This is a genomic window from Streptomyces sp. T028, from assembly GCF_048159505.1.
Lineage (GTDB): Bacteria > Actinomycetota > Actinomycetes > Streptomycetales > Streptomycetaceae > Streptomyces.
Genome location: NZ_JBLRVZ010000011.1, coordinates 125,949 through 183,619, shown reverse-complemented (window position 1 = coordinate 183,619; position 57,671 = coordinate 125,949). Strand labels below are relative to the sequence as shown.

At 73.4% G+C, this 57,671-nt stretch carries 34 protein-coding genes and 2 pseudogenes (2 of these 36 cut by a window edge); 12 read left to right on the top strand and 24 right to left on the bottom strand.

Annotated features, from left to right (window positions below; genetic code table 11):
* Window positions 1-523: the 3' portion of a glutamate-1-semialdehyde 2,1-aminomutase gene (locus ACLZN2_RS12025; RefSeq protein ID WP_416978382.1), read on the top strand. The gene continues 812 nt to the left of window position 1, outside the view; only the last 523 of its 1,335 coding nucleotides appear in the window; the start codon falls outside the window, past its left edge; it ends in the stop codon at window positions 521-523.
* 55 nt (window positions 524-578) lie between these two features.
* On the opposite strand, the gene ACLZN2_RS12020 is transcribed toward ACLZN2_RS12025, so the two are convergent.
* The 4 genes from ACLZN2_RS12020 to ACLZN2_RS12005 all read right to left on the bottom strand — a co-directional run bounded on the left by ACLZN2_RS12020 (window position 579) and on the right by ACLZN2_RS12005 (window position 4,995).
* Window positions 579-1,280, bottom strand: a complete 702-nt coding sequence (locus ACLZN2_RS12020; RefSeq protein ID WP_416978381.1) for a phosphatase PAP2 family protein — start codon at window positions 1,278-1,280, stop codon at window positions 579-581.
* Between the two features lie 550 nt (window positions 1,281-1,830).
* Window positions 1,831-2,574: a DUF1775 domain-containing protein gene (locus tag ACLZN2_RS12015; RefSeq protein ID WP_416978450.1), complete on the bottom strand. Its 744-nt coding sequence runs from the start codon at window positions 2,572-2,574 to the stop codon at window positions 1,831-1,833.
* Window positions 2,575-3,340: 766 nt separating this feature from the next.
* Window positions 3,341-4,051 (bottom strand): FadR/GntR family transcriptional regulator, encoded by a 711-nt coding sequence (locus ACLZN2_RS12010; RefSeq protein WP_416978380.1) that lies wholly within the window; start codon window positions 4,049-4,051, stop codon window positions 3,341-3,343.
* 143 nt (window positions 4,052-4,194) lie between these two features.
* Window positions 4,195-4,995: a VOC family protein gene (locus ACLZN2_RS12005; protein WP_416978379.1), complete on the bottom strand. Its 801-nt coding sequence runs from the start codon at window positions 4,993-4,995 to the stop codon at window positions 4,195-4,197.
* Window positions 4,996-5,322: 327 nt separating this feature from the next.
* Here ACLZN2_RS12005 and ACLZN2_RS12000 point away from each other — a divergent pair.
* From ACLZN2_RS12000 to ACLZN2_RS11990, 3 genes and pseudogenes are all read left to right on the top strand, one after another.
* A pseudogene (locus ACLZN2_RS12000) lies at window positions 5,323-6,217 on the top strand (2,3-dihydroxybiphenyl 1,2-dioxygenase); the annotation flags it as partial.
* Window positions 6,216-6,710 (top strand): annotated as a pseudogene (locus ACLZN2_RS11995) (AMP-binding enzyme); the annotation flags it as partial. The pseudogenes ACLZN2_RS12000 and ACLZN2_RS11995, both read left to right, overlap by 2 nt.
* Window positions 6,711-6,763: 53 nt before the next feature.
* Window positions 6,764-7,408, top strand: a complete 645-nt coding sequence (locus tag ACLZN2_RS11990) for a precorrin-8X methylmutase (RefSeq protein WP_416978449.1) — start codon at window positions 6,764-6,766, stop codon at window positions 7,406-7,408.
* A gap of 24 nt (window positions 7,409-7,432) precedes the next feature.
* Here ACLZN2_RS11990 and ACLZN2_RS11985 read toward each other — a convergent pair whose 3' ends face one another.
* The 4 genes from ACLZN2_RS11985 to ACLZN2_RS11970 all read right to left on the bottom strand — a co-directional run bounded on the left by ACLZN2_RS11985 (window position 7,433) and on the right by ACLZN2_RS11970 (window position 11,834).
* A complete protein-coding gene (locus tag ACLZN2_RS11985) occupies window positions 7,433-8,185 on the bottom strand; it encodes a cobalt-precorrin-6A reductase (protein ID WP_416978378.1) in 753 nt (250 codons plus the stop codon).
* A 155-nt stretch (window positions 8,186-8,340) separates the two neighbouring features.
* Window positions 8,341-8,796, bottom strand: a complete 456-nt coding sequence (locus ACLZN2_RS11980; protein ID WP_416978377.1) for a (2Fe-2S)-binding protein — start codon at window positions 8,794-8,796, stop codon at window positions 8,341-8,343.
* 38 nt (window positions 8,797-8,834) lie between these two features.
* A complete protein-coding gene (locus ACLZN2_RS11975) occupies window positions 8,835-10,919 on the bottom strand; it encodes a molybdopterin cofactor-binding domain-containing protein (protein ID WP_416978448.1) in 2,085 nt (694 codons plus the stop codon).
* A 144-nt stretch (window positions 10,920-11,063) separates the two neighbouring features.
* Complete coding sequence (locus ACLZN2_RS11970) at window positions 11,064-11,834, bottom strand: NADPH-dependent F420 reductase (RefSeq protein WP_416978376.1); 771 nt, start codon at window positions 11,832-11,834, stop codon at window positions 11,064-11,066.
* An 87-nt stretch (window positions 11,835-11,921) separates the two neighbouring features.
* Between ACLZN2_RS11970 and ACLZN2_RS11965 the strand changes: the two genes are divergently transcribed.
* Entirely contained in the window at window positions 11,922-12,365 is a 444-nt protein-coding gene (locus tag ACLZN2_RS11965; protein ID WP_416978375.1) for a winged helix-turn-helix transcriptional regulator, read from the top strand.
* Window positions 12,366-12,379: 14 nt separating this feature from the next.
* Here ACLZN2_RS11965 and ACLZN2_RS11960 read toward each other — a convergent pair whose 3' ends face one another.
* From ACLZN2_RS11960 to ACLZN2_RS11920, 9 genes are all read right to left on the bottom strand, one after another.
* Window positions 12,380-13,651 carry a cytochrome P450 family protein gene (locus tag ACLZN2_RS11960; RefSeq protein WP_416978374.1) on the bottom strand — a complete coding sequence of 424 codons (1,272 nt, stop codon included), beginning with the start codon at window positions 13,649-13,651 and terminating at the stop codon, window positions 12,380-12,382.
* A gap of 28 nt (window positions 13,652-13,679) precedes the next feature.
* Entirely contained in the window at window positions 13,680-14,450 is a 771-nt protein-coding gene (locus ACLZN2_RS11955) for a thioesterase II family protein (RefSeq protein WP_416978373.1), read from the bottom strand.
* A gap of 30 nt (window positions 14,451-14,480) precedes the next feature.
* Window positions 14,481-14,657, bottom strand: coding sequence for a hypothetical protein (locus tag ACLZN2_RS11950; protein WP_416978372.1), 177 nt, complete (start codon window positions 14,655-14,657; stop codon window positions 14,481-14,483).
* Window positions 14,657-15,430: an SRPBCC family protein gene (locus tag ACLZN2_RS11945; RefSeq protein WP_416978371.1), complete on the bottom strand. Its 774-nt coding sequence runs from the start codon at window positions 15,428-15,430 to the stop codon at window positions 14,657-14,659. Before ACLZN2_RS11945 ends, ACLZN2_RS11950 begins: the two co-directional genes overlap by 1 nt.
* 5 nt (window positions 15,431-15,435) lie before the next feature.
* Window positions 15,436-16,683 (bottom strand): cytochrome P450 family protein, encoded by a 1,248-nt coding sequence (locus tag ACLZN2_RS11940; protein ID WP_416978370.1) that lies wholly within the window; start codon window positions 16,681-16,683, stop codon window positions 15,436-15,438.
* Window positions 16,680-16,919 carry an MbtH family protein gene (locus tag ACLZN2_RS11935; RefSeq protein ID WP_416978369.1) on the bottom strand — a complete coding sequence of 80 codons (240 nt, stop codon included), beginning with the start codon at window positions 16,917-16,919 and terminating at the stop codon, window positions 16,680-16,682. The genes ACLZN2_RS11940 and ACLZN2_RS11935 overlap by 4 nt, the downstream gene beginning before the upstream one ends.
* Window positions 16,916-37,618, bottom strand: a complete 20,703-nt coding sequence (locus tag ACLZN2_RS11930) for a non-ribosomal peptide synthase/polyketide synthase (protein WP_416978368.1) — start codon at window positions 37,616-37,618, stop codon at window positions 16,916-16,918. The genes ACLZN2_RS11935 and ACLZN2_RS11930 overlap by 4 nt, the downstream gene beginning before the upstream one ends.
* A 112-nt stretch (window positions 37,619-37,730) precedes the next feature.
* Window positions 37,731-39,989 (bottom strand): ABC transporter ATP-binding protein, encoded by a 2,259-nt coding sequence (locus ACLZN2_RS11925; RefSeq protein WP_416978367.1) that lies wholly within the window; start codon window positions 39,987-39,989, stop codon window positions 37,731-37,733.
* Between the two features lie 113 nt (window positions 39,990-40,102).
* Entirely contained in the window at window positions 40,103-40,429 is a 327-nt protein-coding gene (locus ACLZN2_RS11920; protein ID WP_416978366.1) for a DUF5132 domain-containing protein, read from the bottom strand.
* A gap of 526 nt (window positions 40,430-40,955) precedes the next feature.
* Between ACLZN2_RS11920 and ACLZN2_RS11915 the strand changes: the two genes are divergently transcribed.
* Entirely contained in the window at window positions 40,956-42,386 is a 1,431-nt protein-coding gene (locus ACLZN2_RS11915) for a family 43 glycosylhydrolase (RefSeq protein WP_416978447.1), read from the top strand.
* 71 nt (window positions 42,387-42,457) lie between these two features.
* Complete coding sequence (locus tag ACLZN2_RS11910) at window positions 42,458-43,879, top strand: family 43 glycosylhydrolase (RefSeq protein WP_416978446.1); 1,422 nt, start codon at window positions 42,458-42,460, stop codon at window positions 43,877-43,879.
* A gap of 39 nt (window positions 43,880-43,918) precedes the next feature.
* Here the strand turns inward: ACLZN2_RS11910 and ACLZN2_RS11905 are convergent, their stop codons facing one another.
* The gene (locus tag ACLZN2_RS11905) at window positions 43,919-45,148 is read right to left on the bottom strand and encodes a cytochrome P450 (RefSeq protein WP_416978365.1); all 1,230 of its coding nucleotides are present in this window, start codon (window positions 45,146-45,148) and stop codon (window positions 43,919-43,921) included.
* A gap of 172 nt (window positions 45,149-45,320) precedes the next feature.
* Between ACLZN2_RS11905 and ACLZN2_RS11900 the strand changes: the two genes are divergently transcribed.
* Window positions 45,321-45,761 carry an SRPBCC family protein gene (locus tag ACLZN2_RS11900; protein ID WP_416978364.1) on the top strand — a complete coding sequence of 147 codons (441 nt, stop codon included), beginning with the start codon at window positions 45,321-45,323 and terminating at the stop codon, window positions 45,759-45,761.
* 15 nt (window positions 45,762-45,776) lie between these two features.
* Here the strand turns inward: ACLZN2_RS11900 and ACLZN2_RS11895 are convergent, their stop codons facing one another.
* The 4 genes from ACLZN2_RS11895 to ACLZN2_RS11880 all read right to left on the bottom strand — a co-directional run bounded on the left by ACLZN2_RS11895 (window position 45,777) and on the right by ACLZN2_RS11880 (window position 50,830).
* Window positions 45,777-46,928, bottom strand: a complete 1,152-nt coding sequence (locus ACLZN2_RS11895; RefSeq protein WP_416978363.1) for an XdhC family protein — start codon at window positions 46,926-46,928, stop codon at window positions 45,777-45,779.
* A gap of 112 nt (window positions 46,929-47,040) precedes the next feature.
* Window positions 47,041-49,425 carry a xanthine dehydrogenase family protein molybdopterin-binding subunit gene (locus ACLZN2_RS11890; protein ID WP_416978362.1) on the bottom strand — a complete coding sequence of 795 codons (2,385 nt, stop codon included), beginning with the start codon at window positions 49,423-49,425 and terminating at the stop codon, window positions 47,041-47,043.
* Window positions 49,426-49,430: 5 nt separating this feature from the next.
* Entirely contained in the window at window positions 49,431-49,940 is a 510-nt protein-coding gene (locus ACLZN2_RS11885; RefSeq protein ID WP_416978361.1) for a (2Fe-2S)-binding protein, read from the bottom strand.
* Window positions 49,940-50,830: an FAD binding domain-containing protein gene (locus ACLZN2_RS11880; RefSeq protein WP_416978360.1), complete on the bottom strand. Its 891-nt coding sequence runs from the start codon at window positions 50,828-50,830 to the stop codon at window positions 49,940-49,942. The genes ACLZN2_RS11885 and ACLZN2_RS11880 overlap by 1 nt, the downstream gene beginning before the upstream one ends.
* A gap of 323 nt (window positions 50,831-51,153) precedes the next feature.
* Between ACLZN2_RS11880 and ACLZN2_RS11875 the strand changes: the two genes are divergently transcribed.
* Entirely contained in the window at window positions 51,154-52,836 is a 1,683-nt protein-coding gene (locus tag ACLZN2_RS11875) for a PucR family transcriptional regulator (RefSeq protein WP_416978359.1), read from the top strand.
* Window positions 52,837-53,229: 393 nt separating this feature from the next.
* A complete protein-coding gene (locus ACLZN2_RS11870; RefSeq protein ID WP_416978358.1) occupies window positions 53,230-53,991 on the top strand; it encodes a hypothetical protein in 762 nt (253 codons plus the stop codon).
* Window positions 53,992-54,087: 96 nt separating this feature from the next.
* Here the strand turns inward: ACLZN2_RS11870 and ACLZN2_RS11865 are convergent, their stop codons facing one another.
* Window positions 54,088-54,945 carry a GntR family transcriptional regulator gene (locus ACLZN2_RS11865; RefSeq protein WP_416978357.1) on the bottom strand — a complete coding sequence of 286 codons (858 nt, stop codon included), beginning with the start codon at window positions 54,943-54,945 and terminating at the stop codon, window positions 54,088-54,090.
* A 179-nt stretch (window positions 54,946-55,124) separates the two neighbouring features.
* Here ACLZN2_RS11865 and ACLZN2_RS11860 point away from each other — a divergent pair, with 179 nt between their 5' ends.
* Window positions 55,125-55,973, top strand: a complete 849-nt coding sequence (locus ACLZN2_RS11860; RefSeq protein WP_416978356.1) for a (2Fe-2S)-binding protein — start codon at window positions 55,125-55,127, stop codon at window positions 55,971-55,973.
* 313 nt (window positions 55,974-56,286) lie between these two features.
* Complete coding sequence (locus tag ACLZN2_RS11855; protein ID WP_416978355.1) at window positions 56,287-57,357, top strand: DUF2637 domain-containing protein; 1,071 nt, start codon at window positions 56,287-56,289, stop codon at window positions 57,355-57,357.
* 95 nt (window positions 57,358-57,452) lie between these two features.
* On the opposite strand, the gene ACLZN2_RS11850 is transcribed toward ACLZN2_RS11855, so the two are convergent.
* Window positions 57,453-57,671, bottom strand: the 3' portion of a protein-coding gene (locus ACLZN2_RS11850; protein ID WP_416978354.1) for an ATP-binding protein. It continues 261 nt past the right edge of the window; 219 of the gene's 480 nt are visible here — the last part of the coding sequence; its start codon lies beyond the right edge, outside the window — the gene reads right to left on this strand; its stop codon occupies window positions 57,453-57,455.

Below are 57,671 nucleotides of genomic sequence, written 5' to 3'. Positions count from 1 at the left end.
CGTCTCCGCGCTGGCCGGGCGCCGCGATCTGATGGAGCTGGGCGGACTGCGTCACTCCGGTGACCGGGTGTTCCTGCTGTCCACCACCCACGGTGCGGAAACGCACTCCCTGGCGGCCGCGATGGCCGTGCAGGCCACCTATGTCGAGGAGGGCGTCACCGCGCGGCTGCACGCCCTCGGCGAGCGGTTGGCCGCCGGTGTCCGCGAGGCCGCGGCCGGCATGGGCGTCGGCGACCATGTCGTCGTCCGGGGCCGGGCCAGCAACCTGGTCTTCGCCACCCTCGACGAGAACCTGCGGCCGTCGCAGGAGTACCGCACCCTGTTCCTGCGCAGGCTCCTCGCGGGCGGGGTGCTGGCCCCGTCGTTCGTGGTGAGCGGCGCGCTCAGCGAGGCCGACATCGATCACACCGTCGACGTGGTGGCCCAGGCGTGTGCGGTGTACCGGAAGGCACTGGACGCCGCCGACCCCACCCCCTGGATGGCCGGACGACCGGTGAAGCCGGTGTTCCGCCGCTTGGCGTGACCTGACGTGGACGTGGACGTGGACGTGACGTGACGTGACGTGACGTGACGTGACGTCAGCGACGCTCCCGCCGACCGGCGTCGGCCATCCGGTCGTCGACCGGCCGGTCGGCCGCCAGTCGGTCGGCCGTCCGGTCGACCAGCCACGCGGTCGCCGGTGTCACCGTGAGCGCGGTGCACCAGCCGGCGAGGACGTCGGTCGGGTAGTGCGCGCCCAGGGCTACCTGCGCCCAGCCCATGGCGCCGCCGGCGACGAGCGCCGCGGCGAGTACGAGAGACATGCCGGCCGTCCTGCCGAGGCCGAGCCGGCCGGTCACGGGCAGCGCCACCACGAGGGCGAGCGCGGTGAGGAAGGCGGTGTGCCCGCTCGGGTAGGACAGGTTGCCGTCGCCGTGGATGGTGCGTCCCACCAGGTGCTTGAGCAGCGTCGCCGTCCCCACGGCGGCGCCGGCACCGGCCACGACCAGCACCGCCGCGCGAGGACGCCGAAGCAGCAGGCAGCCGGTCACGGCGGCCACGACCAGCGTCGCCGCTCCCCCGGGCTCTCCCAGGAAGTCCGTGGCCAGAGCGACGGACCGCCACGGCGGCCCCACGCCGTACACCGCCGTCGAGATCCGCGCGTCCACCGTGCCGGGCTCGCTGTCGCCCGCGTACCGGACCCCGAGTACGATGACCACCAGCGCGGCGAGGGCCGCCATCAGCCCGAGCCACCCGCGCAGCGACGGGGGCAGCACCGCGGGCGCAGACCGGCCGGTCACCCGCCCACCTGGTGGTCGGGGCCCGCGCCGCGCGCATCACGTACACCGTCGCAGAGCATCCGGTAGATGCGACGCACCTCCCCGTGTCCGACATGGCCCACGCGGGAGCCATCAGCCTCTGCTCGCCACCCTAACAACCCGGCCTGTGCCCGGGGCGTGCCGTCCCACCGCCGGACCGCCGCCGAAGGAAGACGCACCAGATCACGGCACGGCTCGGTCATCATGACCCCGCGGGGCCGGGTCCCGGGTGCGCCTGCAGGCGATGTTCCGGTCGTCCCCCTGCCGCAACTGCCCCGTGTCGCCGTCCACGGTCGCGCGCACGCAGGTCCATCTGCGCTGCGTGCGCGGGCGCCGAGCCCTCGCCCGGCCGCCCGTCCCGCGCCGGTGGAGGGTGCCGGTTTTCCTCACTTCGGCAGTCACGGCGCTTCCCTTCTCGCCTGCCTCCCGGGTACCCCCGGGAGGCATCACGAACCGGCGCCGGGGTGGCGCCTCCGGTCAGAGCCTGTGTCATATCCCCGGCCGCGCCCGGCCGGGGATATGACACAGGCTCTCAGTCCTCGGCCGACGCAGAGCGGCGCCTGGCCCACCACCACGCGCCGCCGCCCAGCACGGCGAGGGCCGCGATCGCGCCGCCGGCGATCAGCCCGGTCGAGCCGCCCTCGTCCCCCTCCGCCTTCTGCTCCTTCTCCTCCTCCTTGATGTCGGCGGCCGGGGTGGTCTCGTCGGAGGAGGAGGCCGACGGTGTGGCGGCGGCCGTCTCGCTCGCCGTGGGGCTCGGGCTGACGGGCGTGGCGCCGGGCGCGGCGGCCTTCAGCTTCAGGACCGGCGCGGGCTGTTCGGGCTCCGCGCCGCCGCCGGGCAGTTCGATCCAGCGGGAGATCTCGCCGTCGCTGTACGTCTCGACGGTCTTGAACGCGATCTCGTCGGCGTCCGGCAACTGCCTGACCCTGACCTTGTACTCGGCGTCCGTGCCGACGGCGAGCTTCGGACCGCCGAGGGTGAAGCCGTCGCCGGTGGCCTTGAACTTCCACCCCTTGGGGGCTTCGACGAGCGTGACGTCACCCGGTGCGATGCCCTCGGGAAGGACGACGCGCATCGCGGTGAAGCCCGCCTCGGCGGACTCCGCCTCGGAGACGAAGGTGAGGGTGACGTTCTCGGCCAGGGCCTGGGCGGTGTCGGCCTCGACCTCCACGTGGGCGAAGGCCGGGCCGGCCAGGGCGAGGGCGGCGGTCAGCGTGAGGACGCCGACGACACCGGCCCGCCGCGCGGTCCGGACGGAAGCATGCGGGGGCATGGACATGGACACAGGGGAACTCCTTGCTGGTGCTGGAGCCGGGCAGGCCGAGGCCGCCCGGCCCGGGTGAGGAAGGGACCGGGACGTGCACCTGTCCCGGAGGTCCCCTGCGCACCAGCGCGTGTTCCAGATCGCGTGTCCCCGACACGGCAGGCGGGGTGAAGCGGCCCGTCAGTCGTATGTACGACGGCTCGCCGAGCGTGTTTTGGACGAGGGCCGGCAGCAGCCGGGCCAGGACGGCGATCACGGCCGACCGGACGGTACGGGCGGCCACCAGAGCCACCGTGACGGCGGCGTCGGCACAGTGGAGCAGCCATGCCACCGCGAGCGCGGCCAGCAGGTGAGCCGCCGTCATGGCCGCGCCCGCGTGGTGCCAGACATGCCCGTCCGTCATCACGGCGTGAGCGGCATGACCGGCGTGTCCGGCGTGTCCTGCCGGGGCGGGCCAGGCCTCGTGTCCGCCTTCCGCCCGGGCCAGGGCGAGATGCAGCCCCGTCTGCGCCACGAGCGTGCAGCCGACGACCACCGGCAGGGAGAGGGCGCGCCCGACGAAGGGCCGGACCAGCGCGAACTGGGCCACCGCGAAGACGGCCACCAGCCGCCACGGCACCGGCTGTTCGGTGACGGCGTAGTGGCCGAGGGCCGCGAGCACACTGCCGACGAGCGCGAACAGCCCGGCTCGCACCCACGCGGAGGCACGGTCCGGCTTCTTCGCGGTCACCTCGTCGTATACGGAGCGGATTGTGGGGTTGTTCAGGGGAAACACTCACCCCCGCCCGAGCTTCGCCCGCAGCCGCCGGGTCGCCGAGTCCATGTGTGCGTGCATCGCGGCCCGCGCCCCCTTGGCGTCCTTGGCGGCCACGGCCCTGAGCACCGCCTCGTGCTCGGCGAGCTTCCCCTCCCCGGGCTTGCGGATGTTCTGCTTGATCCACACGGCGACCAGGGTCTCCAGCCGGGCCTGCAGTCCGGCGAGGGCGTTGTTGTGCGAGGCCTGGGCCAGGGCGCGGTGGAAGGCGAGGTCGGCGACGATGTACCGGTCCGGGTCGTCGTGGGTGGCCCGCATGCGGGCCAGGTGGGACTCCAGGGCGGTGAGGTCGTTGTCGGTCCGGCGCAGGGCGGCCAGCTCCGCCAGGTCCACCTCCACGCAGGCCCGCGCCTCCAGGAGCTCGTCCATGGTGTGGTCGCCGATCATCAGGCCCCACTCCAGGACCTGCGGCAACAGGTCCGAGGTGGCCGCCCGGACATAGGTGCCGTCGCCCTGGCGGATCTCCAACAGCCCCAGCAGCGACAGGGACTTCAGCGCCTCACGGACGGCCGAGCGGCCGACACCGAAGGTCTCCACCAGTTCCCGTTCCGGGGGCAGCCGGTCACCGGCCCTCAGCCGGCCCGACGTCAGCAGATGGTCGAGCAGGCGGCGCGCCACCTCCACCGCCGGAGCCGTGGGCTCCTCCCGCTCGATCCGTGTCAGCCCGGCCATGGGCGCAGCCTCCCGTGTTCGCTCGTTCGACGGTACGGCCGTGCCGTCGCGCACGGCGACACGGTAACCGGACCGGACACCGGCGCGATTCACCCGGTGGCGAAGAGGCGCCGGACGAACGGCTGACAGACGGGGAAGCCCGCTCAGCCCCCGGTGGGCTTGAGGACCACGAAGTCCGCGTTCGCCGGGTCGACGCAGACCGCGAGGCGGCCCACGCCCTCCGCGTCCACCGGACCCATCTGCACACTGCCGCCGTGGCCGGTGACCTCGGCGACGGCGGCGTCGCAGTCGGCGACGGCGAAGACCGGGTGCCAGTACGGCCGCCCGTCCGTGAGGGAGAGGTCCTGCTCAGGGACCTCCATCAGACCGCCCTGCATCCGCTCCTCGGGCAGCCCCTCGGGGGTGATGAGGGTGTACGTCCCCCCGCCGCCCGGCATCTCCATGTCGCCGAACTGCCAGCCGAAGACACCGCCGTAGAACTCCTTGGAGGCCGCGGCGTCGGTCGTGTGCAGCTCGGTCCAGGACAGCGAGCCCGGTTCCTCGACCAGTTCGAAGCCCGCCTCACTGCCCGGCTGCCAGACGGCGAACTCGCCGCCCTGGGGGTCGGTGTACTGCGCCATACGCCCCCATTCACCGAGGTCCCGGGGCTCCACCCGGACCGTGCCGCCCGCGCGCCGGACGGCCTCGGTGGTGGCGTCCGCGTCGGCGACGTCGTAGTAGATCATCCAGGCGGAGCGCGCGCCCTCCTCGGTCAGCTTGCCGAGCCCGGCGACCGTCTTGCCGTCCTTCTTGAACATCCCGCCTTCCATGTCCTCGCCCTGGCCGCTCATGGGCTGGTACTCCCAGCCGAGCACGGCGCCGTAGAAGTCCGCGGCGGCCCCGACGTCGGGGGCACCGAGGTCGAGCCAGCAGGGGACACCGGGAGTGAGGTCGGTGGTGATCACGGGGATTCCCTTCCGCAGGTCCTGGTCCCTTCAGCCTGACACCGGGCACGGGGGCTCGCGCGGCGGGTGGAATCCGCGGGCCGGGGCTTCCCGACGGCCGGGCCAATTTATTGCTCATCCGCGTGCAAGTATCGGCAGCGGCGCGATGCGCCTCACCCCTTCACCTCCTCCTTCCCACCCCCCGGACTCCGAGAGGAACGCTCGTGCACCAGTCCCCCTACGGCCGCCCCGCCACCTACGCCGGCTCTCCGTCCCCGCGACGGCGGCGACGGATCGTGGCGCTCCGCGCACGCGCCTCTTCGCGACGTCGCTCGGAGGACGCGGAGGATGCCCATGTCCCGGACGGCCCATCAGGACCCGCACAGCGAGCGGGGTGCCCTGCGGGGTGAGCATCCCGGTCGCTCCCGGAACCCCGTGATCAAGGTGGCGGACCTCGCCTGGCTGGAGTTCGAGAAACCGGACCTCGCGCGGGCGGAGGTGTTCGCGCTCGACTTCGGTTTCCCGGTGGCGGCCCGCACGCCGGACGCCCCGTGGCTGCGGGGCACCTTCGGGGGCCCGCCGTGCATGGTGATCCGCAGGGGCCGTACGTCCCGGTTCGTCGGCCCCGCGTTCCGGGCGGCCGAGCGGGCCGACCTGGACCGGCTGGCGCGGGCGACGGGGAGCGCCGTACGGGAGGCGGACGTGCCCGGCGGTGGGCGGGCGGTCGGTCTGCTGGACCCGTCCGGCTTCCCGGTGCGGGTGGTGCACTGCGGGGAGGAGCTGCCGGCGCTGCCCGCGCAGGTGCCGCTGGTGCACAACTTCGGCACGGCCCGCCCCCGTACGAACGCCACGCAGCGTCCGCCGCGCGAGCCGGCGCGGATCCAGCGCCTCGGCCATGTGGTGCTGGAGACACGGGTGTTCGGGCGGGCGCTCGACCGGTATCTCGACACGCTCGGGATGATCGTGTCCGACTTCCTGTTCCTGGACGGGCAGCGCGACCGCGGTCCGACCATGGCCTTCGTCCGCTGCGACCAGGGCGGCAGGGCCGTCGGACCACCACACGCCGGCCATGCATCTGGGCCCGGGCAGCGGCTATGTCCACTCCGCCTACCAGGTGACCGACCTGGACGCGATCGCCGCCGGCGGGGAGTACCTGGCCGAGCGCGGCTACCGGCGCAGCTGGGGCATCGGCCGGCACATCCAGGGCAACCAGCTCTTCGACTACTGGCGCGACCCCGACCGGGGTGTGGCGGCACGGCGACTGGATCACCGTGACGGGTCATGGCTCGGTGATCGTGCACGGCCGCTCCGACACCACGCTGAACCGCAACGGCGTACGACTGGGCAGCGCCGACATCCACGACGTCGTCGAACGACTGCCGGAGATCGCCGAGGCGCCCGTCATCGGCGCGGAGGAGCCGGACGGCGGCTACTGGATGCCGCTGTTCGTGGTCCTCGCCGCAGGGGCGACGCTGGACGACGGGCTGCGGGAGCGCATCCGCGCGGCCGTCCGCACCGGCGCCTCGCCCCGGCACGTCCCCGACGAGATCGTCGAGGTGCCGGGCATCCCGCGCACCCGCACCGGCAAGAAACTGGAGGTCCCGGTGAAACGCCTTCTCCAGGGCGCCCCCGCCGCCCAGGTCGTCAATCCGGCGACGGTGGACGTCCCGGACCTCGTCGGCCACTACGCCCGTCTCGGCGCCGAGCGCCGGGCGCGCCGGAGGGGCGGGGTGTGAGCGCCCCAGACGGTGAAGGGCTCCCGCGCGTACTCCTGGGTATGCTCGCCGCCATGCCCAACACCGTGACCAGCTACGACTACGAGAAGGACGGCGCGGCCATCTACCGTCAGTCCTTCGCCACGATCCGCGCGGAGGCCGACCTCACGGGGCTGCCCGCCGACGTCGGGCAGGTCGCGGTCCGGATGATCCACGCCTGCGGAATGGTCGACCTCGTGCGGGACCTGGCCTACACGCCCGGGGTCGTGGCGCGTGCCCGGGAGGCCCTGCGGGGCGGCGCGCCCGTGCTCTGCGACGTCCAGATGGTGGCCAGCGGAATCACCCGCCGTCGGCTGCCCGCCGGCAACGAGGTGCTGTGCACACTGTCCGATCCGGCCGTCCCGGAGCTGGCCGCCGAGCTGGGGACGACCCGCAGCGCCGCCGCGCTGGAGCTGTGGCGGGACCGGCTGGAGGGCGCGGTCGTCGCCGTGGGCAACGCGCCCACCGCGCTGTTCCGTCTGCTGGAGATGATCGGGGCGGGCGCACCCCGGCCCGCCGCCGTGATCGGCGCCCCGGTCGGTTTCGTCGGCGCCGCCGAGTCGAAGGACGCGCTGGCGGCCAACCCGTCCGGACTGGAGTACCTGGTGGTGCGGGGCCGCCGAGGAGGCAGCGCGATCGCGGCGGCGGCGGTCAACGCGCTCGCCTGCGAGGAGGAGTGAGCGGCGCCGGATCCACCGGAAGGCTCAGTCGGTGCGGCGGGCCGCCTGCTCGGCGACCCAGTCCGCCGCCCCTTCCGGGGTGGGTGTGACGGGGACGCCCTCGGGGGGCGGTGGGCGGCGGATCACGACCACCGGCAGGACGGCCTCACGGGCGGCCGTCAGTTTGGGGGCGGTGGCCGCTCCCCCGCTGTCCTTGGTCACGACGACGTCGATGTGATGCCCGCGCAGCAGTTCCCGCTCCCCGTCGAGGGTGAACGGGCCGCGTTCGAGCAGGATCCGCGCATGGGCGGGACGCGGCCCCTCGGGCGGGTCGACGGACCGGACGAGGAACCACAGGTCGTCCAGCCCCGCGAACGCGGCCAGCCCCATACGGCCGGTGGTGAGGAACACCCGGCGCCCCAGCGCGGGCAGCAGCGCCGCCGCCTCCTCGGAGGAGCCCGCCTCGTGCCAGTCGTCCCCCTCCCCCGGGGTCCAGCCGGGGCGCCGCAGGGCCAGCAAGGGGACTCGGGCGAGAGCGGCGGCCCGGGCCGCGTGGCGGCTCATCGTCCCGGCGAAGGGGTGGGTGGCGTCCACGAGCGCGCCGACCCGCCGCTCGCGCAGCCACGCCGTGAGCCCCTCAGCGCCGCCGAAGCCGCCGACGCGGACCTCGCCCGGGGGCAGCCGGGGGCTCGCCACCCGTCCGGCGAGGGAGGTGGTCACCGTCAGACCGGGCACGCCGTCGAGCAGTTCGGCGAGGCGTCGGGCCTCCGTGGTCCCGCCGAGGATGAGCACGTGCATGGGGGTCCGGGTCCGTTCGTACGGGTGATCGCGACGCGCTCCACTCAAGCACACCCGCTCGAGCACACCCGCTCAAGCACACCCCTGGCCCGCGCAGCACCCGCTCAGGTACAGACGTCGCCGACGGCGGCCGTGAGAATCTCCGTCAGGGCCCCTCAGCGGTCCGCCGACGCCTTCTTGATCGCCTCGCGGATGCGGGAGTACGTGCCGCAGCGGCACACGTTCTCGATGCGGTCGATGTCGGCGTCGGTCGGCTTCGCCGTCCGCTTCAGCAGGGCCGCCGCGGCCATGATCTGCCCGGGCTGGCAGAAGCCGCACTGCGCCACGTCGCACTCCAGCCAGGCCTGCTGCACCGGGTGCAGCCGGTCGCCGTCGGCCAGGCCCTCGATGGTGGTGACCTCGCGGTCCGCGCAGTCGGCGACCGGGACGACACAGGGCTGGACCTCAGCGCCGTCCAGATGGCTCGTGCAGGCGCGGCAGACGCCGACGCCGCAGCCGTACTTGGGTCCGGTGACGTTCAGCAGGTCCCTCAGCACCCACAGCAGCGGCATGTCGGCGGGCGCCTCGACGGTGACCGGCTTCCCGTTGAGGACGAAGGAGTAGGACGGCATGGGCACCTTCCGGGCGTGGTGTTCGACGGAGAGCTCGGTCAGAAGTTCAGGGGAAAGCGGCGGGGTTTCTTCCCCGTCGCCCGGGCGTACGCGTTGGCGACCGCGCCGGCCGCCGCCGGGACGCCGAGTTCGCCCGCGCCGCCCGGTTCCCCGTGCGAGGGCATGATGTGCGCCTCGAAGCGCAGGGGGGCGTCGCCCTGGCGGGCGTAGCGGAAGTCGGCGTAGCTGCCCTCGCGGACGGCGCCCCGGTCGATGTGCAGACCGGCCGTCAGGACGGTGGAGATGCCGTCGATCGCGGTGCCCATGAGCTGGGCCTGAAGTCCGCGCGGGTTGACGGCGGTGCCGACGTCTGCGGCCATCACCACCCGCGTCACCCGAGGGTTCCTCGGGTCGGTGGCGTCGATCTCGGCCAGGCAGGCCACGCAGGAGCCGTACTCCTCGTGGACGGCGACTCCCTGCCCGTGCCCGGCGGGCAGGGCACGCCCCCAGTGCCCGGCGGCGGCCGCCTTGGCGAGTACGGCCCGGACGGCCTTGCCGCGCAGCGTCGTACGGCGGAAGGCGACCGGGTCCTTGCCCAGGCGTGCGGCGATCTCGTCGACGACGACCTCCTCCGCCACCCGCGAGGTCCCGGAGTCCACCGACCGCCATGCGCCCAGCGGGATCCTGGCGAGTTCGACCGAGCCGTAGTCCCCGGACAGGCGGCCGAAGTTGTACAGACCGCTGTCGCTGGGCAGCGGTCCGGCCGCCGACGCGAAGGACGCCCGGCGGACGGCGCCCTCCCCCTCCCAGGCCTCGCTGACGGAGGCCTGGGAGTGCGCGAAGGCCACCACCCGGCCGCCCGAGAGACTGGCGCGGATGCGGTGGTGGCCGGCCGGGCGCATCCGGCCGTGCCGGATGTCGTCGGCGCGGCTCCACATCAGCTTGACCGGGAGGCGCGCCGCCTTCGAGATGAGGGCCGCCTCCAGGGCGGCGTCGGAGTCGAGCCGCCGGCCGAACGAGCCGCCGCCGCGCATCACATGGACCTTCACCTTCGCGGCGGGCAGTCCGACCGCCTGGGCGATGCTGTCGCGGGCGTCCATCGGGGTCTGGGAGGAGAACCAGATCTCGGCCTTGGTGGTACGGACGTCCGCTACGGCGGTCAGCACCTCCATGGGCGCGTGACTGACGAACGCGAACTCGAACTCGCCCTCCACCTGCGTCGATCCGCGCGGCGGGGTGCCGAGGCGGGGTACGGCGGCCCGCAGCCGGCGGCGGATCTCGGTGTCGGACAGCGCCACGAGCGGCCCCGGCGACCAGGTGATCTTCAGGGCGTCGCGGGCCTGGAAGGCGTGGTGGAAGGTCTCCGCCACCACGGCGACCCCGCCCGCGACCCGCACCACGGCGTGCACCCCGGGCATCGCGCGGGCCGCGCTGTCGTCGAGGGAGGCCACCTTGCCGCCGAGCGTGGGCGGGCGCGCCACCACCGTGGGTCTGGCCCCGGCGACCGCGAGGTCCCCGGCGTAGCGGGCCTTGCCGGTGACGATGTCACGGGCGTCGATCCGGGTCGTGGGCCGTCCGATCACCCGGTGCTTGGAGGCCGGCTTGGGCTTGGCGGACACGGCGGGGACCCGGATCGCGGCGGCGTAGCCGGTGAGGTAGCCGAAGGTGGCGGAGCGGCCGTCCGGCGCGTACACCTTGGTGTCCTTGGTGCGCAGGGCGCGCGCCGGGACGTGCCAGAGCCGGGCCGCCGCGGTGACCAGTTTGGCCCGCGCGGTGGCGGCCAGCTGCCGGGCGGGGCCGTACAGCGAGCGGACCGAACTGGAGCCGCCCGTGTACTGGTTGCCCTTGGTGCGGGCGTCGGCGAGGGGGATGTCGATGTCGGCGAGCCGGGCGTCCAGCTCCTCGGCGATCATCATCGCGACGGCGGTGGTGACCCCCTGTCCGACCTCGACCCTCGGCAGCCGTACGACGATCCTGTTGGCCTCGGTGACCTCGAGGACCAGCATCTCCTCGTCGGTCCCGGTCACCAGCACGTCGGAGGAGCGGCGGGCGGACTCGGTGGACTCGGCGCCCTCGGCGGGCGAGGTGTCGCAGGCGAGGGGGGCCGCGACGGTCAGGGTGGACGCCGCGAGCGTGTAGACCATGAACCGGCGGCGGGACAGCTGGCGGGCCAACGGGCACTCCTGTTGTCAGGTTCCGTTTTTCAGGTTCCGTGGGGTTCGGCTCCGACTTCTAGGAGGGGCCGAACCGCCACGAGGTTGCCTGCGCGGCCCGAACATCTGCCCGGGCTACCGGGCCGACGCCGGTGTGGGGCCGCCCGCCGGTACCGGAACCGCCGCCGCGGCCAGTTCCCGTACCCGTGCGGCGGGCACCGGGGCGCCCGGTGCCCGGAAGAACCAGCGCCCCCGTTCCTCGGCGTCGGTCAGCCCCTCGGGCCAGGATCCCAGGTAGGGCTGGACGTGGACGGGGGTGTTGGGTCCGATGCGCCAGCTGTCGGCGAGGGTGCCGATGTCGGCCGCGTCGTAGCCGATCGTGTCGAGGAAGGCGGTCACCTCCGCCTTCGCCCCGAAGTCGTCACCGGCTACGGCGAGGGCGCTGCGGTCGGGTGCCCCGGCGGGCCGGGCCAGGGTGACCAGCCGCAGGAAGTCGACGTTGCCGAACGTCTTGACGACCCGTGAGCCCGCCAGGTGCCGCTGGACGAGCCCGCTGGAGGTCAGCGGCCCCTCGTCCAGTTCCTCGATCCGGCCGTCGCGGTACGGGTAGTAGACCATCGTGTCGATCACGGTCCGCCCGGCGAGCGCGGTTGCCGGCAGCTTCTCGTACGCCGCGAGCGGCACGCTCACCACCACCAGGTCACCGGCCCGCGCGGCCTCCTCCGGAGCGGCGGCCCGGGCGCGCGGGCCGAGTTCCTCGACGAGCGGGGCGAGCGACTCGGGCCCGCGGGAGTTGCTGAGGACGACGTCCAGGCCGGCGGCGACGGCGAGCCGGGCCACCGCACCGCCTATGCGGCCGCTGCCGACGAGTCCGACGGTCCCGGTCGTTCCGGCGGTCTTGGTCATGGGGCCTCCTCGGGAGAAGTGCTTACGGAAGTAAAGTACTTACTCAAGATAAGCACAAGCCTCGCCGGGGGCACCTAGCATGGACACATGAGCCGAGGGACCGAGCGCGTGGCCGGGATGAGCGTGTTCGATCCGGAGTGCGTCTCACGGGAGGTGCTGGAGCACGCCACGGGGCGCTGGGGCGCGCTGACCCTCGCCGCGCTGACCGACGGGCCGCTGCGGTTCGCCGAGGTCCGCCGCCAGGTGACCGGCGTCTCCGACCGGATGCTGTGGCAGACCCTGCAGCGGCTGGAGGACCACGGTCTGGTGACCCGCACCCCGCATCCGACGGTGGCCCGCCGGGTGGACTACGCGCTGACCCCCCTCGGCCGCCCGATCGCCGAGCGCGTCTGCGACCTGATCGACGCGATCTACGACCAGCTGCCCGGCATCGTGGCCCACCAGCGGGCCGCCGCCCCACAGACCGCCCCACGGACCGCCCCACAGACCGCGCCACAGACCGCGCCGGAGGCGGACACCGCCTCCGGCTGACGGCTCTCCCTCCTTCACACCTGCACCGGCAACCTCGGCAGCCTCGGTGGCGTCCCCGGGATCACCGTGCGGGTCAGGTCCGCGCCGTCGGCGAGGCGCAGGTCCGGGTGGCGGTCGAGCAGGGTGTGCAGGGCGATCTCGCACTGGAGGCGGGAGAGGGCGGCGCCGACGCAGTAGTGGATGCCGTGGCCGAAGCCGATGTGGCCCTCGCTGCCGTCGGTGGGGCGGCGGGTGAGGTCGAGGCGGTCGGGGTCGGTGTAGCGGCGCGGGTCGCGGTTGGCGGAGACGAGGACGAACTGCACGCAGTCGCCGCGCCGGATCCGGGTGCCGTGCAGGTCGACGTCCTCGGCGGCGATCCGCATCCGCACCATGATGTCGGGCCCGCACCAGCGCACGAACTCGTTCACCGCGCCCGGCATCAGCTCCGGCTCGGCCACCAGGAGTTTCAGCTGGTCGGGGTGGGTGAGGAGGGCGGCGAGGCTGTTGACGAGGAGCTGGGCGGTGTTGTCGTAGCCGGCCATGACGACATTGAGGACCATCGCCACGGCCTCCTCCTCGGTCAGCCGGTGCCGTTCGTCGTCCCGGGCGGCGGCGAGGGTGCTGATCAGGTCGTCGGCGGGGGCCCGGCGCCGCTCCTGAAGCAGCCGCAGCACGGTGGCGACGACGGCCGGGGAGGAGACGCGCAGCCGTTCCGCCTCCATGACGAGGATGTCGTCGCCCCAGCGCCGGAAGACCGCCCGGTCCTCCTCGGGCACCCCGGCCAGCTCGCAGACGACGGTGACGGCGAGGGGGTAGGCGTAGCCGTCGACCAGTTCGAGCACGCCGTCGGGCGAGGTGCGGTGCAGGTCGTCGAGGAGCCGGCCGGTGAGCTGGTGGACGCGGGGGCGCAGGGCCTGCGTCCGGCGGGCGCTGAAGGCCCGGTTGACGGCGCCGCGCAGCCGGGTGTGGTCCGGCGGGTCGATGTCGAGGGCGGAGACGAGGAAGTACCGCCGTACGTCCTCGGGCAGGTTGAGCATGTCGACGAGGGCGCGGCGCGGGTCCTCGCCGGTGTGGCCCTCGATCGAGGCGGGGCTGCCGACGAAGCGGCCGTCGCGCAGTCCCTCGCGGACGTCGTCGTAGCGGCCGATCACCCACACGGGCCGGGTGTCGGTCAGCCAGGCCCGCACCACCGGGCCCTCCTCGCGGATGCGGCCGTAGCCTCCGACCGGGTCGGCGAGCAGGTCCGGGTCGAGGAGCCACTGCTCCCCGGGCGGGCGGGTGAGGGGGACTTCGGTGATGTGGGTCACGGTCGGCTTCCTGGTGGGGCAGGGCGGTTCAGACGATCCGGGTGGCGATGTCGGCGACCAGGTCCGCCTCGTACGGGACGAGGTAGAAGTGGTCGCCGGGGAACTCCCGCAGCGCGAACCGGCCGGGCCCGGTCAGTTCGGCCCAGGCGCGGACGGCGTCGGGCGGGCAGGTCGGGTCGTCGCGGCCCGTGTAGGCGGTCACGGGGGCGCGCAGCGGTACGGGGCGGGCGGGGCGGTAGGCCTCGATGAGGCGGTAGTCGGCGCGCAGCGCGGGCAGCAGCAGCTCCCTGAGCTCCGGGATGTCGTACGCCTCGGACTGGTGGTCGCCGAGGCCGCGGATCACGGCGAGCAGCGCCTCGTCGTCGCCGTCGGGCACCCCGGCCGGGCGGGCGCGGTGCGGGGCGGCGCGCCCGGAGACCAGCAGGTGGGCGGGGCGGAGGCCGTGTGTCTCCAGTCGGCGGGCGACCTCGTAGGCGACGGCGGAGCCCATGCTGTGCCCGAACAGGGTGAGCGGCAGACCGGTGAAGGGGGCGAGGGCCTCGGTGACGGCGTCGGCGAGGCGGTCCATGTCCTCGACGCACGGCTCGGCGAGCCGGTCCTGGCGGCCCGGGTAGCGCACGGCGAGCAGTTCGGTGTCGTCGGGCAGGCGGGCGGGCCAGGTGTGGAAGAGGTGGGCGGTGCCGCCGGCGTGCGGGAAGCACACCAGGCGGCGGGCGGGCCGCGGCGCACGGCACGGGTGCACCCGCAGCCAGCGGTCGGCGGTGTGCGGCGGGGGTGCGGGGAGGGGGGTGACGGCCACGCGGCCTCCTGAGGGACTGAGGCCCAAGGCCTAGCGGAACGCGCTGAACTGGCGGGAGCCGAGCAGCGACAGGAAGTAGGGGAGTTTGTCGACGGCCCGTTTGGGGACGTGGGCGGTCTGGACGGTGTCCCGGCACAGATCGGTGACGACGAGCGTGTACACGCCGTTCTCCTCGACGAGTTCGGCCGAGTAGAGGGGGTTCTCCATCAGGGGGCCACCTCCGCCAGCCAGCTCTCCCAGGCCTGCGCGACCCCGGTGTCTCCGTCGGCCCCGGTCTCTCCGTCGGCCCCGGTGTCCGCATCGGGCGCGAACAGGTGGTGCCCGAGCCACAGGGGCCAGCGCCAGGGCCCGCCGTCGTAGAAGCGGTAGAGGGCGTCGGCGGTCCGCAGTCCGAGGAAGCCGGGCTCGCAGCGGTCGACGACCGCCTCGACGGGTGGCCCGGCCTGGTGCGGCAGGGTGATCTTCGCGGTGGCGCCGGTACCGGCCCCGGCGGGCAGTCCGAGGCGGTCGCGTACGGCGGTGAGGGCGCCCGGGGTGGCCGCCTCGGGGCGGGCGGCCCGGACGTAGCGGGCGGGACGGCCGGCGAAGTGGCGCAGGTATTCGGCGAGGCTGTGCCGGTAGAAGTCGAAGTGCTTCTCCGCTGCGTCGGCCCGGGTGTCCCAGCCGTCGTCGGGGGTGCCGGGGTGCACCCAGTGGATGCCCAGGGAGAGCCGCGTGTGGGTGTCGTCGTACGGCTCGACGGTGTAGTCGAGGGTGTTGGAGAAGCCGTCCTCGCCGTCGGCGCGGCAGGCGAAGCGGCGGGGCGGCTCCCATTCCAGGACGGTGGCCGAGCCGCGGGAGACCGCGCCTCCGACGCGGGGTTCGATCTCCATCGGGTAGAGCCAGCCGAGGTTGCCCTCGGCGGTGGCGACCGCGTTCCAGACCTGTGCGGGGCTGGCGGGCAGCAGTTGCTCGCGGCGCACCCGGAACTCGCGGGGCATGCACGTCACTTCCTTTCGTCACGTTCGTCGTTCGCGTGAAGTACGGGGAGCGCCGTGAGGCGGCGCTGGAGCGGGTTGGGCCGCCAGGTGAGTTCCTCGGGGGCGACGGCCAGGCGCAGGCCGGGCAGTCGGCGGACCACGGTGGAGACGGCGAGTTCGGTCTCCAGTCGGGCGAGGGGCGCGCCGAGGCAGAAGTGCGGGCCGTGGCCGAAGCCGAGGTGGCGGTGGGCGGCCGGCCGGGTGAGGTCCAACTGGTCGGGATACTCGTGCCGTTCGGGATCGCGGCCGACGGAGGCCAGGACGAGCTGGACCAGATCCCCGGCGGGGATGGTCCGTCCGCCGAGGGGGACGTCCTCGGCGGCCACCCGGAGGATGGTCTGGGTGGGGCTGTCGTAGCGGACGAACTCGTCGACGGCCGTGCGGATCAGCGCCGGATCTGCGCGCAGGAGGGCGAGTTGGTCCGGGTGGCGCAGGAGGGCGAGGAGGCCGTTGCCGATGAGGTTGGTGGTGGTCTCGTCGCCGGCCGTGATCAGCATGAAGCAGGTCGACAGCAGTTCGTGGTCGGTGAGCCGGTCGCCGCGGGCCTGAGCGGTGACGAGGGCGCTGATCAGATCGTCGCCGGGTGCGGCACGCCGCCGCCCGACGAGGTCCGTCAGATACGCCTCGAAGGCGTCCACGACCTTTTCGGCGCGGTCGATGTCCTCATGGATCCGGCCGAGTCCCCGGAACCACTCCTTGACCTGCTCCCGGTCGGGCTCGGGCACCCCGAACAGTTCGCAGACGACGGTGTGCGGCAGCGGGGAGGCGACGGCGGCGAGCAGGTCGACGGGCCCTTCGGCACCCTCGACGCCCTCGACGAGGCGGTCCACGACCCGCTGGATCCGCCCGCGCAGCTGCTCCACCCGGCGGGCGGTGAAGGCCTTGTTGACGAGGCCGCGCAGCCGGGCGTGGTCCGGCGGGTCGGTGTTGCTCATGACCCGTCCGAGCCGGGCGGTGAGCCGGCTCAAATCCTTCATCCGGCCGTCGCGGGCGACGAGCGCGCTCGTCATCCGCTCCCGGTCGTTGGACAGCCGCAGATCGCCGAGGGCCTGTTCGACGTCGGCGTGCCGGGTGACGTACCAGAGGCCGTTCGGCGCACGGTACACCGGGCACTTGGCGCGCATCCGGGCGTAGACCGGGTAGGGGTCGCGGCGGAAGGCGTCCGAGGCCATCTCCGCCGCGAAGTCCCGGGCGTCGGTGGCGAGCACGCTCACGAGGCGTCGTCCATCGCGTCGACCATGGCGTCGTCCATCGCGTCGACGAGGCTCTTGGGCCGCATGTCGGTCCAGGTCCTCTCGACGTACTCCAGACAGGCCTCGCGGGTGTCCTCGGGGTGGGCGACGCTCCAGCCGTCGGGTACGTCGGCGAAGGCGGGCCACAGCGAGTACTGGGCCTCGTCGTTGACGAGCACGAGGTAGGGGGCGTCCTGGTCCTCGAAGGGGTTGTTCACGAGGGGTTCTCCCGGGTCGTGGGGTCGGTTGCGGAGAGCTGCGCGCGGACCTCGGCGATCCGGGCGGCGAGCAGCGGACCGAGCTGGGCGAGGGCGCCCGGCCGGGTCATGCGGTCGTGGCGGGCGGTGATGTCGTACGAGTCGATCGAGCCGGTGACATAGGGGCGCCAGACGTCGGCGCCCGGGGAGTCCTGCCCGCGGTCGATGGTGGAGTTGAACAGGAGCATGTCGCCGTCGAGGACGCCCGGCCGGAAGGTGAGGGCCAGGCTCGCGTTGTTGATCATGATGGCGACGACGGCCTCGATGTGCCGTTCGGTCAGCCCGGCCAGGGCGCTGCCGCGGCGTTCGAGGATCTCCCGCACCTGTTCGTGGGTGAGGGGTTCCTCGCCGACGTCGGCGGGGTCGCAGTCGAGCATGCCGACGAGGACGTCCCGTTCGCTGGGCACGGGCGGTTCGTCGAAGGTGAGGTCGGCGACCGGATAGGCGTCGAGGATCGCGAGGAGGGCGGTGCGCTCGCCCTGGCGCTGGAGTTCCGTGGCGACGGCGTGCGCGACGAGCCCGCCGGCCGACCAGCCGAGGAGCAGGTAGGGACCCTCCGGCTGGATCTTGCGGATCTGTTCGACGTAGTCGGCCGCCATCTCCTCGTAGGAGGTGGGCCGGGGTTCGTCGCGGCCGAGGCTGCGGGCCTGGAGGGCGTAGACGGGGTGGTCGGGGGCGATGTGGTGGAGGAGGCCGCTGTAGCACCAGCTGACGCCGCCGCCCGGGTGGACGCAGAACAGCGGGGTCGCCGGGCCCTGCGGCCGGAGCGGCAGCAGGACGTCGAGGGAGTCGTCGGTGTCACGCAGGGCGAGGCGCCGTGCGAGTCCGGCGACGGTCGGGGTCTGGAACAGGGTGCGCAGTCCGAGCTCGGCGCCGAGGGCGTCGCGGATCCGGGAGACCAGTCGGGCGGCGAGCAGGGAGTGTCCGCCGAGGTCGAAGAACCCGTCGTCGACGCCGACCCGCTCGACGCCGAGGACTTCGGCGAACAGGTCGCACAGCACCTGTTCGTGCGGGGTGCGCGGGCCGCGCCCGGTGCCGTCGCCGCCGTCGCCGCCGTCGGTGCCGTACTCCGGGGCGGGCAGGGCCGCCCGGTCCAGCTTGCCGTTGGCGGTCAGCGGCAGCGCGTCCAGGGCGACGAAGGCGGTGGGGACGAGGTGGGCGGGCAGATCGCGGCGGAGGCGGTCGGCGCAGTCGCGGGCGTCGAAGGCCGTGCCCCGCGCCGCGACCTGCGCCGCGACCTGCGCCGGGTCCTGCGCCGGGACCGGGACGACGTACGCGACGAGCCGGTCGTCACGGGCGACGACGGCGGCCTGGGCGACCCCGGGACAGCGTACGAGCGCGGCCTCGACCTCGGCGGGCTCGACCCGGAAGCCCCGCACCTTCACCTGGTCGTCGGCGCGGCCCGCGAACTCCACCGTGCCGTCGGGCAGCATGCGGGCGAGGTCGCCGGAGCGGTACACACGGGCGCCGGGCGGCCCGTACGGGTCGGCGGTGAACCGTTCGGCGGTGGCGGCCGGGCGGCCCGTGTAGCCGCGGGCGACACCGGTGCCGGCGAGGTACAGCTCGCCCACGACCCCGGTGGGCGCGGGCCGCAGCCGCTCGTCGAGGACGTACAGCCGCATCCCGGCCATGGGGCGGCCGAGGGGGACGGGGCGGGCCGGATCGGGCGGGGTGTCCATGGGGTGGTGGGCGGCGAAGGTGGTGGTCTCGGTGGGCCCGTAGCCGTCGACGACCCGGATGCCCGGGCATGCCTGCATCACCCGGCCGACGGCGGTGGCGGAGACGACGTCCCCGCCTGTCCACACCTCCCGCACCCCGGCGAGCCCCCCGGGCTCCTCCTCGGCGACCACCCGGAACAGCCCGGCCGTCAACCACAGCCCGGTGACGCGGTGTTCGCCGACCGCCCGGCACAACTCACCGATGCCGAGCCGCCCTTGCGGGGCGACGACGATTCGCCCGCCATTGAGCAGCGGCACCCACAGTTCGTAGGTGGACGCGTCGAACGCGCTCGGCGAGTGCAGCAGCACCCGGTCGTGCGCACACCCCCAGCAGGGCGCCTGGGCGAGCCCGGCGACATCGGCGTGGGTGACGGCGACGCCCTTGGGCCGTCCGGTGGAGCCGGACGTGTAGGTGATGTACGCCAACTGCGACGGATGGCAACGGACTTGAGGCGCCCCTCCGCTCTCCGGTTCGGTCTCCAGCAGCGCGGTGAGGACGTCCTCGGTGAGGACGAGAGCGGCGCCGGTCTCGCGGACGACGAGGTCGACGCGGGCGGGCGGGAAGCCGGGATCGAGGGGAACATAGGCCCCACCGGCCCGGACGACACCCAGGATCGCCACGACCAGGTCGGCCGAGCGGTCCATGAGGACCGCCACCGGGGTCTCCGGGCCGACGCCCCGCCCGGCGAGGGCGCGGGCCAGCCGGCCCGTCCGGGCGTCGAGTTCGGCGTACGTCATTGTGGTGCCGTCGGCCACCAGCGCGACGGCGTCGGGGGTGGCCCGGACCTGCTCGGCGAACAGCTCGGGCAGCGAGCGCGGGGCAGGCAGCGGTGCGCCCCGCCGATCCAGGAGGTGGCGGCGCTCTCCGTCGGAGACGAGGTCGATCGCGCCGACGGGCTCGTCGGGCCGGGCCACGGCGGCTTCCAGCAGCCGGATCCAGCGGGCGACGAGGGCGGCCACGGTGTCCTCGTCGAACAGGTCGGTGGCGTACTCGACGGCGCCGGTGAGCCCTTCGGGGGTGCCGTCGTCGGCGTAGCGCTCGGCGAGGCTGAGGGTGAGGTCGCAGCGCGCGGTGCCGGTCGCCACGGCCACCGGCTCGACCGTCAGGCCGGGCAGGGCGAAGCTGCCGCCGGGGGCGTTCTGCAGGGCCAGCATCACCTGGAAGAGGGGATGGTGGGAGAGGGAGCGGACCGGGTTGAGGACCTCGACGAGGTGCTCGAAGGGGACGTCCTGGTGGGCGTAGGCGGCGAGCGCCGACTCCCGTACCCGTCCCAGGAGTTCGGCGAAGGTCGGGTCACCGGAGGTGTCGGTGCGCAGCACGAGCGTGTTGACGAAGAACCCGACGAGATCGTCCAGCGCCTGATCGGTGCGGCCCGCGACCGGACTGCCGACGGGGATGTCGGTCCCGGCCCCGAGGCGGGTGCACAGGGCGGCCAGACCGGCCTGCAGGGCCATGAACAGGCTGGTGCCGTGCTCAGCGGCCAGGTCCCGCAGCTCGCCGTGCAGTCGGGCGTCGAGACGCAGCGGCAGGCTGGCGCCGCGCTGGGAGGCGACGGCCGGGCGGGGCCGGTCGGCGGGCAGCTGGATCCGCTCGGGCAGATCCGCCAACGCCTGTTTCCAGTGGCCGAGTTGGGCGGCCAGACGGCTGTCGGTGTCGGAGGCGTCGCCGAGCAGTTCGCGCTGCCAGAGGGCGTAGTCGGCGTACTGCACCGGCAGCGCCGCCCACTCGGGCTCCTCCCCCGCGCGGCGGGCCGCGTAGGCGGTGGCCAGGTCGGCCGCCAGCGGGCCCATGGACCAGCCGTCCCCGGCGATGTGGTGCAGGGCGAGCAGCAGGACGTGGTCGTCGGGGGCCAGCGCGAACAGCTCGGCGCGCAGCGGGGGTTCGACGGCCAGGTCGAATCCGCGCCCCGCCGACCGCGCGAGGAGCTGGGCGAGGCCCCGCTCGTCGGTCTCGGTGACGGGCAGGTCCGGCCGGACGTCCAGCACCCGCTGGCAGGGCGTGCCGCCGGCCTCCGGGAACACGGTCCGCAGACTCTCGTGCCGGCCGGTCACGTCACCGAGCGCCCGCCGCAGCGCGGCCCGGTCGAGCGGTCCGGTCAGCCGCAGCGCGAGCGGCATGACGTAGGTGGCGGCGCCCGGCCCCTCCATCCGGTGCAGGAACCACAGCCGGTGCTGGGCGTACGACAGCGGCACCCGCTCGGGGCGGGGCGTGCGGGCCGTCAGCGGGGGCCGGGCCTCGCCCGCCCGGTCGAGACGGGCGGCCAGCAGAGCCGGGGTGGGTGCCTCGAACAGGGCGCGGACGTCGAGTTCGGCGCCGAGGACCGCGCGGACGCGGGAGATCAGCCGGGTGGCGAGCAGCGAGTGGCCGCCCAGGTCGAAGAAGCCGTCGTCGACCCCGACCCGGCCCACGCCGAGCACCTCGGCGAACAGCCCGGCCAGCAGTTCCTCCTGCGGGGTGCGCGGCGCACGGCTCCCCCGGCTCTCCGGCGCGGCGGGTGCCGGCAGGGCGGCCCGGTCGAGCTTCCCGCCCGGCGTGAGCGGCAGCGCGTCGAGGACGACGTACGCGGAGGGCACGAGCTGCTCGGGCAGCCGGGCACGGACGTGGTCGCGCAGGCCGCGGATCAGGGAGGCGGGGGTGCGGCGGGCGGCGGGGGTGTTGGTGAGGGGCTCGGGGCGGGCGGTGGGACAGGCTTCGGTGTGTCCGGCCCGGTAGGTGTCGACGGGCGCGGTCGGGTCGGTGACGCGGGCCGGGTCGACGAGGACGACGTCGACGGTGTCGGGGGCGTCGGGCGACCAGGTGACGTGGGTGTGGCGGCCCGTGGCGGCGCCGAGCGCGTGCCAGACCTCGGGGTCGACACCGGCCACGGGGGTGGTGCCGCCCTCGTGCAGCACGCGGTCCGCGGCGACCTCGCCGGTCACCCGGGCGTTGGGTACGCCCGTGATCCGCAGGACCGCCGGATCGGTGGACGTCAGCAGAGCGCGCACCTCGTCGGGTGTGCCCACGGCACGGCCCCAGGCGGTCTCCGTGAAGCCGTTCCAGGTCGCGGCGGGCCGGGTGTGCAGGGTGACGTCGTAGCGGTGGCGGGTGAGTTCGTTGTGGAACCGGCCGCGCTTCACCTCCACGGCGACCGCCTGGATCCCGTCGATCCGGCCGGGCAGGGCGGCGAAGAAGTCGGGGTCGACGAGGAGTTCCTCCTCGTCCCGCAGAGCCTGTGCGACGGCCCGGCGCAGCTCGGCGGGCCCGCCGTCGGTGCGGGGCGCGTGCACGGCGGTGGCGAGCGCCCGCCGCAGCCGCGGGTTGCGCACATCGCCGACGAACAGGGCGCCGCCGGGTGCGAGGAGCGAGGTCAGCCCCCGGATGACGTCGAGCAGATGGTCGGCGCCCGGGAAGTACTGGACGACCGAGTTGATCACGATGGTGTCGAAGCCGCCGGGCAGTCCGTCGAGGTCGTGGGCCGGCTGGGTGCGCAGGACGACCCGCTCCGCCAACTCCGGCTTTTGCGCGAGGTGTTCGGTGAGCGCGTCCACGGCGGTGGCGGAGAAGTCGGTGGCCCAGTACGCCTCGCAGTCGGGTGCGAGACGCGCCAGCAGCAGACCGGTGCCGACGCCGACCTCCAGCACCCGCCGGGGCCGCAGCGCCCGGATGCGGTCGACGGTGGCGTCCCGCCACTCCCGCATCTCCTCCTCCGGGATGGGCAGGCCGTCGTAACTGCTGTTCCATCCCGTGAAGTTGTGGCCGAGGGCGGCCGGTGCCGAGGCGACGGGCAGGGCGTCGTAGAGCTCCCGCCAGCCGGAGATGTGGTCCTCGTCCCGGCCGTGGTCGCGCTCCGCGCGGGACCGGTCGGGTACGACGTAGGCGACCAGCCGCTCGTCCCGTACCGCCACGACGGCCCGTCCGACGGAGGGATGGGCGGCGAGGACGGTCTCGATCTCGGCGGGCTCGATCCGGAAGCCGCGCACCTTGACCTGGTCGTCGACGCGTCCGACGAACTCCAGGTCGCCGTCCCGGCGTCGGCGGACGACGTCTCCGGTGCGGTACATGCGGGTGCCGGGGGCGCCGAAGGGATCGGCGACGAACCGGCAGGCGGTCAGGGCGGGTTGACGCAGATAGCCACGGGCCAGCCCGGCTCCGGCGACGTACAACTCACCGGGCACCCCCGGCGGTACGGGCTGCAGTCGCTCGTCGAGGACGTACGCACGGGCGTTGGCGATCGCCCGCCCGATCGGCGGCACGCCGCCGGTCGGGGACAGTGGCCGGCTCATGGTCGCGCACACGGTCGTCTCCGTCGGCCCGTACGCGTTGATCATCCGCCGCCCGGGCGCCCAGCGCTCCACCAGCTCCGGCGGGCACGCCTCCCCCGCCACCACCAGCGTCGACACCGGCAACGACTCCACGGCCGCCAGCACCGAAGGCGGCAGCGTGACGTGCGTGATGTCCGGGGCAAGGCCCGCCACCGGGTCGTGGGCGGGCGGCAGGACGAGGGTCGCGCCGGTCAGCAGGGCCGTGTACAACTCGGACACGGACGCGTCGAAGCTGGGCGAGGCGAACTGCAGCACCCTGCTCCTGTCGTCGATGGCGAACCGCTCGACCTGCGCGGCCACCAGGTGCGCGATACCCGCGTGGCTGACGACGACGCCCTTGGGGCGACCGGTGGAGCCGGAGGTGTAGATGACGTAGGCGGGCTGCCGTACGTCGACGGCGACCTCGGGAGAGGTCCTGGGCCGTCCGTCGCCGAGACCCGGCTCCTCCACCACGAGGGCAGGGCGGGCGTCCTCCAGCATGAACTCCCGCCGTGCCGCCGGGTAGTCGGGGTCGACCGGCAGATAGGCGGCGCCCGCCTTCATCGTCCCGAGGCTCCCGACGACGAGCTCCGCGGATCGCGGCAGCACGAGCGCGACGACGTCCTCTGCGCCCAGGCCCCGCTCGATGAGCGCGTGGGCGAACTGGTTGGCGCGGGCGTCCAGTTGGGCATACGACAGCTCCACGTCCCCGGCGACCAGGGCGATCGCGTCGGGCGTGGCGGCGACCTGCCGTGCGAAGCCGGTCGGCAGGGGGACGGGATGGACGGGTACGCCGGCGCCGGCGTCTGTGTCTGTGCCTGCGTCGGTGAGCAGACGGCGGCGTTCGTCGGCGGACAGGACGTCGATGCGGGCGAGGGGGAGGTCCGGGTCGGCGACCACCGCGCGCAGCAGCCGGTTCCAGCGGTCGACGAGATCGGCGACGGTGTCACGGTCGTACAGGTCGGTGGCGTACTCGACGGCCCCGGCGATGCCCGCGGGGGTGCCGTCGGCGTGGTGCCGTTCGTACAGGTTGAAGCCCAGGTCGAACTTGGCGGTGCCGGTGGGCACGACCAGGGGCGCGACCCGCAGACCGGGCAGGTCGAGCTCGCCCATCGGAGCGTTCTGGAGGGCGAACATCACCTGGAACAGGGGGTGGTGGGAGAGGGAGCGGGCCGGGTTGAGCTCCTCGACGAGGTGCTCGAAGGGCAGGTCCTGGTGGGCGTAGGCGCCGAGTGCGGACTCCCGTACCCGGCCGAGGAGTTCGGTGAACGAAGGGTCCCCTGAGGTGTCGGTGCGCAGCACGAGGGTGTTGACGAAGAACCCGACGAGGTCGTCCAGGGCCTGGTCGGTGCGGCCGGCGATGGGGCTGCCGACGGGGATGTCGGTCCCGGCGCCGAGGCGGGTGCACAGGGCGGCGAGACCGGCCTGGAGAACCATGAACAGGCTCGCTCCGCTGCGGCGCGCGAGCCGGGCGAGGCCGGTGTGCAGGTCGCCGTCCAGCTGGACGGGCAGATGCTCGCCCCGGTAGGAGGCGACGGCGGGCCGGGGCCGGTCGGCCGGTAGCGGCAACTGCTCCGGCAGGTCCGCCAACCGGGCCTGCCAATAGGCGAGTTGGGAGGAGAAGACACTGCCGGGTTCGGACGGGTCGCCGAGCAGTTCGCGCTGCCAGCGGGTGTAGTCGGCGTACTGCGCGGGCAGCGGCGCCCACTCGGGCTTGCCTCCCGCGCCGCGGGCCGCGTAGGCCTCGGCGAGGTCGCGGGAGAGCGGTCCGGTGGACCAGCCGTCCCCGGCGATGTGGTGCAGGACGAGCAGCAGGACGTGGTCCTCGCCGCCCGGGAGCGCGAACAGGTGGGCCCGCAGGGGCACTTCGGCGGCGAGGTCGAAGGGCAGCCGGGCGGCCTCGGCGAGGGCCTGCGGCAGCCGGGGCTCGTCGGTGTGCGTCATGAGCAGACGCGGGCGGGTGGTGTCGGCGTCGAGCACCTTCTGGTACGGGGTGCCGTGCGCCTCGGGGAACACCGTGCGCAGGGTCTCGTGCCGGGCGGCGACGTCCGCGAGGGCCTCGGCGAGGGCCCGTTCGTCGAGCCGCCCGGACAGCCGCAGGGCGAGCGGGATGTTGTAGCCGGCGCCGGGCCCCTCCATCTGCTGCAGGAACCACAGTCGGCGCTGCGCGAACGACAGCGGCTCCCGCTCCGGCCGCTCACCGGCCGTCAGCGCGGGCCGGGCGCGACCGGCCCCGTCCAGCGCGGCGGCGAGACCGGCCGGGGTCGGCGTCTCGAACAGGGTCCGCAGGGCGAGTTCCACGCCCAGCACCGCCCGGATCCGCGACACCAGCCGGGTGGCGAGCAGGGAGTGACCGCCCAGGTCGAAGAAACCGTCCTCGACACCCACCCGCTCCGCGCCGAGCACCTCGGCGAACAGATCGCACAGCACCTGCTCCCGCGGACTGCGCGGTGCCCGTCCCTTCCCCTCGGACTCGAACTCCGGCGTGGGCAGGGCCGCCCTGTCGAGCTTGCCGTTGGGCGTCAGCGGCAGCGCGGAGAGGCTCACGAACGCGCTCGGCACCAGGTGCTCCGGCAGCCGGTCCCGCAGGAACGACTGGAGGGCGGACGGCTGCGGCGTGGTGTCGGGTTCGGGGACGACGTATCCGACGAGCCGCTCCCCTCGTACGGCCACGACGGCGTGCGCGACGGCGGGGTGACCGACGAGGGCGGCCTCGATCTCGGCGGGCTCGATCCGGAAGCCGCGCACCTTGACCTGGTCGTCGACGCGTCCGACGAACTCCAGGTCGCCGTCGGCCCGTTGCCGCACGACATCGCCGGTGCGGTACATGCGGGTGCCGGGTGCGCCGAAGGGGTCGGCGAGGAACCGGGCGGCCGTGAGGGCGGGTTGACGGAGATAGCCACGGGCCAGCCCGGCCCCGGCGATGTACAACTCGCCCGGCACCCCCGGCGGTACGGGCTGCAGTCGCTCGTCGAGGACGAACACACGGGCGTTGGCGATCGCCCGCCCGATCGCCGGCACCCGCCCCGTGGGAGCGAGCGGCGCGCTCATCGTGGCACACACGGTCGTCTCCGTCGGCCCGTACGCGTTGATCATCCGCCGCCCGGGCGCCCAGCGCTCCACGAGCTCCGGCGGACAGGCCTCCCCCGCCACCACCAGCGTCGGCACCGGCGACGCGGCCACGGCCGCCAGCACGGACGGCGGCAGTGTCACATGTGTGATGTCGGCGGTGAGGCCGGATACCGGGTCGTCCGCCGGGGCCAGGACCAGGCAGGCGCCGGTGAGCAGCGCGGCGCACAGGTCCCAGAAGGAGGCGTCGAAGCTGGGCGAGCTGAGCTGGAGGACGCGGCTGGTGTCGTCGAGGGCGAGCCGCTCGGTCTGGGCCGCGACAAGGCTGGGCAGGCCGCCGTGGGTGACGACGACACCCTTGGGGCGGCCGGTGGAGCCGGAGGTGTAGATCACGTAGGCGGGCTGCCGTACGTCGACCGTGACGTCCGGGTCGGTGGCCGGGCAGCCGTCGGCGAAGGCGAGGTCGTCGACGACCAGGGCCGGGCGGGCGTCCTCCAGCATGTGTCCGATGCGCGCCTCGGGGTAGCCGGGGTCGACCGGCAGATGGGCGGCGCCCGCCTTCATCGTCCCGAGGATCCCGACCACGAGCTCCACGGAACGCGGCAGCACCAGCGCGACGACGTCCTCGGCACCCAGGCCCCGCTCGATGAGCGCGTGGGCGAACTGGTTGGCGCGGGCGTCCAGTTGGGCGTACGTCAACTCGACGTGCCCGGCGACGAGGGCGGTCGCGTCGGGACGGCGGGCGGCCTGGCGGCGGAAGAGTTCGGCGAACGAGGCGTCGGGGAGCGGGAGTCGGGTGTCGTCCAGAAGGGTGTGGCGCTCGTCGGGGTGGAGGATGTCGAGGGTGCCGATGGGCCGGTCGGGGATGGTGACGGCGGCTGTCAGGAGCCGTACCCATCGGTCGAAGAGGGTGCGGACGGTGCTCTCGTCGAACAGGTCGGCGCTGTACTCGACGATCGCGTCGAGACCGGCGGGTGTGCCGTCGGGGCCTCGGCGTTCGGTGAGCGCGAAGGCCAGGTCGAGCCGGGCGGTGCCGGTGCGCACGGGTTGCGGCGAGGTGTCCAGACCGTCGAGGCCGAACTCGGTGTCGGGGACGTTCTGGACGGCGAGGAGGATCTGGAAGAGGGGGTGGTGGGAGAGGGAGCGGACCGGGTTCAGTGCCTCGACGAGGTGCTCGAAGGGGACGTCCTGGTGGGCGTAGGCGGCGAGCGCCGACTCCCGTACCCGGCCCAGGAGTTCGGTGAACGAAGGGTCCCCGGAGGTGTCCGTGCGCAGCACGAGCGTGTTGACGAAGAACCCGACGAGATCGTCCAGCGCCTGGTCGGTACGGCCCGCGAAGGGGCTGCCCACGGGGATGTCGGTGCCCGCGCCGAGACGGGTGCACAGGGCGGCGAGACCGGCCTGGAGGACCATGAACAGGCTGGCGCCGTTGCGGCGGGCCAGCGCGGTGAGCGCCTCGTGCAGGCCGGCGTCGACGGTGGTGGTGAGCAGCCCGCCCCGATGGGTGGGGTGGAGGGGGCGCGGGCGGTCGGCGGGCAGCCGCAGGCGCTCCGGCAGGCCGTCCAACGCTTCGGTCCAATAGGAGAGTTGGCGAGCGTACGTGCTGTCCGGGTCGGTCTCGTCGCCGAGCAGGGCACGCTGCCAGAGGGTGTAGTCCGCGTACTGGACCGGCAGTGGGGCCCAGCCTGGTTCCTCCTTCGCGCGGCGGGCCGCGTAGGCGGTGGCGAGGTCCGTCGCCAGGGGGCGCAGGGACCAGCCGTCGGCGCCGATGTGGTGCAGGGCGAGGAGGAGGACGTGCCCGTCGGCGCCGAGCGTGAACAGGTGGGCGCGCAGGGGGAGTTCGGCCGCCAGGTCGACGGGGCGGCGGGCGGCCCGGGTCAGCAGTGCGGGCAGTGAGGGCTCGTCCGTCTCGGTGACCGTGAGGGGGACCCGGGCCTCGGCGGCGGGCAGGATCCGCTGGTGCGGTACGCCGTCGGTGTGCGGGAAGACCGTGCGCAGCGTCTCGTGCCGGGTGACGAGGTCGGTGAGGGCGGCGGCCAGGGCAGGCAGGTCCAGGGCGCCGCGCAGCCGTAGCGCGAGCGGCATGTGGTAGGTGGCGTCGGTGCCCTCCAGCCGGTTCAGGAACCACAGGCGGCGCTGCGCGAACGACAGCGGCAGCGGTTCGGGCCGGGCGGCCGGGACGACGGCCGGGCGGGCGTCGGCCGCGTCGTCGAGGCGCACGGCGAGCCCCGCCGGGGTGGGGGCCTCGAAGAGGGCGCGCAGGGGCAGTTCAGCGCCGAGGGTGGCGCGGACGCGGGAGACCAGGCGGGTGGCGAGCAGCGAGTGGCCGCCCAGCGCGAAGAAGTCGTCGTCGACACCGGCCCGAGCGACGCCGAGGACCTCGGCGAACAGGTCGCACAGGATCTGTTCGCGCGGGGTGCGCGGGGCGCGGCCGGTCCGGGTGTCCGGGGCGGGCGCGGGAGCGGGCAGGGCGGCGCGGTCGAGCTTGCCGTTGGGGGTGAGGGGCAGGGCGTCGAGGGTGAGGAGCGCGCCGGGGATCATGTGGTCGGGGAGGCGGTCGCGCAGGTGGTCCAGGAGGGCGGCCGGTGCGGTGGTCGCCCCGGCGGCCGGGACGACGTAGGCGACGAGCCGGTCCTCGCGGGCGACGACGGCTGCCCGGGCGACGGCCGGGTGACCGGCGAGGGCGGCCTCGATCTCACCGGGTTCGACACGGAAGCCGCGCACCTTCACCTGGTGGTCGGCACGGCCGAGGAACTCCAGCTCACCGTCGGAACGCCGGCGGGCGAGGTCACCGGTGCGGTACATGCGGGCGCCGGGCGGCCCGTAGGGGTCGGCGACGAACCGTTCTGCGGTCAGCGCGGGCCGGTGCAGATAGCCACGGGCCAGGCATGTCCCGGCCAGGTACAGCTCACCGGGCACGCCGGGCGGTACGGGGCGCAGCGCGGCGTCGAGGACGAGGGCGCGGGTGTGGTCGACGGGCCGGCCGACGGGCACCGGCAGCGGGCAGTCGTCGAGGTCGGCGGGCAGCGCGTAGGCGGTGGCGACGTGGGTCTCGGCCGGGCCGTAGTGGTTGTGGAGGCGGCGTCCGGGGTGGCGGGCGGTGAAGCGGCGCAGGGCGATGCCGAGCCGCATCGCCTCACCGGCCTGGGCGATGGTCCGCAGGTGGGGCAGCTCACGGCGGTGTTCCTCGGCGGCCTCGGCGACGGCTTCCAGCATCAGCGTGGGCGCGAACAGCTCCTCGATCCTGTGCCGTTCCAGCCAGGCCGTGAACAGTTCGGCGCTGCGCCGCTGCTCGTCGGTGGGGACCACGAGGGTCTTGCCGTACAGCAGCGCCGACAGGGTCTCCTGCACGGACACGTCGAAGCCGGCCGCCGTGAACTGCGCGGTGCGGGTGCCGGGGCCGCCGCCTACGGCACGGTGGTGCCAGTGGAGCAGGTTGGCGAGGGCGGCCGACGGCATGACGACGGCCTTGGGGCGGCCGGTGGAGCCCGAGGTGTAGATGACGTAGGCCGGATGGCGCCCGTCGGGGGTGATGCCTGGGCCGGTGTCCGGGCCGGTGGCCGGGTCGGTGGCAGGGTCGGTGGCAGGGTCGGTGTCCGGGAAGCCGTCGGCGAAGTCCAGGTCGGCCACGACCACGGCCGGCCGGGAGTCGTCGAGCATGAAGGCGCGTCGGGCGGGCGGGTAGTCCGGGTCGACGGGCAGATAGGCGGCACCGGACTTCAGGACGCCGAGGATCGCGACGACGAGGTCGGTGCCGCGCGGGAGGGTGAGCGCGACGACGTCCTCGGGGCCGATGCCCTCGGCGAGGAGGGCGTGGGCGACCTGGTTGGCGCGGGCGTCGAGCCCGGCGTAGGTGAGGACGGTGTCCTCGAAGACGACGGCGTGGGCGTCGGGGGTGGCCCGCACCTGGGCCCGGAACCGCTCGGTCAGCGAGGCGTGCGCGACGGGGGCCGTGGGCGCTGTGGGCGCCGGGAGCAGTGCTGCGCGTTCGTCGTCGAGGAGGACGTCGAAACGGCTCAGCGGCCGCCCGGGGTCCTCGACGGCCTGGCGCAGGAGGCGCGTCCAGCGGGCGAGGAGGCGTTCGACGGTGGTGTCGTCGAAGAGGTCGGTGGCGTACTCGACATGGCCGTGGAGGCCGCCCGCCCCGCCGTCGCCGCGTTCCAGGAGGTGGAAGGAGAGGTCGAACATGGCCGTGGCGTGGTGCACGGGGAGGATCTCGGCACGCAGGCCGGGGAGCTCGAAGTCGCCGCGCGGAACGTTCTGCAGGGCGAGCAGCACCTGGAACAGCGGCTGCCGGGACAGCGACCGGGCCGGGTTCAGCGCCTCCACCAGATGATCGAAGGGCAGTTCCTGGTGGGCGTACGCGCCGAGCGCCGACTCCCGTGCACGGCCGAGGAGTTGGACGAAGTCGGGATCGCCGGAGGTGTCGGTGCGCAACACGAGGGTGTTGACGAAGAAGCCGACGAGATCGTCCAGGGCCTGGTCGGTGCGGCCCGCGATGAGGCTGCCGACGGGGATGTCGTCCCCGGCGCCGAGTTTGTTCAGCAGGGCGGCGAGTCCGGCCTGGAGCACCATGAAGAGGCTGGCGCCGTGCTGCCGGGCCAGGCCGAGGAGGCCCGCATGCAGATCGGCGTCGAGATCGAGGGGCAGCCTGCGGCCGTGGAAGGTGGGGTTCGCCGGTCGGGGCCGGTCGGTGGGCAGCTGGATCTGCTCGGGCAGCCCCTGCAGCATGCTCGTCCAGTGGGCGGCCTGCCGGGCGAACAGGCTGTCGGAGTCGGCCGGTTCACCGAGGAGCGCGCGCTGCCAGAGGGTGTAGTCGGCGTACTGCACGGGCAGCGGCGCCCATCCGGGTTCCTCCCCCGCACGGCGGGCCGCGTAGGCGGTGGCCAGGTCCCGGGACAGCGGGCCGAGCGACCAGCCGTCGCCCGCGATGTGGTGCACGACGACCAGGAGGACGTGCCGGTCGTCGGCCGTGGCGAACAGCTCGGCGCGCAGGGGCGGTTCACCGGCGAGATCGAAGGGCCGCCGTACGGCCCGGTCGAGCAGCGCGGGCAGCCCGGCCTCGTCGGTCTCGGTGAGCGGCAGCTGCGGGCGGGCCGCTTCGGCGTCGAGGACGAGCTGGTACGGCACCCCGTCGGCGGCCTGCGGGCAGAGGGTGCGCAGGGCCTCGTGCCGGGCCACCACGTCGGCGAGCGCCTCGGCCAGGGCGGCCCGGTCGAGCTGGCCGTCCAGCCGCCAGGCGAGCGGGATGTGGTAGGCCGCGCCGGCCGGGTCCAGCTGGTGCAGGAACCACAGCCGGTGCTGGGCGGACGACAGCGGCATCCGCTCCGGCCGGGCGGCCGGCACCAGAGCGGGCCGTGCCTCCCCCGCGACCGTGAGCCCCTCGGCCAGCCCGGCGACGGTCGGCGTCTCGAACAGCGCCCGCAACTCGAGCTCGGCGCCGAGCGCGGCCCGGACACGGGCGACGAGCCGGGTGGCCAGCAGCGAGTGGCCGCCCAGCGCGAAGAAGTCGTCGTCGGCACCGACCCGTTCCACGCCCAGCACCTCGCCGAACAGCTCGGCGAGCACCTGCTCCTGCGGGGTGCGCGGCGCCCGTCCGGCCGCTGTGGGCGTGAACTCCGGCTCGGGCAGGGCCCGTCGGTCCAGTTTGCCGTTGGCGGTCAGCGGCAGCGCGTCCAGCGCGACGAAGGCGGCCGGGACCATGTACTCGGGGAGCCGCTCCCGGACGTACTCCCGCAGGGTGCCGGTGCCGCCTACGACGTACGCGACGAGCCGCGTGTCGTCCGTACGGTCCCGGCGGGCCACCACGGCCACATCCCCGACCTCGGGATGCGCGGCCAACACGGCCTCGATCTCGCCGAGTTCGATTCGGAAGCCGCGCACCTTGACCTGGTCGTCGGCGCGCCCGGCGTACTCCAGGGTGCCGTCGGCACGCTGCCGCACCAGGTCGCCGGTGCGGTACATACGAGCGCCGGACGGACCGTACGGGTCGGCGACGAACCGGGAGGCGGTGAAGGACGGCCGGTTGAGATAGCCACGGGCCAACCCCGGTCCGGATACGTACAGTTCACCGGCCACGCCCGTGGGAACAGGCCCCAGCCACCGGTCGAGCACGTAGGTCCGCAGGTCCGGGATGCCGGTACCGATCGTGCTGGACGGGTCGTCGACGGAGGCGGCGTTCAGGGTGGTGTGGGTGACGTGGACGGTCGTCTCGGTGATGCCGTACATGTTCACCAGCACGGGAGCGTCGCCCGCATGCCGGGAGTACCAGTCGGCGAGCCGGGCGGGCTCCAGCGCCTCGCCGCCGAACACGACCGTGCGCAGGGCGAGTTCGGCGCCCGGGTTCTCCCGGTCGGCCTGCATGAGCTGGTAGAAGGCGGAGGGCGTCTGGTTCAGGACCGTCACCCGCTCCTCGGCCAGCAGCCTCAGGAACGCCTCCGGCGAACGGGACGTCTCGAACGGCACCACGACCAACCGGCCACCGTGCAGCAGCGGACCCCACAACTCCCACACCGAGAAGTCGAACGCGTAGGAATGGAACAGCGTCCACACGTCGTCGGGGCCGAAGCCGAACCAGTGCCTCGTCGCCGCGAACAACCGCACCACGTTCCCGTGCGGGACGACCACACCCTTCGGACGACCCGTCGAACCCGACGTGTAGATGACATACGCCGGATGCTCCGCAGACACCCCCACCACCGGATCCGTGTCCGGCAGCCCCGCCGTCTCCAGGGCCGCCAGGTCGTCGACCACCAGCACCGGCCGGGCATCGGCGACCATGAACTCCCGCCGCGCCGCCGGATAGTCAGGATCAAGAGGCAGATAAGCAGCCCCCGCCTTCAACACCCCCAACACCGCCACCACCAGCTCCACCGACCGGGGCAACGCCAACGCGACGACATCCTCCGGACCCACCCCACACCCGACCAACGCATGCGCCAGCCGGTTCGCCCGACGGTTCAACTCGCCGTACGACAACGAGACATCACCACACACAACCGCCACCGCATTCGGCAGCTCCCGCACCCGCGCCTGGAACAACCCCACCAGGGTGTCCTTCACCGGCGCCGCGAGAGCCGTCGGCAGCAGGGACGTGCGCTCCGCGTCGGTGAGGACGTCGATGCGGCTCAGGCGGCGCTCCGGGTCCGTGGCGGCCGTGTGCAGCAGGCGCGCCCACCGTGCGGTGATCGTCTCGATCGTTCCGGGGTCGAAGAGGTCGGTGCTGTACTCCACGGTGCCGGTGAGGCCGGCCGGGGTGCCGTCAGGGGTGGTGTGTTCGGCGAGGTTGAAGGTGAGGTCGCACTTGGCGGTGCCGGTGGGGACCAGGCTCGTCGTGACGCGCAGGCCGGGCAGGTCGAACTCGCCGAGGGGGGCGTTCTGCAGGGCGAGCATGGTCTGGAAGAGGGGGTGGTGGGCGAGGGAGCGGGTCGGGTTGAGCTCTTCCACCAGGTGCTCGAAGGGCAGGTCCTGGTGGGCGTAGGCGGCGAGGGCGCCCCGGCGGACGCGGTCGAGGAGTTCGGTGAAGGCGGGGTCGCCGGTCAGGTCGGTGCGCAGGACGACGGTGTTGACGAAGAAGCCGACCAGGTCGTCGGCGGCTTCGTCGGTGCGGCCGGCGACCGGGGCGCCGAGCGGGATGTCGGTGCCGGCGCCGAGCTTGCCGAGGAGGGCGGCGAGGCCGGCCTGGAGGACCATGAAGAGGCTGGCGCCGTGGGCGCGGGCCAGGTCGCTCAGACGGCGGTGCAGGTCGGCGTCGAGGTGCAGGGGCAGCTGGGCGCCGCGGTGGGTGGTGGCGGCCGGGCGGGGGCGGTCGAAGGGGAGGTCGAGGCGCTCCGGCAGCCCGGACAGGTGTGCGGTCCAGTAGGCGAGTTGGCGGGCGGAGAGGCTGTCCGGGTCGGTGGGGTCGCCGAGGAGGTCGTGCTGCCAGAGGGTGTAGTCGGCGTACTGCACCGGCAGCGGGGCCCAGTCCGGGGTCCCGCCGCGGCGGTGGGCCGCGTAGGCCTGGGTGACGTCGGCGGCCAGCGGGCCGAGGGACCAGCCGTCGCCGACGATGTGGTGGACCACCAGCAGCAGCACGTGCTCGTCGGGCGCGAGCGCGAACAGGTCGGCGTGGACGGGCGGTTCGGCCGCGAGGTCGAAGGGGCGGCGCGCGGCGGCGGCCAGCAGGTCGGGCAGGGCGGCCTCGGTGGTGTCGGTGACCGCCGGCCGGGGCGCGGCCTTCTCCGGTGCCAGGATCCGCTGGACGGGCACCCCGTGCTCGTCGGGGAAGACGGTGCGCAGGCTCTCGTGCCGGATGACGACGTCCCGCAGGGCCGCCTCCAGCGCGGCGCGGTCGAGGGTGCCGGACAGGCGCAGGGCGAGCGGGATGTGGTACGTGGCGCCGGTTCCCTCGACGCGCTGCAGGAACCACAGCCGGCGCTGTGCGGAGGACAGGGGGACGGCGTCGGGGCGCTCGTACGGACTGAGCGCGGGCCGGGCGGCGTCCGGGGTCGCGGCGTCCAGGGCGGTGGCGATCCCGGCGGGCGTGGGTGCGTCGAAGAGGTCGCCGAGGCGCAGGGCGGCGCCGAGGGCGGTGCGGATGCGGGCCAGGAGGCGCAGGGCGAGCAGGGAGTGGCCGCCGAGAGCGAAGAAGTCGTCGTCGACGCCGGCCCGGGGGACGCCGAGGACATCGGCGAAGAGGCCGCACAGGAGTTCCTCGCGGGGCGTGCGCGGCGTGCGGCGGCTCGGCAGGGTGTCATGGGTGGGAGCGGGGGCGGGCAGGGCCCGTCGGTCGAGCTTTCCGGACAGGGTGAGGGGCAGCGCGTCGAGGGTGACGAAGGCGGCCGGGACCATGTGCTCGGGGAGGCGGTCGCGCAGGTGGGCGCGCAGGTCCTCCGGGCGGGGTGCGGTGCCGGGTGCGGGGACGACGTAGGCGACGAGCCGGGCGGCGCGGTCGTCGTCGGGGCGGGCGAGGACCGTCGTACGCGCGACCGCCGGGTGGGTGCCCAACTGGGCCTCGATCTCGGCGGGTTCGACGCGGAAGCCGCGGATCTTGACCTGGTCGTCGGCCCGGCCGAGGTATTCGAGGCTGCCCTCGGAGGTGCGGCGGACGAGGTCGCCGGTGCGGTACATGCGGGTGCCGGACGGGCCGTAGGGGTCGGCGACGAACCGTTCGGCGGTGAGGGCGGGGCGGCCGAGGTAGCCGCGGGCCAGACCGGCGCCCGCGACGTACAACTCGCCGGGGGCGCCGTCGGGCACCGGTTGCAGGGCGCTGTCGAGGACGTACGCGCGGGCACCGGTGACGGGGTGTCCGATCGCGGGGCGCTCGGTGGTGTCGAGGGCCGCGGTGAGCGCGTCGACGGTGCACTCGGTGGGGCCGTAGAAGTTGTGGACGCGTACGCCGTCGGCGGCGCGCAGTTCCCGCCACAGGTCCTCGGGTAGGGCCTCCCCGCCGGCGACGATCACGGAGGGTCGGGGACGGTCGGGGGCGAGGAGGCCGTGGTCGAGGAGGACGCGCAGATAGGACGGGGTGGCGTTGACGAGGTCGAGGCGGTGGCGGGCGAGGTGGGCGAGGAAGGCGTCCGGGTCGGTCCAGGTGGTGCGGTCGAGGACATGCAGTTCGTGGCCGCCGAACAGGCAGCCGAGCTGGTCCCAGGAGGCGTCGAACGACAGGGACGTGGTCAGTGCCACCCGCATCCGGGGGGACCGGTACAGGGCGCGGAGCTGGTGGTGGATCAGGTTCGTCACGGCCGCGTGCGGGGTGAGCACGCCCTTGGGGCGGCCGGTGGAGCCCGAGGTGTGGATGACGTACGCCGGGTGGCGGGGGTCGCGCCGCGCGGCCGGGGCGGTGGCCGGGGCGTTGGTGGAGTCGAGGGTGTCGAGGGTGTCGAGGGTGTCGAGGAGCAACGCGTCGACGGTCTGCGGGAGCCGGGGCCGGGTGGCCGTGTCGGTCACGGTGACGACGGGGCGGGTGTCGTCGAGGAGGGCGGCCAGGCGGGCGCGGGGGTGGTCCGGGTCGAGGGGGACGTGGGCCGCGCCGGTCTTGAGGACCGCGAGGACGGCCGTGACCAGCTCGGCGGAGCGCGGCAGCGCGAGGGCGACGAGGCGCTCGGGGGCGGCGCCGTGCGCGGTCAGGAGCTGGGCGAGACGGTTCGCGCGGGCGTCGAGCGCGGCGTACGTGAGGGTGGCGTCCGGTCCTACGACGGCCACGGCGTCCGGGGTGCGGCGGGCCTGCTGCTCGAAGAGGTCGGCGAGGTGGGCGGCGGGGGCCGCGGCCGTGTCGGGGTGTGCGGCGGGCCTCGGGAGAGGGATGCGGCCGACGGGGCGGTCGTCGTCCGTGCGGGCGAGGCTCTCCAGGAGGGTGGTGAGGCCGTGCCGGTGGGCCTGTCGCTCGTCCTCGTCCCAGGCGTCGGCGGCGGCCAGCAGCTTGAGGTGCGGGCCGGAGCCGTCGTGCCGGTCCAGCGCCCAGACGACGAGTTCGGCGGCATGGACCTCGGCGAGGCTGTGCGCGGTGGCGGGCAGACCGGCGAAGCTCAATTCGCTGTCGAAGGACATGATGTTGACGATCGCGGAGTACGCCGAGCCGGGGTCGCCGGGCAGCCCGAGATCGCGGTGCATGTCCTCGCCCCGGTAGCGCTGGTGCCGGAGCGCGGCCCGCACCTCGGCGTCGACCTGGTCGACGAGCGCGGACCAGGGCGTGCCGGGCCGTACGGTCAGCCGCAGGGGCACCATGTTGGACACCACGGCGGGCGTCGCCGAGCACACCGGGTCGGTGCGGTCGCGGCCGGTGACGGGGAGGCCGAGGAGCAGGTCGCGGGCGCCGGTGCGGCGGTGCACGTACAGCGCGGTGGCCGCGATCAGCACCCGTGACCAGCGGGTTCCGGCGCGTTCGGCGAGCGTGTGCAGGGCGTCGCGTACGGGGCCGGCGGGCAGCGGGGTGTGGCGGGGGCCGGCGGTGAGACGGCTCGCGGAGCGGCCGATGCGGACGGGTTCGGGGAGGTTTGTGAGGCGCCCGCTCCAGTACGCGCGGTCAGCGTCGTAGCGGGGGGAGTTCCGGTAGGCGGCGTCGGCTTCGACGACGGCGCGCAGGGACGGGAACGGCGTCGGGTCCGGCGTACGCCCCGCCGCCAGGGCGGTGTGGACGGCGGCGACGCGGCGGGCGACGAGGGCGTAGCCGAGGCCGTCGGAGAGCAGGTGGTGGTAGCTGTGGTACCAGAGGTGGTGGTCTTCGGCGATCTTGATGAGGGCCTGGCTGAAGAGGCGGTCGCGGGTGAGGTCGAGGGGGCGCAGGCGGTCGGCGGTCATCCACTCCAGGGCGGCGGCGCGGGGGTCGTCGTGTGCGCTGAGGTCGAGGAGACGGGGCGGCCGGCCCTCCGGGACGCGCAGGATCTGGCGGGGGCCGTCGTCGGTGTCGGTGAACCCCACGTGCAGGGCCTCGTTCTCGGTGACGACCCGGTGCAGCGCGCCGCGGAACAGGTCGGTGTCCAGGGGCCCGGCGATGTCGAGGTACTCGCCGATGCGGTACGTCGGGATCACCCCCTCCGTCCGCTGTTCGGCGAGCCACAGTTCGCGCTGAGCCGCCGTCAGGGGCAGGGCGGCGTCATCGCGAGCAGACATGGGGGTACCTCCAGATGTGCCGTGGGGGAAGCTGTGGCCGCCGGGGACGCGGCGAGGCGGGGCGGGTCTGCGGGAGGGGGCGGGGGGTGGGGCAGGGGACGCCCCGCGCCTCCTACGCCGCCCTCTGTCCCGCCTGCAGATGCCAGAGGGAGGCGTAGAGGCCGTCCCGGGCGAGGAGTTCGGTGTGGGTGCCCTGTTCGGCGACCAGGCCGCCCCGGTCGAGGACGTGGATCCAGTCCGCGTCGCGGATGGTCGACAGCCGGTGGGCGATGATGATCAGGGTGCGGTTCTCGGCGAAGGCGCGCAGGGTGCGCTGGATGGCGGCCTCGGTCTCGTTGTCCACGGCGGAGGTGGCCTCGTCGAGGACGACGACGGGCGGGTCCTTGAGGATGGCGCGGGCGACGGCGAGGCGTTGTTTCTGGCCGCCGGACAGGGCCGCGCCGCGTTCCCCGATGAGGGTGTCGTAGCCGTCGGGCAGGGCCTCGATGAAGGAGTGGGCCTCGGCCATGCGGGCGGCGCGCTCCAGCTGGGCGTCGGTGGCGTCGAAGCTGCCGTAGCGGATGTTGTCGGCGATGGTGCCGTCGAAGAGGAACGGGTCCTGGGCGACGAAGCCGACGGCGCCGCGCAGTCCGTTCCGGGACAGGTCGCGTACGTCGCGGCCGTCGAGGAGGACCCGGCCGGAGTCGGTGTCCTGGAAGCGCATGAGGAGTTTGGCGATGGTGGTCTTGCCGGAGCCGGTGGGGCCGACGATGCCGGTGACCCGGCCCGGCGCGATCCGCAGGGAGAGGTCCGTCAGGACGGGCGGGCGGCCGGGGTAGGCGAAGGTGACGCGGTCGAGGGTGACGGCGCCCTTGACGTCGGCCCGGTCGACGGGATGGTCGGGTCCGGCGGGTTCGGTGGGCAGGGTGTGCAGGTGGCGTACGCGGTCGTGGGCGGCGAGGGTGCGCTGGTACTGGTCGACGATGCCGCCGAGCCGGGTGAGCCGGAGGAGGACCTGCTGGGGCAGTCCGATGAGGGGGCTGAACACCTCGAAGGGGAGGGTGCCGTTGAGGACGGAGCGGCCGCCGAGGAGGAGGGTGCCGGTCATGGAGGCGGTGGTGACGGCGCGGACGGTCTCGGCGTGACGGACGGTGGAACGGTCGGTGCGGTGGTTGCTCTCACGGCACACCTCGCCGAGGGCGTGGACGCGCTGTGCCTCGTACTCCTCGGTGCAGAAGCTCTTGACGGTGGCGCCGGCCTCCAGGCTGTTGACCAACTGGCTGTGGAGGGTGGCCTTGTGTTCGCTGGAGACGGCGTAGTCGGCGGCGACGCGGTCGTGGTAGTGGAAGGACAGCCAGGCCACGACCGGCATCGGCAGGAAGGCGATCCAGGCGATCTGGGGTGCGAGGAGGAGGAAGGCCGGCACCAGGACGAGGAAACTCGTGGCGAGTTGGACGACATCGTTGGCGGACGTGGCGAAGAACGCGCCGAGCTGGGCGACGTCCTCGGTGAGGACGCCCGCGACCCGGGTGGTGCGTTCGCCTTCCAGGTGGCGCAGTTCGAGTCGCTGCACCTGGGTGTAGGTGGCGCCCCGCCAGTCCTGCTGCACGTCCTGGCCGAGCCTGCGCCATTCGACGCCCGCGGCGTAGGACAGGGCTGCCACGGCGGCGCAGGCGACGGCGGCTGCCCCGGCGAGGAACCACAACTGGGACGAGGCGGTGGTCAGTCCGAGGGCGAGCAGGGGCGCTGCCTGGCCCTTGATGAGGACGAGCGCGATCCAGCCGAGGAACAGTCCGAGGGCGACCTCGGTGAGCTGGCACAGGGTGGACAGGCCGGAGGCGAGGCAGAGCCGGGGCCGGTGCGGTCCGACGAGGTCGAGCAGGGAGCGCAGGGAGGAGGCGGGGCGGGGCGGTGACGTCTCGTCGGCGGGTGGGGCGGCGCCGCCGGCCGCGGTGGTCACGGCCCGGCGTACGACGAGGACGGTGGCGGTGACGACGGCGCCGAGGACGGCGAGGGGTCTGCGCAGCAGTTTGCCGGGGCCGAGGGCGAGTGCGGCGACGGTGGCGCCGCCGGCGAGTGCGAGGGTCCGGCCCGGGGAGTGCGCCTCTCGGGTCCGGCCCGGGGAGTGCGTGCCCTGGTTCCCGGTGGGCTGTCCGGCCGATTCCGCCGCCCGTGTCCCCGTTTCGGATTTCCCGGTGGACCTGGGGCGGGCGCAGCGGAGAACGGCCGTCAGTGAATTCCTGAGGATTCCGCCGATCTCGGCGGTGCCGAGTGCGGGGTCGTGGAGGACGAGCACGCCTCCGGTGACTTCGCTGACGCGTGCCGTTTTGATGCCGGGAGTTTTCTCCAGCACCGCGGCGAATACGCTCGCGAGATGTCTTTTCCCCACCATTTCGGGAATCTTCCAGCGCTGCCGCCCGGGAACTGCGGAGCACATTGTCACCAGCATGGTCATTGTCAGGGGATCCCCGAGGTCTTTCCGTGGAGCGGGTGGGGCGTGGGTGTTCAGTGCGCCTTGCCGGAGGCGGCCGCGGGCGGGCGCTTGGCCGGGGCCTTGTGGTGGCCGTCGGCCGAGGAGGTCTTCGCGGGTGCGGCGGCCGGTTCCGCTTCGCGACCGCCGTCGCCGCTCGCCATCTGGGCGGCGACGACTTCGGCGGTGACCTCGGCGGCGAGGTCCTGAAGTCCCTCGCTCGCCTCGTGGGCGGCGCGCTTGACTTCGAGGACGAGTCCGACGGAGGTCTTCACCAGGCCGCGCATCAGGGGTTTGACGACCCTTTTGGCGAGGGGCGCGGCGATGAGACCGATCAGGAACGGGGGAACTACAGGCGGCATGACGCACACCCCTTCTTTTATTTCCTTTTAAATTGTTCGCGGTTCATTTGTTCCAGAGTGGGCCGCCGGGGCCATTCCCTCCGACCTGCGCGAACGGCCTCAGGCTATCGGAGCCGGTACGCCAGGAACCAAGCCGAGACCGGGCCTGTCACCCGTAAGAGTAAGGGCGCGGCAAAAAACCGACGAGTTCCGGCCAGCAGGACGGAAACCCCCAGGTCCGACCAGTGACGGCGACCGCCGGAAACAGGCGGCCACACCCCCACCCTTCCCCATGAATTTCACAGAGCGTGCAGCATACAAGTGGCCGGGAAAAGAACCCCTTCGAACGGCCGCACTCCACCCGGACACGTCGGAAGCATTGACGCAGACATGAACGCGCCCTATCTTCTGGCCGAAGTTACGAACTATGTTCGAAATTACGGACAAGGGACGGTCCTGTATGCCTCGGATATTTCGTCGGCACCCCGGCTTGCCCGCACGGCGCCGCAGACCCCTGCTCGTCTGCGTGCTGGCGCTGCTGGTGGCCATGGTCGCGGCGACCCAGCCGGTGTCCGCGGCGGACGGCCGCCCGTACACCAACCCGCTGAAGTCGTTCAAGGGCGCCGACCCCTGGCTGGAGTACTACGACGGCAACTACTACCTGATCACCACGACGTTCACCGGCATCCTCGGCATCCGCAAGTCGCCGACGCTGGCCGGTCTGGCCACCGCGCCCAACGTGCAGGTGTGGTCGGACACCACGTCCACCCGCAACACCAACATCTGGGCGCCGGAGCTCCACCAGTTCAACGGCCACTGGTACCTGTACTACTCGGCCGGGCAGAGCGGGGTCTCCTGCTGCGACTCCCAGCGCACCCATGTGCTGGAGAGCGCCGGCACCGACCCGCTGGGCCCGTACACCTACAAGGGTTCGCTCACCGGCTCCAACCTCACACCGGGCGGCTGGCTGATCGACGCGACGGTGCTCCAGGCGAACAACAACCTGTACCTGGTCGGCAGCGGTTTCATCAACGGCAGCAAGCAGAGCCTGGTCATCGCGCCGATGAGCAATCCGTACACGCTCTCCAGCAACACCTTCACGATCATCTCCAGCCCCACACTGAGCTGGGAGACCTCGGGCGCGGCGGTCAACGAGGGCCCGGAACCGCTGTATCACGACGGGCGTACGTTCCTGACCTTCTCGGCGAGCTACTGCACCACGGCCGACTACAAGCTGGGGCTGCTGGAACTGACCGGCTCCGACCCGCTCAGCGCGTCGTCGTGGACGAAGACGCAGTCGCCGGTCTTCCAGCGCAGTGACGCGAACGGGGTCTACGGGCCCGGCCACAACGGCTTCTTCAGCTCGCCGGACGGCACCGAGAACTGGATCGTCTACCACGCCAACGACTCCACCAGCGGCGGCTGCGGCAACGGGCGTACGACGCGGGCGCAGAAGTTCACCTGGAACGCCGACGGCACCCCGAACTTCGGCACACCGGTCGCCCTCGGCACCTCGCTTCCCGGCCCGTCCGGCGAGACGGCGACGACCCCGACGTCGTACACCCTCGTCAACCGCAACAGCGGCAAGTGCCTGGACGTCGACGGCGGCAACACAGCCGACGGCACGAACATCTTCCAGTGGACCTGCAACGGCGGGGCCAACCAGAAATGGAAGATCGAGGACCTCGGCGACGACACCAACAGGCTGGTCAACGTGGCCACCGGCAAGGTCGCCGACATCGCGGACTGCGCGAGCACCGACGGCACGGACATCCGGCAGTGGTCGTGGCTGAACAACAAGTGCCAGCGGTTCCGGCTGGTGTTCACCGCCACCGGTGACTACGTCCGGATCGTCAACGAGTCCACCGGCAAGGTCGCCGACGTCGCGAACTGCGGTACCGCGAACGGCACGGACGTACGGCAGTGGACCTGGCTGAACAACAACTGCCAGCAGTGGCGCCTCGTGCCCACCACCTGATCCCCGCACCCCCTCTCCTGTCCCCCTTCCCCTGGAGAACTCCCTTGAGACGCAACGCCGTACGGCTGCTCATGGCCGTCCTCGTCGCCCTCGCGGCCGTCCTCACCGGCGTGGGCTCCCCCGCCCAGGCCGCCGTGCCAGACTCCCCCGCCGTGACGTACACCAACCCGATCGCCGAGAAGCGGGCCGACCCGCACATCTTCAAACACACCGACGGCTACTACTACTTCACCGCCACCGTCCCGGAGTACGACCGCATCGTGCTGCGCCGGGCGACGACCATCCAGGGCCTCGCCACCGCCACGGAGGTCACCATCTGGACCAAGCACTCCAGCGGTGTCATGGGCGCGCACATCTGGGCGCCGGAGATCCACTTCATCGACGGCAAGTGGTACGTGTACTTCGCGGCCGGGTCGACCTCCGACGTGTGGGCGATCCGGATGTACGTCCTCGAGGGCACCGGCTCCAACCCGCTGACCGCGACCTGGACCGAGAAGGGCCAGATCAAGACCACCTGGGAGAGCTTCTCCCTGGACGCCACCACCTTCGTCGTGAACGGTGTCCGCTATCTCGCCTGGGCGCAGCGCAACCCGTCCGAGGCCAACAACACCAGCCTGTTCATCGCGAAGATGTCCAACCCCTGGACGGTGTCGGGGACTCCGACGGAGATCTCGCAGCCGACGCTGTCCTGGGAGACCGTGGGCTACAAGGTCAACGAGGGGCCGGCGCTCATCCAGCACGGTGACAAGGTGTTCCTGACCTACTCGGCGAGCGCCACGGACGCCAACTACTGCCTGGGCATGCTGACCGCGTCCGCGACGGCCGACCTGACGAACGCGGCGTCCTGGACGAAGGGTTCGTCGCCGGTGTTCGCGTCGAGCGCGGCGACCTCGCAGTACGGGCCGGGCCACAACTCCTTCACCGTCTCCGAGGACGGCAAGTCGGACATCCTCGTCTACCACGACCGCAGCTACAAGGACATCACCGGCGACCCGCTGAACGACCCCAACCGGCGGACCCGGGTGCAGAAGGTGTACTGGAAGGCCGACGGCACGCCGGACTTCGGGATCCCGGTGGCCGACGGGGTCACCCCGCAGCGGTTCTCCTCGTACAACTTCCCCACCCGGTTCATCCGGCACTGGGAGTACCGGGCCAAGATCGAGGCGAACGTCAGCCCGCTCGCGGACTCGCAGTTCCGGGTCGTGACGGGGCTGGCCGGCACCGGCACGGTGTCGCTGGAGTCGACCAACTTCCCCGGCTACTACCTGCGGCACAAGAACTTCGAGGTGTGGGTGGAGAAGAACGACGGCACGTCGACGTTCGCCTCCGACGCCAGCTTCTACCAGCGGTCCGGGCTCGCCGACTCGGCGGGGATCTCGTACGAGTCCTACAACTACGCGGGCCGCTATATCCGGCACTACAACTACCTGCTGTACGTGCAGACCCCGAGCACCACGACGGACAAGGGGGACGCCACCTTCTACGCCCAGTGAGGAGCCCGGCGGCAGACCACCGTGCGGTCTGCCGCCGGCTCACCAGGTCAGGTGCAGTTCCTGCGGGGAGCGGTGGATCATCGTCGGGCGCATGACGACGGGGCGGTCCTTGGCCAACCGCAGGCCCGGCAGACGGCGCGTCAACTCCGAAAGGGTCAGGCGGAGTTGTTCGCGGGCCAGCTGGGCGCCGGGGCAGGCGTGCGGGCCGTGGCCGAAGGCGAGGTGGCGGCCGGGCGGGCGGGTGATGTCGAACTCGTCCGGCCGGGGATGCCGCGCCCCGTCCCGGCCCGCCGCGCCGAAGGCGACGAACAGGGAGGCCCCGGCGGGGAGTTCGGTGTTGGAAAGGTTGAGCGGCCGGGTGGTGACCCGGCGGAAGCCCTGGAGCGCGGTGTCGTAGCGGGCGGCCTCCTCGACGGCGGCCGGTATCTGCTCCGGCTCCGCGCACAGCAGGTCCCACTGGGCCGGATGCCGCAGCAGATGCAGCACCGTGGTCCCGATCAGCGCGGTGGTGGTCAGGTGCCCGGCGATCACCAGGTTCTGGAGGTGGGAGACCACCTCGTGCCGTTCGTCCAGGGTGAGTTCGCCCGTCGGCCGGTCCGGGGAGGCGGCGACGGAGGCGACGATCTCCGAGCACAGGTCCTCGCGGGGGTCGGCGTGCCGTTCGCGGGCGTACCGGTCCAGGACGTGCTGTCCGGCGACCATGTCCTGGGCGGCGGCGATCTGTTCGTTCTCCGTCAGGGGCCGGAACAGCAACTCCTCCGCCCGGTGCCCGCCGTGCACGACGGCCGGCACGTCGGCCGGGTCGAGTCCGACGATCCGCCCGACCACCTCGCCGGGCAGCCGGCGCGCGTACGCCGCCATCAGCTCCACCCGCCCGTCCTCGGTGAACTCCTCGACCAGGGCGGCGGCGCGCTCCGCGGCGTACGGCAGGACGGCGGCGACCCGTGCGGGGGACAGTCCGCGCACGAGGGGCGCGCGCAGCCGCTGGTGCTCCTCGCCGTCCGTGCCGACGACCACCGGCCGACCGCCGAACCCGGTGGCCAGCACCGCGAACGCGGCCGGTGAGGGCATCACGTCGGGGCGCAGCGCCCCCACCGAGGAGAAGTCCTCGGGCCTGCGCAGCACTTCGCGTACGTCGTTGTCGCGGGCGACGAGCCAGGCGTCCAGTTCGGGGACGTGGAGCAATCCCTCGGCCGCACGTGCCCGTCCGTAGAGCGGATAGGGGTCCCGTTGCACGTCGTCCAGTCTGCCGAGCCCTGTGCGGTCCACGTGACGCCTCCCGTGCCGGTGGTGGTGCGGGGTCGTGCGGGGGTCGTGCGGGTTCGGGCTCATGGTGCCGTACGGGCGTACGGCCCGACAGAGGAGCGCACGGGGCTGTCATGAACCTGTGAGTCACGGCGGAACGTTCCGGCGGGCCGTCCGGACTCCCTACGATCATCGCGTGGTCATCTTCCAGCTCGAACGCACGGCGCCGCTCCCGCTCGAAGAGGCATGGCGCCGGCTCACCGAGTGGCGGCGGCACGGCGAGGTGGTCCCGCTCACCCGCGTCACCGTGGTCACTCCCGCACCGACCGGCGAGGGCACGGTGTTCGTGGCCCGCTCGGGCCTCGGCCCGCTGTCCTTCGACGACCGGATGGAGGTCGCCGTGTGGCATCCGCCGGCCGACGACGAGCCGGGCCGGTGCCGGCTCGTCAAACGCGGCCGGGTGGTGCGGGGCTGGGCCGAGATCGAGGTGTGGCCGGGCCCGGGCGGCCGGACCCGGGTCGTGTGGCGCGAGGAGCTCGGCGTGCGCTTCCTCCCGTCCCTTTTCGATCCCCTGCTGCGTACGACGGGCCGCTGGATGTTCGGGCGGGCGGTGAACCGGCTGCTGCGCGAGAGTTGAGGTTCCGCGGCGTTTTCAGGCCACCGAGCCGATCCGGGCCGTCGGGCGGGCGGGCAGGTCGTGGTGGATCGGGGTGTGGGCGCCGGTGAGGGAGACGCCGGTGCCGCCCCGGCGGGACGCGACGATCTCGGCGGCGATCGACAGGGCCGTCTCCTCGGGGGTACGGGCGCCCAGGTCGAGACCGACGGGTGACCGCAGCCGCGCCAGCTCCAGTTCCGTCACGCCGACTTCACGAAGGCGTTCATTGCGGTCGAGGTGGGTGCGGCGGGAGCCCATCGCGCCGACGTAGGCGACGGGCAGCCGCAGCGCCAGCCGGAGCAGGGGGACGTCGAACTTGGCGTCGTGGGTCAGCACGCACAGGACGGTCCTGGCGTCCACCTCCGTGCGCTCCAGGTACCGGTGCGGCCAGTCCACGACGATCTCGTCGGCCTCGGGGAAGCGGGCCCGGGTCGCGAAGACGGGACGGGCGTCGCACACCGTCACGTGAAAGTTCAGGAACTTGCCGACCCGCACCAGCGCCGAGGCGAAGTCGATCGCGCCGAACACGATCATGCGGGGCGGCGGGACCGAGGACTCGACCAGGACGGTCAGCGGGGCTCCGCAGCGGGAGCCCTGTGCGCCGATCTCCAGGGTGCCGGTGCGGCCGGCGTCGAGGAGGGCGCCGGCCTCGGCCGCCACCGTGCGGTCCAGTTCGGGACGGTCGCCGAAGCCGCCGTCGTAGGACCCGTCGGGGCGCACCAGGAGCCCGCGGCCGACGAGGTCCGCCGGGCCGGTGACGATCCGGGCCAGCGCCGCCGCACCGCCGGTCGCGGCGGTCGCGAGCGCGGCCTCGGCCACCGCGCGGACCGGGTCCCCGGCCCGCACCGGTGTGACGAGGATGTCGATGACGCCACCGCAGGTGAGGCCCACGGCGAAGGCGTCGTCGTCGCTGTAGCCGAACCGTTCGAGGACCGGCTCGCCGTCGGCCAGCGCCTCGCGGCACAGTTCGTACACCGCGCCCTCCACACAGCCGCCGGAGACCGAGCCGATCGCCGTGCCGTCGGCGTCCACCGCGAGGGCGGCGCCCGGCCGGCGGGGCGCGCTGCCGCCGACGGCCACCACGGTGGCGACGGCGAAGTCACGCCCCTGCTCGACCCACCGGTTCAGCTCCTCGGCGATGTCCAGCATGTCCTGTCTCCTTGACGGTCGGGGTGGGGAGGGCCTCGGCGGGAGCCGGCCCGTGGACGCCGAGCCGGCTCTCAAGGGGATGGAGGGAGAAATGGACCGGAGGGTTTCGTGGTCACGCGGTGCCGGTGAGGTGTTCCGGGCGTACCGGCGTCCTGTTGAGCTCCAGGCCCGTCGCGTCGCGGATGGCCGCGAGGACCGCCGGGGTGGAGGACAGGGTGGGCGCCTCGCCGATGCCGCGCAGGCCGTACGGGGCGTGGTCGTCGGCGAGTTCGAGCACGTCGACGGGGATGGTCGGGGTGTCGAGGATGGTGGGGATGAGGTAGTCCGTGAAGGAGGGGTTCTTCACCTTGGCCGTCCTCGGGTCGACGATGATCTCCTCCATGACGGCGACGCCCAGACCCTGGGTGGTGCCGCCCTGGATCTGGCCGAGCACGGACAGCGGGTTGAGCGCCTTGCCGACGTCCTGCGCGCAGGCCAGCTCGATCACCTTGACCAGGCCCAGCTCGGTGTCGACCTCGACGACCGCCCGGTGCGCGGCGAAGCTGTACTGGACATGGCCGTTGCCCTGCCCGGTGCGCAGGTCGAAGGGCTCGGTCGGCCGGTGCCGCCACTCCTCCTCGACCTCGACGGCCTGATCGCCGAGGACGTCCACCAGGTCGGCGAGGACCTCGCCGCCGTCGGTGACGACCTTGCCGCCCTCCAGGAGCAGTTCGGCGGTGGCCCAGGCCGGGTGGTGGGTGCCGTACTTGCGGCGCCCGATGTCCAGGACCCGCTCGCGGACCAGTTCGCAGGCGTTCTTCACGGCGCCGCCGGTGACGTACGTCTGCCGTGAGGCCGAGGTCGAACCGGCGCTGCCCACCTCCGTGTTGGCCGGGTGGATGGTGACCCGGGCGACGCCGAGTTCGGTGCGGGCGATCTGGGCGTGGACGGTGACCCCGCCCTGGCCGACCTCCGCCATCGCCGTGTGCACGGTGACGACCGGCTCGCCGGCCACGGCCTCCAGGCGGACGCGCGCGGTGGAGTAGTCGTCGAAGCCCTCGGAGAAGCCGACGTTCTTGATGCCGACGGCGTAGCCGACGCCGCGGACGACGCCCTCGCCGTGGGTGGTGTTGGACAGGCCGCCGGGCAGCTGCCGTACGTCCGCGCCCTCGCTGGACTCCCACTGGCGCTCCGGCGGCATCGGCATCGCCTTGACGCGGCGCAGGAGTTCGGCGACCGGCGCCGGGGAGTCGACCGGCTGGCCGGTCGGCAGGAGCGTGCCCTGCTCCATGGCGTTGAGCCGCCGGAACTCCACCGGGTCCATGCCGAGTTCCTTCGCCACCTTGTCCATCTGCGCCTCGTAGGCGAAGCACGCCTGGACCGCGCCGAAGCCGCGCATCGCGCCGCAGGGCGGGTTGTTGGTGTAGAGGGCGATCGCCTCGATGTCGACGTCGTCGACGACGTACGGTCCGATGCCGAGGGAGGAGGCGTTGCCGACGACGGCGGGGCTGGCGGAGGCGTACGCGCCGCCGTCCAGGACGATCCGGCATCTGACGTGGGTGAGCTTGCCGTCGCGGGTCGCGCCGTGCTCGTAGGACAGCTTGGCGGGGTGGCGGTGCACGTGCCCGAAGAACGACTCGAAACGGTTGTAGACGATCTTGACGGGTTTGCCGGTGCGCAGGGCCAGCAGACAGGCGTGGATCTGCATCGACAGGTCCTCGCGCCCGCCGAAGGCGCCGCCGACGCCGGACAGCGTCATCCGCACCTTCTCCGGCGGGAGGCCGAGGACGGGGGCGATCTGGCGCAGGTCGGAGTGGAGCCACTGGGTGGCGATGTAGAGGTGGACGCCGCCGTCCTCCTCGGGGACGGCCAGGCCGGACTCGGGGCCGAGGAAGGCCTGGTCCTGCATGCCGAAGGTGTACTCGCCCCGCACGATCACATCGGCCCGCGCGGCGGCGGCCGCCGCGTCGCCGCGCACGATGGGCTGGCGGTGGAGGATGTTGGGGTGCGGGACATGGCCCCTGTGGAGATCGGTGCGGTGCTCGTGGACGAGGACCGCGTCGGGAGCGATCGCGGAGGCCTCGTCGGTGATGACCGGCAGTTCGCGGTACTCGACCTTGATCTTCGCGGCGGCGCGGCGGGCGGTCTCCGGGTGGTCGGCGGCGACGATCGCGACGGGCTCGCCGTGGTGGCGTACCTTGCCGTGGGCCAGGACGGGGGTGTCCTGGATCTCCAGGCCGTAGTGCCTCACGTCGGTGGGCAGGTCGTCGTACGTCATGACGGCGTACACGCCGGGGGTGGCGAGGGCCTCGCTCGTGTCGAGGGAGACGATCTCGGCGTGGGCGACCGTGGAGCGCAGGATCTGGCCCCAGAGCATGTCCTCGTGCCACATGTCGGACGAGTACGCGAACTCGCCGGTGACCTTGAGGGTGCCGTCCGGGCGGAGGGTGGACTCACCGATGCCGCCCCTGGTGTGCGAGCCCTGGGTGATCTTCGTGGGTACGCCGTTGGTCGGCATGGGGCTCAGACCGCCTCTGACTGCCGGGCGGCCGCGAGGCGGACCGCGTCCATGATCTTCTCGTAGCCGGTGCAGCGGCACAGGTTGCCCGAGAGGGCCTCGCGGATGTCCGCGTCGCTCGGGTCGGGGTTGCGCTCCAGCATCTCGTCGGCGGCGACGAGCAGCCCCGGCGTGCAGAAGCCGCACTGGACGGCGCCGGCGTCGATGAACGCCTGCTGGATCGGGGCGAGATCCGGGGTTTCGCCCGGGTCGCCGGACGATCGCTGCCGGGCGTACTCCGCGAGGCCCTCGACGGTGACGACCTCGCGGCCCTCGGCCTGGCCGGCCGCGACCAGGCAGGCGCAGACCGGCACGCCGTCCAGGCGGACCGTGCAGGAACCGCATTCGCCCTGTTCGCAGGCGTTCTTGGAGCCGGGCAGGCCGAGGCGCTCGCGCAGGACGTAGAGCAGGCTCTCGCCCTCCCAGACGTCGTCGGCCTCCTGGGGGCGTCCGTTGACGGTGAGGTTGACGCGCATCACGCGGCTCCTTCCGAGGTGCGGCGGGTGCCGCGGTACGACTCCCAGGTCCAGGTCAGGGTGCGGCGGGCCATGACGCCGACCGCGTGCCGGCGGTAGCTCGCGGTGCCGCGGACGTCGTCGATCGGGTTGCAGGCGGCGGCGCAGAGGGTGGCGAACTCCTTGGCGACCGACGGGGTGATGATCTTCCCGTTGTCCCAGAAGCCGCCCTCTTCGAGCGCCGCGTCGAGGAACTCCTCGGCCGTCCTGGCCCGGACGGGGGTGGGGGCGGCGGAGCCGATGCCGGTGCGGACCGTGCGGGTCTCGGGGTGCAGGGCGAGGCCGAAGGCGCAGACGGCGATGACCATGGCGTTGCGGGTGCCGACCTTGGAGAACTGCTGGGGGCCGTCGGCCTTCCGGATGTGGACGGCGCGGATCAGCTCGTCCGGGGCGAGCGCGTTGCGCTTGACGCCGGTGTAGAAGTCGTCGATGGGGATACGGCGGCTGCCGCGCACCGACTCGGCCTCGACCTCGGCGCCGGCCGCCAGCAGGGCGGGGTGGGCGTCCCCGGCGGGCGAGGCGGTGCCGAGGTTGCCGCCGACGCCGCCGCGGTTGCGGATCTGCGGGGAGGCCACGGTGTGCGAGGCGAGGGCCAGGCCCGGCAGCTCGGACCGCAGATTCTCCATGATCTTCGTATAGGGCACGGAGGCGCCCAGCCGCACGGTGTCCGCGCCGGCCTCCCACTCGTAGAGGTCGGCGACGCGGGTGAGGTCGAGGAGGTACTCGGGCCGCCGGTGGTCGAAGTTGATCTCGACCATCACATCGGTGCCCCCGGCGATCGGCACCGCGCTGGGGTGCTCCGCCTTCGCGGCGAGCGCCTCCTCCCAGCTGGCGGGGCGAAGGAAGTCCATGACCGGCTCTCTTCTTCGTCTCGTGGGTCGTACGGATCGAGCCAGATCGGGTGCGGCGGGCCCGGCTCGTTCATGTGCTGTTCACGCGCAGTGGACTCAGTACACAGGGCCGTACTCCGACCGTGTCAGTCACGGAAACCATGAAGGAGTTGGCTGGTCGCGACAGGCATCTTGTAGATTCATATGAACGGAGGCCATCGGAAACCTCTTCGTATCCCCCGGGTCTTCCCCTGGAAACACCACGGGCCCCCGCCCCACGGATCCCTCCACTTTTCATCGTAGTTTTCGAGACAGTCTTCGAGACAAGGAACGGCGGCGACGAGATGCGGCTGCGCGCACTTCTGGACACCGATGCGCTGGGGCTGCGGCTGCTCGGCGGCGGGGACGAGCTCGACCGCGCGGTGCGCGGGGTGATGACCACCGACCTGCGGGATCCGAGCCGTTATCTGTCCGGCGGTGAGCTGGTGCTGACGGGCCTGGCCTGGCGCCGGGGGCCCGCGGACTCCGAGCCGTTCGTACGGATCCTGGTGCAGTCCGGGGTGGCGGCGCTGGCGGCGGGAACGGCCGAGCTGGGGTACGTACCGGACGATCTGGTCGTGGCCTGCGCGCGGCACCGGCTGCCGCTGTTCGCGGTGCACGAGTCGGTGGCCTTCGCGACGATCACCGAGCATGTCGTACGGCAGGTCAGCGGTGAGCGGGCCGGGGACCTCGCGGCGGTGGTGGACCGGCACCGGCGGATGATGACCTCGGGGCCGGCGGGTGGCGGCCCGGACGTGGTCCTGGATCTGCTCGGCTCCGACCTGGACCTGCGGGCCTGGGTGCTGTCCTCCACCGGGCGGCTGATCGCGGGCCCGAAGACGGCGGGCCCGGCGCTGTCGGCCGACGTGTGCGTGCGGCTGGCCGGAGAGCAGCTGACGGCCGTCCGCGGCGGCCGGCGCGGGCCGTACCGGACGCTGGTGGGCACCACGACGTACTCGCTGTTCCCGGTCCGCAGCGCCGGCCGGGCGCCGCAGGGCCCGCGGGACGTGCGCGAGAGCGTGCTGTCGGACTGGCTGCTGGCCGTCGAGGCGGACGCCGGGGACTGGCAGGAGGAGCGGCTGGACCTGCTGTACGGCGTCACCCAGCTGATCGCGGTCGAGCGCGACCGGCGGGACGCGGCGCGCACGGTGCGCAGGCGGCTCGCGCAGGAGGTGCTGGAGCTGGTGCAGACCGGCGCGGCCCCGGCGGAGATCGCGGCGCGGCTGCGGGTGGCGGCGCCGGTGCTGCTGCCGGGTCTCGGGGCCGCCCCGCACTGGCAGGTGGTCGTGGCGCGGGTCGAGTGGGACCGGCCCGAGGGCGGCGGCCCGGAGGCGGGGCCGGTCACCCAGTCGCTGCTGGAGGAGATCCTGGTGGACCCGCTGGCGACCGGAACCGAGCCGTCCGACCGGATCGCCGTCGCCCACACGGGTGAGGAGGCCGTCGCCCTGGTGCCGCTGCCTGCGGTCTCCAGCGAGCACGACGGCTCCGAGGCGGGCATCCTCGCCGACGAGCTGCTGGCGGCCGTACGGGAGCCGCTGTCGGCGGGGCTGGACGGCGACGGGCGGCTCACGCTCGGGGTGAGCGCGGCGGTGCACTCGGCGGAGGGGCTGCGCGGGGCGCTGGAGGAGGCGCGGCACGCACGGCGGGTGGCGGCGGCGAGGCCCGGCCGGGTCTGCGCGGCCGGGCACCAGGAACTCGCCTCGCACGTGCTGCTGCTGCCGTTCGTCCCGGACGACGTGCGCCGGGCGTTCACGGCCCGGCTGCTGGACCCGCTGCGCGAGTACGACCAGCGCCACCGCGCCGAGCTGATCCCGACGCTGGAGGCCTTCCTGGACTGCGACGGCTCCTGGACGCGCTGTGCGTCCCGGCTGCATCTGCATGTCAACACCCTGCGCTACCGGGTCGGCCGGATCGAGCAGTTGACGAGCCGTGACCTGTCGCGTCTGGAGGACAAGCTGGACTTCTTCCTGGCGCTGCGCATGAGCTGAACCGCGGGAGGTTCGGCGGTGCCCGCGACACCGTCGCCGACACCTCGGCCCTGGCCGCCTTCGTGGGCGGGCAACACCCGCCTCGCGCGGCCCGCCGGCCGCCCTCCGCGCCCACCTCTCCGTACGGCGTCCGGTCACGACGCCACGGGAGCCGGACACCCGACCGGGTGATTCCGCGCTGAACGCCGACGCGCCGTCGACTGTCGTGACCGTACGTGCGGAGGGCAACTCAGGGGCGGACAGGGCCATCGGCTCATTCGGGCTCTCCCCACGACTTTGTGAAATCCTTCACCCGCCCCCTTGGCCCGGTGCCGCGATTCGTGCTGAGATGCCGCCACCACTCACTCATGGCTCGACGGCGCGCTCGGGGAGGGCAACGTGGCGTACTCCGCCATGTCTGGTACCGGAACGACCGCAGATGACGATCCTCTCCAGACCGCGGTGTGGCGGCTGCGCTCGCGGGCCTGCTGGGTCGACGCCGCGGCCCTGCTGCCGACGGACACCGCGCAGGGCGCGATCCAGCGGGCCGCGCTGCTCGTCGAACGGTGTCTGTACACCGAACAGGGCTGGCAGGACGCCGAGGACGCGCTGCGTACCGCGGAGGCGCTGGCGCACAGCGACGAGGAGCGGGGCGCGGCCGCCTGCGAACGGGGGTATCTCGCCTACTCCGCCACCCTGCACACCGTGCGCGACCGGGTGGACGAGGCGCGGGCCGCGCTGGGCCGGGCCGCCGCGCTGATCCCGCCGGACGCGGCGGGGCGGGCGCTGCTGGACTTCCGGCGCGGGCTCATCGCGGAGAACATCGCGCGCTCGCCGCAGGCCGCGCGGGCCGCGTACCGGCGCGCCCACACGGCCGCGGCCGCCCACTCCGACGAGCTGTTGCTGTCGTTCACCTGGCGGCATCTGGCCGGGCTGGCCCTGCGGGACGGGGAGTTGACGGAGGCGCGGCACGGCTTCGCCGAATCCCTGCGGATCAGGGAGGAGTTGGGCTACCTGGTGGGGACCGCGCCGGCGCTCGTCTCCCTCGCGGACACCGAGACCGAACCGGAGGCCGCGCGGCTCAGGGAGGAGGCGCGTCGGCTGTTCCGGCTGCTGGGCGGCGTACCGACCTGGCTGGCGGGGCAGTTGGCGCCGCCACCGGCGGCCACGGCGTAGCCGCGGGGGCGCGGGGCTGTACCCATGTGCGGCTCCGCGCGGGGAGCGAGTGGCCACGACGGACCCGCAGTCGCCCACAACCCCGGGGGCGCCCGCTCAGGCCGCGCCCGCGAAGTGCTTGCGCACCAGCGCCTGGACGGCCTCCGGCTCACCGGCGCACAGGGCGTCCAGGAGGGCGACGTGTTCCGCGGCGTCGGCCAGGAGGTCGGCGCGGCCGCGGGAGGCGGGGCCGCCGACCAGGGGCCACTGGGCGCGGCGGTGAAGGTCCTCGGCGATGGCGACCAGCTGCTCGTTGCCGGCGAGGGCGAGCAGGGCCCGGTGGAAGACGCGGTCCGCGTCGGCGTAGGTGGCCCGGCAGCCGGAGCCCGCCGCACGGACCGTGGCCTCGGCGAGGGGCCGCAGCTCCGCCCAGCGCTCGGCGGGCACGGTACGGGCCAGCCGCTGCATCACCGGCACCTCGATCAGCGCCCGCACCTCGGCCAGCTCGGCGAGCTCCCGCGCGCCCCGCTCGACGACCCGGAACCCCCGGTTGGGCACGACCTCGACGGCGCCCTCCATCGCGAGCTGCTGCATCGCCTCGCGGACCGGGGTCGCCGAGACCCCGAAGCGCTCGCCGAGGACCGGCGCCGAGTACAGCACGCCCGGCCTGAGCTCCCCGGAGACCAGCGCGGTGCGCAGCGCGTCCAGGATCTGCCCGCGTACGGAGGCCCGCTGGACGACGGGCCGGGGGTGCGCCGGGGGGCAGGCCGGGCGGGGGAAGCCGAGGGCGGGGGACGGTGTCTCGCTGTGCGTGTGCTCCCCGCGCGCGGCGCCCCGCGGCCCGCACCGCTCCCCGTCCAGTTCCCCGTCCAGCTGCTGGGAGGAGGCCGCCCGCTGCTGGGCCGGCACCCGGGCCCGGACCGGGTCGTCCTGCGGAATCCCCGTCCCGGCGGAGCCCTGCGCGCCCTGCTTCACGGGTCCTCCTGGCGGACGTGTCGGTACTTGGGGTCATTACGGCGGGTTGTTACTCGCCCGTCAAGCACCTTAGGCGTACTGGCCGTCAGTTCAAATCCCAAGGACAATGACTAAGGTTAGGCTTACCTTCGAAAAGCTCTGTTTTCTGCCCTCCCCCTCCCGGAACGGTGGTCCCCGGCATGCCCTCAGCCCCGTCGGTCACAGCGGAGTCCTACGCCCGCCTCACCGAGGTCTACCCGGGCCTGACCGTCACCGAGCTGGCACCCGGCGCGCCGGCACCCCGGGGCGGCGGCTGGGTCGCGGCGGCGGACCTCGCCGCGGGTGGCGCGGCCCTGGACACGTTCCTGGCCTGGGACGACGCCCAGGTCGTACGGGACTACGGGCAGCGGGCGCGCCCGGACGTGATCGCGAGCTTCGGACTGCACCGGTACGCCTGGCCGGCCTGCCTGCTGATCACCGTGCCCTGGTTCCTGCACCGCCGGGTGCCGCGCTACCCCGTGACGCACGTCTCGTACGACCGCACCGGCGACGGCATGCGGATGGCCGTACGCCCGCCGTCGACGTTCACCTGCCTGCCGGGCGACCCGGCGGCAGGGCTGCCCGGCGCGCGGGTGGTGGCGGACGAGGAGGCTCTGCGGGCCGAGGTGCGGGCGGCGGTGGCCGAGCACCACGAGCCGCTGCTCGCCGGGTTCGGGCCGCGGGCCCGGCGCCGGGGGCGCGCGCTGTGGGGCATGGTGACGGACGAGATCGTCGAGGGTCTGTGGTACGTCGCCCATCTGTTCGGCGACGGGGAGCAGGAGCGGGCGCGGCACGAGCTGGAGCTGCTGCTGCCGGGCGCGACGAAGCCGTACGTCGGCTCGGCCGCCTTCCGTGAACTGACCGGTCCGGACGGGGAGTCGCTTCCCACCCGGGACCGGGCGAGCTGCTGCATGTTCTACACGGTGCGCCCCGAGGACACCTGTGCCACCTGCCCCCGCACCTGCGACGCGGACCGGGTCGGCCGGCTCACCGCGGCCGCCAACGGCTGAGGCGCCCTCAAGCACCCCCGGTGGAACGGCCGGTACGGGCTTGACGTAAGATCACCCGGACGAGACTCCCCTTTGGTTACAGCTGATTCACAATTTCCTCACCCGCCACGGGAACTTTCCGTGGAACCACCCGTACGGGTAGTCTTGTTCGAACTCAACTCCCGCCCCTCAAGCGGCAGTTCGAGCTAGAACGTCGCCCTGGGCATCCCCTTGCACCTCCTTGGCGGCCTCTTGCCCCGAAACCCCCTGAGGGACGGCGGGAGTGGGCCACTATGGCGGGCGTTACGCCCTATCCCAATGCAAGGGACCCCAGATGAGACTGACCGACATATCGCTGAACTGGCTGCTTCCGGGCGCCGTACTGCTCCTGGGCATGCTGGCGGCGGTGGCGGTGCTCGCGCGGAGCAAGCGGTCCGGGGAGCACGCCAAGACCGACGACTCGTGGGAGCGCAGCGAGGAGCGCCGCAGGCGCAAGGAGGCCATATACGGCACCGCCTCCTATGTCCTTCTGTTCTGCTGTGCGGCCGTCGCCGCCGCGCTCTCCTTCCACGGCCTCGTCGGCTTCGGCGAGCAGAACCTCGGGCTGTCCGGCGGCTGGGAGTACCTGGTGCCGTTCGGCCTGGACGGCGCGGCGATGTTCTGCTCCGTCCTCGCGGTGCGCGAGGCCTCCCACGGTGACGCGGCGCTCGGCTCCCGGATACTCGTGTGGACGTTCGCCGGCGCCGCGGCCTGGTTCAACTGGGTGCACGCGCCCAGGGGTCTGGACCACGCGGGCGCCCCGCACTTCTTCGCCGGCATGTCGCTCTCCGCGGCCGTGCTGTTCGACCGGGCCCTGAAGCAGACCCGCCGCGCCGCGCTGCGCGAGCAGGGCCTGGTGCCCCGTCCGCTGCCGCAGATCCGCGTGGTGCGCTGGCTGCGGGCCCCCCGCGAGACGTACAAGGCGTGGTCGCTCATGCTCCTCGAGAACGTGCGCAGCCTGGACGAGGCCGTCGAAGAGGTCCGCGACGAGAAGGTCCGCAAGGACGAGGCCAAGCTGCGCCGCCGCGAGGAGCACCGCCTGGAGCGGGCCCAGCTGAAGGCGATCAGCCGCGGTCACGGCCGCTGGCCCGGCCGCGGTGGCGGCGGTGGCGGCGGTGGCCGTCAGCTGGAGCCCGGTCAGGCGGCCGCCCTGGAGCCGGCCACGGCCGAGCGGGTCTCCGGGGAGTCCGCCCTGGGGAGCGCAGCGGAGCAGCTGCCCGTCCGCCAGCGGCCCTCCCTGCAGCCGGTCCGCCAGTCCTCCGACGCGTACTCCGTCGACCTCACGGCCGAGGACGACACCATGGCCCTGCCGCGCCTGGACTCCCTGGAGCGCAAGCTCAAGGACCTGGAGCAGCAGTTCGGCTGATCTTCCGTTCCGGATGATCTCCCGGTCCGGCCGACGGCCGCCCGGTGACACCACGGGAAGGGGGCGCGACCACGACGGTCGCGCCCCCTTCGGGCTTACGCCGCCCCGGCGGCCAGTTCGAACCAGACGACCTTCCCGGCGCCCTGCGCCCGGACCCCCCAGGAGTCCGCGAGGGACTGCACCAGGACCAGGCCCCGGCCGTGCGTGCCGTCGCCGGTGCTCGGCACGGTCGGCCGCGGGCGGCCCGGCACCGAGTCCCGCACCTCCACCCGCAGGCCGGCCGGTGACACGGTGGCCGTCAGCATCGCGTCGTC

Excerpts from the sequence above, each read along its gene's own strand:
- ACLZN2_RS12010 (WP_416978380.1), bottom strand. The coding sequence starts at position 4,051 with ATGGCCGGGCTGACACGGATCGAGCGGGAGGAGCCCACGGCTCCGGCG.
- ACLZN2_RS11990 (WP_416978449.1), top strand. The coding sequence starts at position 6,764 with ATGCCCAACACCGTGACCAGCTACGACTACGAGAAGGACGGCGCGGCC.
- ACLZN2_RS11855 (WP_416978355.1), top strand. The coding sequence starts at position 56,287 with ATGAGACTGACCGACATATCGCTGAACTGGCTGCTTCCGGGCGCCGTA.
- ACLZN2_RS11870 (WP_416978358.1), top strand. The coding sequence starts at position 53,230 with ATGTCTGGTACCGGAACGACCGCAGATGACGATCCTCTCCAGACCGCG.
- ACLZN2_RS11890 (WP_416978362.1), bottom strand. The coding sequence starts at position 49,425 with ATGCCGACCAACGGCGTACCCACGAAGATCACCCAGGGCTCGCACACC.
- ACLZN2_RS11970 (WP_416978376.1), bottom strand. The coding sequence starts at position 11,834 with ATGACCAAGACCGCCGGAACGACCGGGACCGTCGGACTCGTCGGCAGC.
- ACLZN2_RS11875 (WP_416978359.1), top strand. The coding sequence starts at position 51,154 with ATGCGGCTGCGCGCACTTCTGGACACCGATGCGCTGGGGCTGCGGCTG.
- ACLZN2_RS11885 (WP_416978361.1), bottom strand. The coding sequence starts at position 49,940 with ATGCGCGTCAACCTCACCGTCAACGGACGCCCCCAGGAGGCCGACGAC.
- ACLZN2_RS11910 (WP_416978446.1), top strand. The coding sequence starts at position 42,458 with ATGGCCGTCCTCGTCGCCCTCGCGGCCGTCCTCACCGGCGTGGGCTCC.
- ACLZN2_RS11980 (WP_416978377.1), bottom strand. The coding sequence starts at position 8,796 with ATGCCGTCCTACTCCTTCGTCCTCAACGGGAAGCCGGTCACCGTCGAG.
- ACLZN2_RS11975 (WP_416978448.1), bottom strand. The coding sequence starts at position 10,919 with ATGGTCTACACGCTCGCGGCGTCCACCCTGACCGTCGCGGCCCCCCTC.
- ACLZN2_RS11985 (WP_416978378.1), bottom strand. The coding sequence starts at position 8,185 with ATGCACGTGCTCATCCTCGGCGGGACCACGGAGGCCCGACGCCTCGCC.
- ACLZN2_RS12015 (WP_416978450.1), bottom strand. The coding sequence starts at position 2,574 with ATGCCCCCGCATGCTTCCGTCCGGACCGCGCGGCGGGCCGGTGTCGTC.
- ACLZN2_RS11860 (WP_416978356.1), top strand. The coding sequence starts at position 55,125 with ATGCCCTCAGCCCCGTCGGTCACAGCGGAGTCCTACGCCCGCCTCACC.
- ACLZN2_RS11945 (WP_416978371.1), bottom strand. The coding sequence starts at position 15,430 with ATGCCCCGCGAGTTCCGGGTGCGCCGCGAGCAACTGCTGCCCGCCAGC.
- ACLZN2_RS11925 (WP_416978367.1), bottom strand. The coding sequence starts at position 39,989 with ATGGTGGGGAAAAGACATCTCGCGAGCGTATTCGCCGCGGTGCTGGAG.
- ACLZN2_RS11895 (WP_416978363.1), bottom strand. The coding sequence starts at position 46,928 with ATGCTGGACATCGCCGAGGAGCTGAACCGGTGGGTCGAGCAGGGGCGT.
- ACLZN2_RS11950 (WP_416978372.1), bottom strand. The coding sequence starts at position 14,657 with ATGGAGAACCCCCTCTACTCGGCCGAACTCGTCGAGGAGAACGGCGTG.
- ACLZN2_RS11880 (WP_416978360.1), bottom strand. The coding sequence starts at position 50,830 with ATGGACTTCCTTCGCCCCGCCAGCTGGGAGGAGGCGCTCGCCGCGAAG.
- ACLZN2_RS11920 (WP_416978366.1), bottom strand. The coding sequence starts at position 40,429 with ATGCCGCCTGTAGTTCCCCCGTTCCTGATCGGTCTCATCGCCGCGCCC.
- ACLZN2_RS11915 (WP_416978447.1), top strand. The coding sequence starts at position 40,956 with ATGGTCGCGGCGACCCAGCCGGTGTCCGCGGCGGACGGCCGCCCGTAC.
- ACLZN2_RS11965 (WP_416978375.1), top strand. The coding sequence starts at position 11,922 with ATGAGCCGAGGGACCGAGCGCGTGGCCGGGATGAGCGTGTTCGATCCG.
- ACLZN2_RS11930 (WP_416978368.1), bottom strand. The coding sequence starts at position 37,618 with ATGTCTGCTCGCGATGACGCCGCCCTGCCCCTGACGGCGGCTCAGCGC.